The following is a 42,269-nucleotide window of genomic DNA, read 5'->3' on the forward strand; positions in this document are numbered from 1 at the left end:
AATTTTAACATTTCTTTGATAAACACTAATGAACTCATTTATGAATATAAACATCGAAGATTTCAGTCTTACTAATTTTATTTCTTCTGTTGAAACTATGCCTTTTGATTATGCTGGCGTAGGAGGTATAGCTGATTGTTTTGGGTATTATATTATCTGCTTTAAGGAAAGAAACAGTAATATTCTCTCTGCTATCAGTTTTGAAGATATTTTACTATACGAAGAACTTACAGAAATAGCTAATCATATTTTACAAAAACTGTGTATTCCTATCCGTTTTGGAGATAATAGTCATCTTGTTGCATCTACCTTAGGTACCCCTTTCTTTATTGATGAAAACCTTTTTACTGACCGAAAAATATGGTATTATTATATCAATGAAGGAAAAGGACTTTTAAGTATTGGTATTAATTCAGTAGATAAAGTTATGAGTTTAGAGATTATCAATCACTCCACAATTATAAAAGAACGAAAAGAAACCTTATCTATATCATAAAAAATCCGACTTATCACTAAGTCGGATTTTTGTATAACGTAGGTAGTGATTAACCACCAAAGTCGTCGAAACGAATGTTTTCATCAGGCATACCAAAGTCTTGTCCCATTTTCTGAACGGCTTTGTTCATCATTGGGGGACCGCAGAAGTACAATTCTATATCTTCTGGAGCTTCGTGTTTGCTCAAATACTGTTCAATTACAGCGTTGTGAACAAATCCTAAGAAGCCATCGCCTTCAGGATCATTAATATCTTTCTTCACTTTCCAGTTGTCTTCAGGTAGTGGTTCAGAAAGTACAATAAAGAATCTAAAGTTAGGAAACTCGCGCTCCAATTCACGGAAATGTTCTACATAGAACAACTCGCGTTTTGAACGACCTCCGTACCAATAAGTAACTTTCCTATTAGTTTTTAAGGTTTTAAAAAGGTGATACAAGTGCGAACGCATAGGCGCCATACCAGCTCCTCCTCCTACATATAACATCTCAGCGTTAGAATCATTGATGAAGAACTCGCCATAAGGTCCTGAGATGGTTACCTTGTCACCTGGTTTACGTGAGAAGATATAAGAAGAAGCTACCCCAGGATTTACGTCCATCCATCCTCCTTTAGCTCTATCAAAAGGAGGCGTAGCGATACGCACATTCAACATTATACGACGTCCCTCTGCTGGATAGGAAGCCATAGAGTAAGCACGCTCTGCTGGTTCTGGATTCTTCATTACAAGAGGCCATAACTTAAACTTATCCCACTCCATTCTGAACTTATCAGGCTCTCCTGGGTGTTCTTTAGGGTGTGCAGTGATGTCAATATCAGAATATTTCACTTCACAAGCAGGAATTTCAATCTGAATGTATCCTCCTGGTTTGTAGTCCATATCCTCTGGGAGTTCTACCACAAACTCTTTAATAAACGAAGCCACATTATAGTTGCTCACTACAGTAGCTTCCCATTTCTTGATACCAAACACTTGCTCTGGCACGCCTATTTGCATATCTTGTTTTACTTTCACTTGGCAAGCTAAACGCATACCTTCTTTGAGTTCCTTCTTTGTAAAGTGAGGCGTTTCTGTAGGAAGAGCCTCTCCTCCTCCCTCATATACGTGGCATTTACATTGTAAACAAGAACCCTTACCACCACAAGCTGATGGCAAGAAAATCTTCTCGTTACCCAAAGTAGAAAGCAATGAACCGCCGATAGGCACTTCAATTACTTTGTCTTTATTAATTGTAATTTTCACAGGTCCCGATGGGGTTAGTTTCTGTTTTACGTAAAGCAAAATAGCTACTAACAGCAGGATTATTACCAATAATCCTATTACCGTTACCGTAATAGTTGTTAATATTTCACTTGCTAATATCATTGCTTAAATCTTTTGTGTTATGAGCTAATTTATCAGTTTTAACTTCTTGTTGGATAGTAGTCTCTTGTTTAGGAGCTTCTTTAGCTTCCTTTTTGCTGCTACCACCTGTAAGCATACCACCAAAACTCATAAAGCCGATAGCCATAAGCCCTGTAGTGATAAAGGTGATACCCAAGCCACGCAAGGGTGCAGGTACGTGTGAATAACGTATTTTCTCACGGATAGCTGCCAACGCTAAGATAGCGATAGCCCATCCCAATCCTGAACTGAACCCGTAGGCTACTGAAAGACCAAAAGAGTGAATAGTTTCCTCACGTGATTGCATAAAGAGTGACCCCCCTAAGATAGCACAGTTTACGGCTATCAAAGGCAAGAAAATACCCAACGAGTTATATAACGATGGAGAAAACTTCTCTACAATAATCTCTACCAACTGCACCATCGTAGCTACAGTGGCAATGAACAAGATATAGGTAAGGAAGCTCAAATCATAATTAGCATACTCTGGACCTAACCAAGCTAAAGCACCTTCTTTGAGGATATACTGGTTCAACAAGTAGTTCATAGGTACGGTAAGAGTCTGTACAAAAATAACAGCAGCTCCTAAGCCTATGGCAGTAGATACTTTTTTAGATACAGCCAAGTACGAACACATACCTAAGAAGGTAGCGAAAATCATATTCTCAACGAATATTGATTTAAAAATCAGTGTTAAATATTCTAACATTTTCTTTTCTTTTTAAATGATTAATGACTGTCTTCTATCAAGGCTTTGTTGCGTGAACGTTGCACCCACACTACTATACCGTAAGTTACTAATGCCATAGGTGCTAACAACATAAAACCGTTGTTTTCATAGCCCCAAGCATATACACCTGTTTTCTTAATAGGGTCTCCTAATACTTGGAAACCAAGCAAAGTGCCTGAACCTAACAGTTCACGGAAGAAGGCGACGATAAGCAAAGCAATAGAATAACCTCCTGCATTACCAATAGCATCTAAGAACGATTTTCCTGGAGGATTCCCTAAAGCAAATGCCTCAAAGCGTCCCATCAAAATACAGTTGGTGATGATAAGCCCTACATATACCGATAGCTGTTTGCTAAGGTCGTACACATAAGCTTTCAGTACAAAGTCCACCACGATTACCAAAGCAGCTGCTACAATTAGCTGGGCGATGATACGGATTTTAGGTGGTATTACATTTCTAAGTAAAGAAATGGTTACATTACCCATTACAAGTACAAAGGTAAAGGAAAGGCTCATTACGATAGCGGCTCTCAATTGGGCTGTAATCGCTAAAGCTGAACAAATTCCTAATACTTGTACCGTTACGGGGTTATTATCCCATAGAGGGTCGGTTACTAATTTTGTATCTTTTTTTGATAGTCCCATAGTCTCTTATTTGTTTAAACTTTTAATATAGGATATATAAGGCTCTATGCCATCGCGTATCATTGCTTGCACTCCATTACCAGTAAGGGTAGCTCCTGCAATAGCATCTATTTTCCCATCTTCTTTACGTTTATTTTCAGGGTCACCATTGCTTTTTGAAATTTGAATGCTTTGGAAGTTACCAGTAGCATCCAATAAATGTTCCCCAATAAAGTCGTCCATAAAGAAACGTTCTTTGATATTAGCTCCCAAACCAGCAGTTTCTCCCTTGTGGTCGAAGAAAACGCCACGTACGATAAGGTCTTTATCTACGGCTATATATCCCCAAATAGCATCCCACAAACCACGTCCGCTTACGGGAATGATGTAGAGGGTAGTTCCATCTTTTTCACCTACATAAAGAGGCAAACCTTCACGATGACCGTTGAAGTTGATAAGGTCATTAGCACCTTCTACTTTTTCAGCGGTATTCCCTTTGATAAGGTATTGTTCTTTCACATAGTTAGGGAACTCTTTTTCAGCATCAGTTGTAGAAAGAAACTCTACTTTACCTCCTCCGAGCTCACCTTGGTTGTGATTTACACCCATAGCGTAGAGGATGTTTTGTTTCTTTTCTAACTTTTTATTGTTACTGATATCGCTGCTCAATGCTGACGAAATACCAGCGAGCAAAGCTCCTACGATTACCACCATTATAATGGCGAAAATCACTGTATACGAATTACTTTCTGTTTTTACTGCCATAATTTATGCGGTTTTAGTAACTGTTTTTAAACGTTTTTTACGACGAGATACATTAGCTTGTACTACGAAGTGGTCGATAGTAGGAGCCAATACGTTCATTAATAGGATAGCGAGCATTACCCCTTCAGGGTAAGCAGGGTTGAAGCAACGGATAGCAATAGCAATAAAACCAGCTAAGAACCCATAGATATACTTACCAGTATTCGTTTGTGCTGCTGTAACTGGGTCGGTAGCCATAAATACAGCTCCGAAAGCCAAACCTCCAATGAGCAAGTGTTGATAAGCTGGTACGCTCCAAATAGCGTAGAAAGAAGTGCCTACCATACTTGGTGCTAAAACGTTGAAGATAGCACCCATTACCCAAGCGCCTACAAACATACTCACCATTACACGCCAAGAAGCGATTTTGGTATAGATAAGGAATAAACCTGCTAAGAGGATAAGGATAGTAGAAGTTTCACCTACTGAACCTGGAATAAACCCGAAAAGGAGGTCAGAATCGGTGTAGTGAATAGGGTGCCCTTGTGCCAAGTTACCCAAGATAGTTTCTCCTGAAACAGCATCTAAATTAGCGCCAGCAGCTATGTCTTTAGCGCGTTGTACAGCTCCTTCTACCCATACTTTATCACCCGTCATAGATGTTGGGTAAGCAAAGAATAAGAACGCACGAATAGTTAGTGCTGGGTTCAAGATATTCATACCTGTACCACCGAATACTTCTTTACCTATAATTACTCCAAAAGCTACTGCTACAGCAAGCATCCAAAGAGGAATATCTACTGGAACGATAAGTGGTACTAACATACCGGTTACCAAGTATCCTTCTTCTACTTCGTGACCGCGGATAGTAGCAAAGATAAACTCAATGCCCAAACCTACTACATACGACACTACTACCAAAGGAAGTACTTTAATAAAACCAATACAGAAGTTTGTCCAGCTCCAAAAATCACCACTACAGAAAGCTAAGCCTTCAGCAGGATGCGTTAAGTGACCAAAAGCCACTTCGTGCTGGTAACCTGCATTGAAAATACCAAAAATCAAACAAGGAATGAGTGCTAAAACCACCATATTCATTGTTCGTTTTAGGTCGTCGGCAGCCTTAATATGGGTACCTCCGTGAGTTACCTCATTAGGCGTATAGAGGAAAGTGTGGAGCGCATTGAAAGTTGTCTCCATCTTGGTTCCTTTATACTTTTCTTTTAATGTATTTAATTTACTTTTTAAACTCATTTTCTTAATGAATAAGTTAATTATTTCTTTTTATTGATTTGCGAATTAGTTTTAAAGCCCAATCATAATGACTTGATGTTGCCGAAACTAAGTAAGAGCCGAGTGAGGTCGTACCCGTCCAATGATACATCTTTTTGGTAAAAAGCTCTTCATCTGAGTGTCTCTGTATAAGTTGGAACACTTTATTATGAGAAGCTTCAAAAAGTGAGAGTATCTCAGCAAGTGATACTTTTTGACATTGCTCCCATATTTCTCGGTTGAGTTTAGGAGTATCAGAAAAAGTATAACCCTCTTTGGGTATTTTAGGTTTTTCACCTCGCATTCCTACCTCATACCAATTTAGGAATAATAAATGCCAATGATATAAGTGTCCTATAACATCGCGAATATTTCTATTCATTGTACCTTCTGGGAAGGAGTCTTCTCGCTGCCCCTCAGGTAGTGTTTCTATCAAAGAAAGTAACTTTTGGTAATTTTCTTTAGCTAAAAACTCTAAATCTTGTTTCGTTGTGGGTCTTGCCATTTTAATTTAAGCTTTTGCTTTCAGCATATCGTAAACAGTTTTGTCAATACGCAGATGTACTATAAAATTATCAGAGTCAAACTCTACTTTATCCTTGTTGTTTACTTTAGCTTTTTCATTAGTTATTGAAAGGTAATATTCATTACCTGAAGCAAACAAAGTGAAAACGCTATGACTTTGCTCTTTGCTACTTCTTTGAATCATAGGTTCTAATTGCTCCCAATTACCTTGCTCTGCTTGTTGTTTGAAGCTACTTGCATTTTCTATATAAGAAAAAGCAGGTAATTCTACTTCTTCAAACCACTCGTCAAGAGTTTCGTTGAAAGGATGCTTAGAATGAGGTATTGCTATAAATATGGCTACCCCAATGATAATTAAAAGCTCTATTATCCAAATAATAGTAAGAAAAGTTCCACTCACTACCGCACCTTTAAAGCTCCAAGTTCCATTTTCGTTGATAAATCCTATCAGCTGGAAAAGGTCAAAAGGATTGGATAACAAGTATAAAAGTTGTGATTCTTCACCACTTGAAGTAAGTACTAAATTAGTCCATACCACCCATTGGAAGTAATAAGCAGCAAGTGCAGCAATAAGAGCTAACAAAATTGCAAGCCCATAGTTGCGGACTTTACCCAGTTTAATTACTATCTGCCAAACAGCAATACCTATAGCAAAGCCTAAACCAGCAGTAATTAAAAAGTTGATATACACAAATGGAATATACCATATTAAGTATGCATAGATAGTTGCTAATATAGGCATTGCTATCACACATACCAATAATAAGTATACGAATGATATTGGAGAGAATTTGCCTGAAGGTTTGTAATAATTAGACATTTTTCAATTATTTAAAAACTGTTACTTTTTCTATAATTTTAGGTGTTTATACATAAGACTTTTCTCTTTTTAAATCGGTGATGAGCAGAGGATTGTCCTCTCGCATCTTATTGATAAGCTCCTCCACCTTATAGGTTTTGGGTTCTTGCCAAAGCCAGTCCAATTCTTCTTGAGTGATACCTACCATTTGCAAAAAAGCTACTTCGCCATTAGGGGTTTCAATTGTACCTAACTGAGGGTCGGGGGCAAAGGCTATCCCTACTAACTTGGTATCACTCTCCAAACGTATAGGCCCATTAGCTGGAATAAAGTGATAGGCTTCAAACCATTTTTTGCTATCGAATACATAGCGAGCTAAATTCTGCATCATATTCATAACCCAAAAAGGTTCGTTTTTAGTACCCTCCGCATCTTTATCTCCTTCAAAAGGTACCACGCGAAAAGTAAACTCAAACCCCCATCCACTAAATTCATTTTCAGCACTTTCAGGAGAATAATACAACTCACTCATTCCGTAAGAAACTATATGACGGTGGAAAATTTGCTTGTGGTTGTCGTAGATACTAATACCATCAAGTGGGTCTTCTCCTCCCAACATATATTTTAGAATAGTGCCATAGTGGCGAGGTTCTTGCTCAGGATAAACCTTCAATAAAGCCTCATCTATAGCGTCCCACCCTACAGCATCTTCTTCTTCAAATTGTGTTTTGTATTGTTCTTCTGTGTATCTCATCGTTAAAAAGATAAAATTCTTTTTTATAAGCTATTAGCCTAATTCTGCCATCATTAAATCAAGTCCATCTCTGATGATTTGCTGATGTGGTTGTTTAGACACACACACAAATTCAGTAAGGGCAAAATCTTCAGGTGCTACTTCGTAAGCTCCTAAGTTTTCCAACTCGTCTAAATCCTTATACAAGCAGGCTTTAAGCAGTTGCATCGGATAAATATCCAATGGGAAAACCTCTTCGTACATACCTGTTACCACAAAAGCACGTTGTTCACCATTGGTATTGGTATTGAGGTCGTACTTTTTCTTAGGATTTAACCAAGAGAAAGTAAGCGAACGTGTAAGCGAAATCTTGTTGGCTACTGGTTTTGCCCAACCGAACAAATCATAATCATTTCCTTCGGGAATTGCTGTAATTTGATCGTCGTAAAAACCTAAGAAGCCTGTTTCGCTCACCTTAGTACCAGTAAGCACATCGCCGCTAATAATACGGGTTGCAACCACATCTTTTACTTGGCTACCTACGACGCCACTGATTTGAGCACCAGCAAGGGCTGTAACATAGTGAGGTTTCTCAATGCGCGAACCTGTAAGAGCTAATGTACGGGTGAGGTTCACTTTACCTGTTAAGAAGAGTTCTCCTATCACCACCAAATCTTGAGGAGTTACTACCCATACCACCTCACCTTTGTTAATAGGACTAATCTGTGCAATTTGAGTACTGACGTTCCCAGCAGGGTGAGGTCCAGACACATTGTGCACTACGATGTCCTTAAGGTTGCGGAAAGGCGACAACGAGCTGTCTTTGAAAACAGACACGTGTACTTTACCTGTAGTAAGTTTAGACAAGGCAGTAAGAGCTGTTTGCAGTGCTTGCTCTTTACCTTTAAGCACATAGTCGTAATCGGGAGCGAGCGGATTGGTTTTGCAAGCCGAAACGAAAATAGCTTTAGGCTTTCCGTCGGGATTGGCAATCACGTCGTAAGGGCGTTGTTTGATAAAAGGCCAGCAACCTGAAGAAAGGAGGTGAGCCTTGATGTCTTCGCCCTGCATCTCGTTTACATTTTTCTTTCCATAGTCTTTGAAGGTTTGTTCTTGGGCTGGTGCAATGTGTATTTCCAACACTTTACGACGTTCACCCCGTACAATCTCCTTGATAGTACCACTTACTGGAGAAGGGAACAAAACACGCTCATCACTCTTTGAAAAGAACAGTGCTTCACCTGCTTTCACTTCATTACCCTCACGCAATAAAAGCTTAGGAATAACACCGTGAAAATCACTGGGTTTGATGCCATACAAAGCAGCAAGAGGAAGCTGTTGTGTAGTTTTATCAGCTTCTCCTTCTAAATGTATGTCCAACCCTTTTCGAATGCGGATGTCGTTTGACATATCTAAATAATATTAGTTAGTTTTATTAAATTGGCGACAAATATACGAATAATTCTTTACAAAAAAATAAAGTCTATTTTTTTAAAGCTAAAAAAGAATCATTCTACATTATATGTGTCTTTTGAAAATCTTGAGACTTTCGCAAGAAAATGTGTAAAATGATTCTTTTTATTTATCAAAAAAGTTATTATTCTTTAAAGAAGGAATCTACAAACTCGTATTTATTAAAGATTTGCAAATCGTCTATTCCCTCCCCTACTCCTATATATTTCACAGGAATTTGAAACTGATCAGAAATACCTATTACAACACCGCCTTTAGCTGTGCCATCGAGTTTGGTAACAGCCAAAGCTGTAACTTCAGTAGCTTTGGTAAATTCTTTGGCTTGTTCAAAAGCATTTTGTCCTGTAGAACCATCGAGCACTAAGAGTACTTCGTGAGGAGCATCAGGCAATACTTTTTGCATCACGCGTTTGATTTTAGAGAGCTCATTCATCAAGTTGATTTTGTTATGCAAGCGTCCTGCTGTATCTATAATTACCACATCGGCATTTTGTTTTACGGCAGAGCTTAGCGTATCGTAAGCTACTGAAGCTGGGTCGCTCCCCAATTGCTGTTTGACCATTGGTACCCCTGTGCGGTCAGCCCATACTTGCAATTGGTCGATTGCAGCCGCACGGAAAGTATCGGCAGCACCTAATACTACTTTCAAGCCTTTTTTAGCAAACTGACTTGCGAGCTTACCTATAGTAGTGGTTTTACCAGCGCCATTCACACCTACTACCATCATCACATAAGGTTTTTTGTCGGCTGGGAGGACAAAATCAGTTGCCTCACCGGTATGTGTTTCGGAAAGGAGACCTGCTATTTCTTCACGAAGAATGGTATTAAGTTCGGAAGTGCCTAAATACTTATTTTTAGCCACACGCGCCTCAATACGGTCAATAATCTTAAGTGTAGTATTCACGCCTACATCACTGGCAATGAGTACTTCTTCGAGGTCATCAAGCACCTCATCATCTACTTTAGATTTTCCCATAACCGCTTTTCCTAAACGGTCGAAGAAGCTATTTTTAGATTTTTCTAAGCCTTTATCTAAAGTTTCTTTCTTTTCTTTAGAAAAGATATTTTTTAGAAATTGGAATGCCATAACTTATTGTATATATTTAGATATGAGTGCAAAGGTAATAAAAAAGTTTATATATGCAAAAAAGCCGTCTCACGACAGCTTTTTTAGATATGATAAAAATAGAGAAAATTTAATTATTTCTTCTTCAAAAATTCATCAACAAGTTCAGGAGCCATTACGCTTTCTACGAAAGTGTAAGCACCTGTTTTAGGTGATTTCACCATTTTGATAGCTTTAGTAAGCTTTTTAGATTTACCTTGTAGGGTTGCTACTGTTTTCTTTGCCATAACGTTTTAATTATTTAATTTCTTTATGAACAGTTACTTTTTTAAGGATAGGGTTGAACTTTTTAAGCTCTAATCTATCGGGTGTATTTTTTTTGTTTTTGGTAGTGATGTAACGTGAAGTTCCTGGAAGACCAGATTCTTTATGCTCAGTACACTCCAAAATAACCTGAATTCTATTTCCTTTTTTAGCCATTTTAGTATTGTTTTAAAATTTAGTTAATATATCCGTTACGTTCTACTTCTTGTAGCACTGCATAGATACCTTTTTTATCGATAGTTTTAATTGCAGCTGCTGAAACCTTGAGGGTAATCCAACGATTCTCTTCAGGGATGAAGAAACGTTTTGTACGGAGGTTTACATTAAATTTACGTTTAGTTTTGTTCATTGCGTGCGACACATTGTTGCCCACCAATGCTTTTTTGCCTGTTAAGTCACAAACTCTTGCCATTTTTTTTCTCTATTTATTAATGTGTTATTTATATTCAGGGCGCAAAGGTATAACTATTTTTTGAAATAGCAAAACTTTTTTTGCTCAAAACATACTATTTTTGCTCTTTCTATTTATTTTCCGTTAATAATCAATAGGTTAAATAGTTATTTTTTACAATTCACTGATAATTTTAGCTTTTAAATTCTGGTATTCGCTATCTGAAATTAACTGTTGGTCGTACATTTTTTTCAGCTCAGCCAAGCGTTCTGAAACACTTCTTGTACTGTTGGTTTCGGTAGAGCTTACAAAGCCTTGGGGGGACACACTGCTATTAATACCTCCTGATTTTGCTCTAAGCTCTTCTAGACCTCTTATCCGTCGTTTCTCGCGCCATTCCTGCTCCTGTTTTTGTATGTATTTATAGATTTCTTGAGTCTTTTCTATGTCAAAACCTACTAATTTGAAATACAGCATACTCTCATTTTTGTCGATAGTAATATCTGTAGAAGTATACTTTGTTATGGTCAAGTCGGCCGCAAAGATACCTCTGTAAAACGATGCCTCATCAATATCCTGCCAACGCAAATCGCTTAGTGAATAGCCTCCGAGCAAGTTGCGTCTCATCCGGATGAAACGCCCTGTAGTAACAGCTATCAAGTCTCTTCTTTTAATAAAAAACTGTGTGCCGCCACCTGTCAAAATAGGAAAAATTGTGAAAAGGCGATGTTGTTCGGCAACTGCAATCAGGCTTTCTCCCTCTACTAAAATTGAGTTTAGGTGGTCTATAGCTTTCTGTATTCTAAAATCCTCCATATTGGTCTTATTTTGGGTGCAAAGGTAGATAAAAACCTGAGATAAACAAGAAAATATATTCAGTTTTTTGCAAAAAACACACCCATTACTAGTTTTTTTATTATCTACCTGTCCGTGCTACGGACTATTTTACTTTTTCAAAAACAACTAATGTTGAAAATCAATAATTTATAATTTTATGGTACAAATAAGGGTGTAAATGCTCTTAATATTGCCAATCAATAAAAATTGGGAAGTATCGACGTTCTCATTCTACTGAATAATATTCATTGCTTGTTATGTATTCCTCTATTTATGGTTGTACAAACTACTGAGTTTTCTCATTCATGCAAATTACTTTGCTATAGTATATTTTTTATGTAAATACAATCATAGGATCTGCCACGATATCTATAGTAGAGAGGAAAGTAATATCATTTACTTGATCATGTTCAAAGTATTTATATGCATTCTCGTGATACGTCAAGAATATTGTCTTGACAGAGTATTGGGCATCAACTTCTGGTACGTAAAACTTGAACTTGTCAACATTATCCTTGCACCACATATCTCTATCAATCACATGGAAAAGTTCTTTAGTCACAATTTTTCGGTTCTGCAGTATCAATTCGTATGCTGTTCTACTCTCCGAGAAATTCTTTGCCTCAATACAAATAATCTGCTTGGCCTTTTGGTTTATTAGCAGAACATCAATGTCTCCAAGTTTCTTATCAGCATCAAGAGGTTTCCCCGGCATAATCTCGACATCGGCACCAACATATAAATAATCCAGAGATAAACTATCGTATAATCTCTTTAGATTTAGGGTAAACTCATGACCTTTTTTATTATTCACCTTAGATACAAAAGCCTGCATTTCTTGGGTTGTATTAACCACAGTTCCATTATTCAATCGTTCTACTCGAATCATCCAACTCTCATAAAGTGTTTTAGTTGAATAATAGATGTTGCCCTCAAAGAGTATCCAAGGTCTTGCTGTAATCTGTACAGGACGATTAAACCTCTGAACCCACTTGTCGCTAAACTTAAGATCACCATTATTGAGATCTTTCGTAAGGACAAAGTTTGCCATGAATGCTTTCTCCTCTTCTTCATCAAATATGCCGGCACATACTTTCTCAAAAAACTTTTCCTCCGGTAACACCATTACTGGTTTATTATTATCGTTAGCATAATCAATTGAAGCCGTTAGTATCTTACAATACTTCTCAAATGAGATGCCGAATTGCGCTTTATAAGCCTTTATAAATATTTCATCATTTGTATTGATGGAGAATGTTGGCATCAGATTATGTAATTTTGTGTACAATTCTGGATTTCTCATTGACAACTCTCTTAGCCTATAAAAATAGGCATTGAGTTTATTAATTATAGGTCTTGGCATTACCAGTCTTCCATTTTTTAGAATTGTCAACTCTGAACCTTTTATTTTTTCTCCTAATTGATCCATATATACACCCATGTTCAAGCTAAAGTGCATAAGAGCAAACAGGCGATCCAACTTATCTAATCTGGGCTTTCTTCCTGTATTATGAATACCATTCAGAACAATAGTTTCAATCATACCTTGTGTTAACGTATTCATCTCAGAATATTCATTGACATAATCAAGCTGATTATCAAATGTCGCATCCAAAAAAGAATAGGCTTTGCTTAATGACTCGTACCTTTGTTGTGTAAGCTTCGACCAATATATCATGGCATGATGGAGTTCGAGCAGATTTGTAAGAAGTAGTTGGGTATCCATCTCTGCCAACAGTTTTTTCACTTCGGCAAGGATATAATCAGATACTCGAATCATGATCTTCCTCGACTCCGCAAAATCAAAAGTCTGTTCTACTCCCTTCATGCTTAGGAAATCCGCTATCTCTGACAGGACCTTATCACAATATCTTGAATTTACGTAATAGCAGGAATCTACACCATCTTTTTCGTCTATAACGGTAACATTTTCACTTTTACCAATCTGGATAAACCTGCCTGGTGCAGAATCAAACACCATCAAGGCATTATCAGGCAAACTCTCGCATGTAGTAAAACCACAATCCTGTACTGCCTTAAAAAATTGACACATTAAATCTCTCTCCAAAGTTGAAGCATCCGAACTCATTATTTCTTCCGGTACACAAAATTTCATAGTATTGTCATCTATCTTTTCCCACTCGTAGTCACGACCTGGCAAAATCAATAATTCTACATGAAGAGTATTACTAATACTGTCAATTCCCATTTTTTTTTCAAGAGCATATACCCAATTCATCAACGCGATGGTTGCTTCTCTACCAAATATGCGAAAATCGTCTTTGCAATCCAAATGAATCCACAATTCACGATTTCGTAGCTGAAGCATGAGTAAGTCCTTTACTATCATGTAAGTTGAGTATATAGGAATCTGCTTTGGAATGTCTGCATAGTGCTTAACCATAACATGGCATCCTCGTGGTGCATATTGAACTATATGCTCATCATGTCTACACAAATATATCTCACTCATTGATAGAGCATAACCTATTTCCACGGACATGATATCTGGCATTTCATCCCGATAGAATGTATAATTATTAGAACAATAGTATGCAAATCTATCAATTTCTTGGGTAAAAGGTGAAAAGTTTAGATCTAGTTTATCTTGATCATAATAATATAAATTCAGTAGATTCATTCTATCCTGTCCCATCACTATCCACAGCTCCTCAACAGAGAAACGCGTCACATCACGACTAAAGGTCATAAACAGACCTTCCTCTGCCATCTCTTGAGTAACCATGAACGTGAATATGTTTTTGGAAGGAAATTCTTGTTTTATAGCTGTCTCTGAATCTTTAACTGCCTGCTCTCGATCTGCTTTCTTATCTGCTAAAACGATTGCAACATTGGCAACCTTGTCTTCATCAAAACGGAACCAAAGAAAAGGAGTGTCTTGGTAATTATTTTGTCTTATAAATGATCCATAACCATTTTGCAAGAGAAATCCAGTTTCTTGGATCATCTCTTTTTCGATTAACGATAGGAATGTTTTCTCTCCCAGTTCTTTTACAAGAATGCCATAGCACAATCTGTAGGCTAGCCTTAAGAGATTAGCCGGAAACATAACCAAATATTCGCCATTATCAAGTTTTAAGAACGGATGCAATTCGAACGTATCGCTATGCCCTAATTGAGATAATTCTTTTTCGTACTCTTTCCTCTTCAGGCATAACAACAATGGTTGTAGATGCTTTTCCTCAACTTGGTATTTTGCCAAGATGGAGCTTACCTCAGTTTTGCTAAAACTGTTATATGATCCACACTTTCCATATTCCTTGTAGTTTGAGGTATAAACTGATTCTGCATCATATTTACCACATACATTCCGATCATAATTATACCTATTAGCTATTTCATTGGATATTTCCAAAATTGCATAGACAATTGCCAATTTACTTTGATATATCTTTTCCTTATGAGCCAAAAACAATAATTGGCTGAGAAGATACTTATGAGTCAAATAGAACGCAGAGAATACCTTGTAAGAACCAATCGGAGTATTTACAGTTTCAACAAACAATCTCTCTTGCGGATCTTCAAACTGAGGATTGCCATGCTCAAGAATTTTATCAATGAGGGAACAGTTATATTTTCCCTGTCTCCACATCAAATAAGCTTCAATTAAGGCAGTTTCTAATCTATAGCAGAAACTGGAATTTTCCTGCTGCACGGACAAAAAAGAGAGATACTTAAGCATATTATCTCCCTTTAGATTATGATAAAATTTATGTTTCATTACTTATCTTGCTTATTATTGAGTTAGTTTATATCGTGATTTAGTAATAAAGCTATTGGTGTTTATTAATAAAATGTTGATGTTAAAAAAAATAAATTCTAATTGTATATTTTTGATAATTTCTTACCTCTTGCAAGATGAGAAAAACTTCATAATAGAGTTGTCTATAAATGAAGAATTTCTATTATGCGCATAGTTTCGATAATAGTTCCTTTAAGTTTTAAGTCGTTTTTGATAATATTTATTGAGAAATAAGTGATAATAGCTATATAAATCTGGATTCTAACAGCATTTTTCGGATGTTCCTCAAAAGATTTTACCTTGGGATATTGCTTTATTCACTAAAAATAGTTCAACTTGCTACCTATTCTTATACAGTAAGGCTATTTTGTTAGCTTTTAGATAGAAATTGTCTGTATAATAAACATATTTTTTTAAGTTCTGGTGGATAATCACTAGTGTCTCATTAATAAAATATTTTATTAATGAGACACTAGTGATCTAAGTTTATAGTTTGTTTTTTAACTGTTTTCCCAAGATGGTTAGTCGATATTTTTGTAACCTACTATTAGGTTTGTCAGGAATAGTCATTTCAATAAATCCTTGTTCCAATGCAGGTTTTAAATATTTTGCTCGAAAGTGTTCCCTGTGAGAAAGCCCCAACATATCTTGTATTTCTTGTCTATCCATCTCTTTGGATAGTATTTTAATCAAATCTTCGACTTGCTCGGTGAATTGCTCGGTGACTTGCTCGGTGACTTGCTCGGTAGCGGGAAATATCATTCGTAAAAAGTTCTCTGTAAACTTGAAACATTCTTTTCCATAGCTTCTTAGAATACGAGGGACACCAGAACCCAAATGTTCTACTAAATCCAAATCTCTAAATACACGCATCAACTCTTTATTGCGTGGTACCGAATAACCTTCAAAAAACTCTTTCTCTGTCATGCCTTGTGGCAAACTACCAAATGAGGTAATCTCAATTCTGTCATCAAAGAACTCAAATTTGGGTGGTATTTCAGAGGTATAATCGTTATGAACAATGGCGTTAATTACAGCTTCACGCAAGGCAACGGGATTCCATAATTTAGTTTCTTTTCGTTCTTTGGGTGTGATTTTTGCTAATGTCTTATTTTCTACTCCTATCTTATCCAATACCTGCTTGGTTGCTTTTATCAATGAACAATACCCATACTCGTTGTTTTCGATCAAGTCAACACGATCCAAACCATCATATTTTGCAACTTTTACAGATATTCCATTAGTATCAGCTAATAGATATGCTACATAATTGTATTGTCCTTCTTCAGTAAGAAGTTCCAAATTGGGTGCAAACTGCTGATTTAGCTCTTTTCCTGAACCTTCATAATATATTTTGAGTTGTTCAAAAGTAAGATTTTGGTTTGGAGACTTGATTTTACCAATTGAGTTACGAGTGCGTTTGGCAAACAGAGACTCTATCATTTTTATAGGCATTGGCTCGGCAGCCGTTCCGATACGAATAAATGTACCCTTTTCCGACATCCCAAGTTTCTTGATGTAGTAAGGTTTTTCAGTACCACTTGCCAATGTGATTTTAATCACATTTTTTGAATCTATAATTTGTGCAGATACATCAAACAAACCCATACAAGAAGGCATAATATTATTTTTTAGTCGGTCTTTGATTTTAAGCATATCCCCATCAATGTCAAAGATATCCACAGCCTTTCCTTTCTTGTCAATTCCAATATAAATTATCCCTCCTTCTTGATAATTCAGAAAAGCGACTACCTCTTTCTCCAAATCATCTATAAGTTCTTGTTTGTATTCTATACGATTAGTTTCTGGATTCATATATAATATCTTTCTATTCATACTTAAGGTAATTCAACTAACTAGTTGAAAAATTCAAAAAATAAAAAAGCAAAACAAAAGATTTGTTTGTAATTGTAAAAAATAACAACAACTCTAACGCTTTAAAAAAAACAAAATTACGTCATTTTTTATATTATCAATTATATTTTAAAAGAAATTAAATACACAGAAGGTTTTCAAAGGGAAATACCTGATAGTGAAATTATTAGAATACATTTATAGTTACTATTAGTTTCTAAGGGAACCATTATTCGGAACTGTCCGAAAAGTCTCTAAAAGTATGATAGCGCTACATATTTCTCCAAAGTTTAAGTCTTTGGTAAATTTTATTATATTGATAATCAATAACATTTAGTTATATTGTAGGGGCAATTTGTAAATCGCCCCTACAATATAAAACTTTTCAGATATCCTCTTAATTTTATCGAAAGTTCATTTTAAAAGAGATAAAATTGATTATCATCAATTGTTTGTATTTTTTTCGATTATCTTTGGTAAAATAATCACTTCATTTTCCTTTAATTCATCAATATTATTTACTTCAACTTTTTCCTTTTTATCCTCAAATTTAGGTTCAACATTCAATAAGAGTTCTCCTTCTTTTTTGTAGTTACGTGAATAAAGAACCCACATAACCTTTATTGATTGTACATTATCCTTAGGTTTTATTGCAATTTTAAAAGCCCTGTGATCAGATTGAACTAAGACAGGGTCTTTAGGACGATATTCTATGACATCACAATATTCTGTAGAATGAAAGACTTCTCTTTTTGCTTCTCGACTTGCATTGATTCGAGCAACTGCAGCTTGATCCATCATTATATTATTTAAATAATGAAATTTATCACTTATCTCATCTACCTTATCCCACTCAATGATAACCTCTAATTTATAGTTTTCAATAACTGTTTTTCCTGTGTTAGTTATACTAATAGGAATAGTACACCAGCGATAATCATGTTTTGATGGTGGATTGAGAACATTATTTAAACTCATAAATTGTGTATTAGTCTTTAAAAGTCTTAATTCTTCTTGTGAAATAGAAAACATATTCTGTGGTTTAAGATAGTATTCTCTAGTTATACGATAATATTCAGGACAAATCGTATATTCTTTCTCCCCTCCAATGAAAACTTCAACATCTGATACATCTTTATAACTACAATTATTAAGAAACCAATTGTATGTATTACGGTGTGCCTCAATCAAATCAACAATATCCTCCCAAGCAAAAATATCTATTTCAAATCCTCCATTAGATATACTTTCTAAATTCTTATTTCTAATATATTCTTCTATGTGGGCGTCTTTATTTGCTGTTGTGGCAAAATAGAATGATTTTAACTTAGGAGTAAATAGAAGAGCCTTAGCAATCTCATTATCTATTTCAGATTCTGTCAATTGACTATTTGTATAATCATCTTTTCCTTTACACTGTATGCCACGATAAACACATTCCCCTTTTTTAATACCATAAACATCAACTCCTCTCTGGGCTTGCCCTTGTCTTCCATTACGTTTGATAGTGTCAGGACATTCCCAAATCTCTCCCCACAAGACTTTACATAATCTTTCAAAGTCCTGCCAGTTCTCTGGTTTTCTTAATTGTAATTTCCCTTCCATATCCACAACTATAAATTACAAGTATCATTATATGACTTTTGCATAAAAAGAATCATACTGTAAAATCTTACACTTCATAATGTTTTTCTAATCTCTCTATAAGCCCATCAACCAACTGCTTGTAATCTTTAAAGCGCAATTGAGAGAGATTTCTTAGATTGAATCCAACAAACTTGTCAACATCTTGTTTTCCTCCATTGTATTCAGTGTCTTCTTTGTAGAGAAGAATCATGTTAGGAAGTAAGTTGTTGGCCTGAGCAACTCCCATTGCATAACCAATTTCATGATATACATTAATATTTTTACTGCTCAGATCTGCAATAATTAAACTACAAGACTTGATAGCTTCTAATATTCGATCTTGAATAGAGTAGGTACTTGATTCTACTGTGCGATCAATTCTTATTGGATAAACATTTAGGTGTATCCCCGTGTATTTAGTATTAAACTGCTCAATGGCTCGTACGATCTTTTCATATATTAGTTCACTTTGAGAGTCCCCAAATTGCATAGATACAAACACTTCATTCTTTTTTGACTGAAATATCTGCTCAAACATTTTTATCAAGTTTTCAGCAGAATCTTTTGAAAGATCATCAGGTTCATTGACCTTATTAATTCCATTGCGAACAGCCCAGTGTATAAATGCTTGTAATTGAGTTTTGTCGAGAAGCGAATAATACACCATCGCTGATAAAAATGCAATATTACCATATTCATAATCCTTAAAAGACTCATAAACATGTTCTAAAGAACTTATTGCCTTTTTGATTTTTGCTATATCATTGATCTTTTCTAGATAATCAGAAAGTCGTTTAACTCTTCGTTCTATATGCTGCTGTTGAAAATCAAGATTCCTTCCTTCATTTTCTAACCTTTGAATTTTATTCTTTTGTTCCTCTTGTTCCTCTTGTTGCTTTTGTTCCTCTTGTTGCTTTTGTTGCTTTTGTTGCTTTTGTTGCTGTAACGCTTTTTTAGGGCTAGACTGGGCTTGCTTTTGAAGTTTTTCTAATTCTAGTTTATTTTTGGCAACCTCTTCTCCTTTTTTACTTAACCTATCATTCTCTTCTTTTAATTCTTTCTCGATTATAGTTTTTCTATTGAGGAGTAACTGTATAATTCTTAGGCTAGCGGTACGATAATAATCCTCATCAATATTATCATTGTTTTTGAGCCAATGAATACTATCAAATGTGTTATTTTTAGCTACAGCAATAAGTTCCAAGGCTAAAGGATACGCTTTGCCTAATTTTTCTTTATCGTCAAAAGCTTTTAAGTCTGATATGATTCTTAGGCTAGCTTCCTCCCTTAATGGCAACTGTCTGAAGTTAACATCATGGAAGATTTTTGCCTCAAAATTATTTGCATTTTTAGCGTCTGATATTATAACCGTAAAAGGAATTATCTTTTTAGATATTTCTTTTCTATACTGTTCTGCTTGATATTTTATCCATCCCTCCTTCTTTTCTTTGTCAGTTTCGTTTTTTATGTCTTCAGGTATATCAAAAAATTGATACCACCAAGAAAGCTCACTAGTAAAAGGTTCTAGTCTATGGTTGCCATCTACTCTTGTTAATTTCTCCGCATCTTCCAGGTTGTTCAATTCAAGATATGCATGTCTAGCTCGATCTCTCCCGATTGGGAGCCTTTCAGATAAAACCCTTAGACCCTTTACATATTGTTGATTATCTTTGCCCACCTCTTTGTCTGAGCCGATACTTTCAATTAATTCATCATACCGATCACTTCTACATGCTAGTGTAACCTCTGGGAAATATGCGTTCAAATCATTCAAGTATTCAATTATTTCCACTTTATGTTGCTCATCTGCATTTCTTTGATACGCATCTGGTCTTTTTGATATTTCTGAAATATCTCCAATCGGAGCAAATCCCCGTAAGACAACATAATTCCCAAAAGCTTTATATATAATTCCTTCTAACTTTGCCATATCTAAATTCTAACTAAGTATTATTCTCTCTATCTGTTCTTTTGCTTCTAGTATAATCCTTTTTGCTTGCTCTTGATTTTTTCTTGCTTGAGCGTATTTATGGTTTATTTGTTCATTGATATTCTCTTGATTATCAGGGAGTAGAAGGTGTTGATTTAAAAAACTTGACATTGATAAATTTCGTATGCCATTAGTTTGACTTTGCATAGATTCTGTCATCCCAATACGATACATCGTTCTTAAGAAGTAAAAAGCATACTCCGGATTTACCTGTGCTTTATCAAGCCTAATTTTATGAATAAAATTACTATAGCCAAGTGTGCTTTCTTGCAACACATCAGAAGTAAGTAAAGCAACTCGACCAACAGGTTGATCTTCACTTCCTCCCGATTTTTCGACTAAAATATCTCCTTCTTGCAGATCCATCTTCTCTAATTTATCTCGCTTAACCATTCTATACTTTACTCGGGAACTATCTAAATTCAAATTATATTGATTGTCAAACTCTGTAGATCTGATAACTAAACATCGTACAAAATCGTTGCTATCTGCTTCATCTTCATCAATTCCCCAATCTCCCGCTGAACTTAAAACTAGCATTTCATTTACCCGCTTCTTTTTTATAGGACTAGATGTTATCAGCTCTTGTAGCATTGCTGTTTTTGCACTGTATGAGAAAGGATTATATCTAGCACCAATTAATGCTGATACCTTAACCTTGAACGTTAATTCTCTTTGCTCCTCTTTAGGTAGTTCTATTCCAAGTTGTGCAAGTAAGTATGTATCTATTTCATCTAGTAACCGTTGAGATTCTTTCTCTTTCTCTTGTTTTTCCCTTTTTGCCTTGTTGTATATGTCTACTATTTTTTGCTGGGTTAGCAGTGGTGGAAGAGGGATCTCTACAGACTTAAGTAATTCAATATTTACTCCTGACTGATTGTTCCAGTTTGTACAAATTGAAAAGAATATCTTTTCCCTCTGATAAATATTTAAAATTATGCACAGATAGTCTGGGATTATCATGCTTTTATTCACTCGTATTCTTGTGATATGATTTGAGAAAAATAGTGATTTATTTTCCCTAATCATAGCCGATTTCCCTACTAATTCTTGACTATTTGTATTGTTAAATACTATATCTTCCTTCATTAGCATCGGCCTATTAGCATCTGCTGGAACATATACATTTTTGTCAAATATAAGTTCTCCTTCTGTATCAATATTAGTTGGCCGAACTTGAATTACTCCGTCTTTTGCTGTTGCCTGATTCTCTTTTCCTGCTGCAAAACCAGATTGCATGGAGGATACTACTAGTCCCACTCGTGTTAGTTTAAACACTTTACCAAAACGAGATATTCCACATCGATAAAAAATAGGATCTAACCTTCTTGTTGCAATACAGCTTGATATTCTAACCTTATTTGTTTCCATGGATAAATTCTTTAATTCGATTAGATACTTCTGGCAGTTCGTTTCCTCCTATCTTTTTACCCGTAGCATCATAGCCAATATTTTCAACCTCTGCCATGAGTACTTCATAGTCAGAGGAATATTGAAATATTTGTTCTTTGTAAAGATCCAAAATCTTCTCCTCTTTTTGCTCTTTATTCAATCCTTTTTCACCTTTCACTTTTGCCTTGATCTCTACTAATGTCTTTTCAAACTTTTCAGTCAAAGATCTGGGGTGTTTTTGAAGGAAAAGAATAGAAGACTTGACTCCTGCCTTTACATGAGCAAAAGTATGTTGAGGTAAAGAGACAATAGCCCAAATACGAAATTTTTCAACCATCCAGTCTCTAACAAATTGACTTGTTGCATTAGTTAATATTCCATCAGGAATAACAATAGCTAAATACCCATCTTCCTTGAGATATTTATGGCATTTTTCTAGGAATAGTATTTCGGTATTTTGAGATGCTCTCCATTTTTTCTTGCTATTATTATCCGTGATTCGCTCCTTTGTATTTGCAATGCCTAAATTGGTCTCAAATAGCTCATAGTCCTTATAGTAGCTCACTTCATCCGCTTTTATTTTAGAGCCAAAAGGTGGATTAGTCATAATCAGATCAAAAGAGTTATCGATAAAGCTGAGGTTCCGATTTTCAATCTCTATGGAGCGATTACTCTTCAGACCATCATTCGTAATGATATTGGTATGACCATCGTCGTGAATAATCATATTCATTTTTGCTACACGAGAAATCTGCTCATTAATTTCTATTCCAAATAAGTTTTTTTCTGCAAAATCATGCCAGTAATTAAACCATGATGTACCTCTATCATCACCATAAATTTCATTAGCTTCATCACGAATAGCTTTCAAGGCATGAAGAAGAAATCCTCCACTACCACAAGAAGTATCAAGAACTTTATAGTCTTTTCTGATACCTATTGTTTTAACAATGAAATCTACAATTGTATTGGGTGTAAAGAATTGTCCAAAATCCCCTCTAAAGAAGCCCCCCATAAAGCTTTGAAATGCCAATCCCTTGGCATCTAAATCAGTTTTTGAAAGATTGATATCTTGTAAATATTGTACTACCGTAAATATTTTGTGCTTATCCAACTTGATATCATCTTTGAAAACTTCAGAGTCCTTTTTCCTCCCTTGTTCATATAAGCTTCTTACTCGTTTTTCCAGCTCAGTTTTAGCCTTTAGATTAGATTTATCTTCCTTGTCTTCAGGATAGTAAATGACCTGAAAATCAAATGCTTCACCCTTAGTCTTGGGGCTATTATCTCTCCAACGTTCATCCCAAATTTTACAGAATATAAGCTTGTCTAATTCATCAAATGCAGTTGTGGGTGCTAATGCCCCCCCCCCCCTAAAGCATCATGAGCAGATTTAAACTTTTGGATCAAATCTCCTTGTGTCCCCTTTTCTGGTTCAACGTCTCCTTTAGTGTACTTAAAACGTTTTACCTTGCCATCTCGCTGAGGAATATCGCTTATGCTTATTCGTTCAACTGGTGCCACTCGGACAATTTCGAAATACTCGTCTTTTATTCCGGAAGTCACCCATACATAATTTGCAGCAGAGGCATGGGCATAACTGTAGGCCTGATCTACAGCAACCTGAAACTGCCTCTCATTAATATTCTCTTCTTTACACTCAACAACAATCAAGATTTTGCTGTTACTGTCATTGTAAACAAGAATGTCAGCCTCTTTTGTCTCAGATCCCATTTGCACAGACTCATTTATTGAAATGTTCTGAGGCAAATAATTATACTTATAAATAAGTTTCAAAAAGGCTTCTGCTTGAACTGCTTCCTCTGGATTTTGAAATCTGCGTTTTGTATTATTTTTACAGTTATACTGTATCATTGTCATCATTTCATTGACAATGATGTGATTATCTTTAATTCCTTTTTGGAAAAGCTCTGTAGAAAGAAGTTCTCTCATTTCTTCTGTTGTCTTTGCCATATCTATTTTCTTTGTTTATGATTAATTTTCCACATCCACCTCTACTGTCTCTAATATCTAGAAGAGGGTTTTGAGGCTTGGTTAGTAACGATTGTAGACATAAGCATTAATAATATTGAAACTTTTACCATTTTTTTAGCAAGCCAAGTTTGCTTTGCTCTTTTTTGGTCAGCAACTCTTTAATTTGATTCATATATTCAATCTTCTGTTTGATTTTGCAAAGATATAATAATAAATGATTATAAACGATAATATAGTTCAAAAAAATCACTTCGCTTCATACCCTTCCTTAAATTTTAAAAAATTGTTTCCTTGTTTTGGATTTCTATCAATCCATTTATTGATAATTTCTGTATTCATTTTCAATCGATTAAATACTTCTATGTCATAAAACTCTTTACCTTCTGCTCTCATTTCTTTAAAAATTTGACTTCTAATTTCTTCTTTGGTCTTTATACTTGTATCGTACCATTGCTTAGAAAGATAAAAAGATAAACACATTACAATAATTGCTATTCCCAAACAACTAAAACTACCTATCAGTAAGTATTTTAATGACTTAGATTTCTTCTCGAAATGTTCTAATCTTGAAAGTGTATTTTCAGATAAATCTGTTTTAATATTCTTAGGAATAAATTTTGTAGAGCTTTCAATTTGCTTAGAAATATCTTTAAATGAAGTTTCAAAATTATTTATTCTATGATTTAGTGAACTAGCTGAGCTTTCAAACTCACCTACTAAATCTAAAATATCTTCATAAACAAAAACTACATCTGTTAGTTTTTCTATGTTATTCTCATTGCTCTTTATGACTTTGTTTAGTAATTCTAAACCATTATCCATTTCTTGTTTTTCTGCATTCATATTCTTTAAATTTTACATTTAGTTTAAAACCTTCTTCCTGGCCTATTTATTTCTTCTTTTTCTGTTTTTAGAACTGAACTATTTTTTTCCAAAATCTGTTTAATTTCTTTCATTTTGAGTTTATTAGTAATTTCAGAGAGTTTATACCCAGCAGGATATTCTCTTTTTGTTTCTGTATTAATATCAGAGATTTTTACAATTCGCATTCCTGAAACACCTACTTTTACATTTTCTGATAGTATTACTTCGTATCCCAATTGCTCCATTTCAGTAATCAATTCATCAAAATTAGTAGCTTTCTTAAGACAGTGATGCAAACTATCAAGCATTTTCTCTTTCTTTTCCTTACTGATTTCTACATCTGTCTTAAGATTCATATTTTTACAAATTTCTCTTACAGCTTGTCCAAATAATTCTCCTATTTTATGAGCCGTTATGGTATTTTGGCCATGTGTATTTACTCTATTGACTACAAAATGAATATGTTTGTGTTTTGTAGAATTATGAATATCTAGTCGAATTTGATTGTCTTTTGTAACACCAACTTTTTGTAGAGCTTTCAGGGTAATATCTACCAAAACTTCATTAGAGATTTCATTTTCTTCACTTCTCTCGGGAGAAATATACCCCGTTAAAGCCCAATTCTTTACATTCTTATTTCGATCTGCTACCGATTTCATCTCTTGGAATTGATTTTCAGCAGTATCGGATAACAAATTGCTGGAATATACCATTTCAGCTGTGCCTTTATCATTTCCATTGTATTGTAAAGCGATTTTGGAAATTCGTCTCGTTGTTGCAGAATTATTCATCTCGTACTCTATTTTGGTATAAATAATTGTAAATCAATTTAGTAACTCCTTCTATCTCTCTCATAATCTCAGCCTTATTCTCTAAACTTGAAAACTCACGATTTCGCAATAGATTCTTAATTCTATTAAAGTTATTCCCATAAGATAAAAGCACTTCATCGGTTTTAAATTCATTGACTTTCAATTCTTTTTCCGTTAAAACTAATCGAACATATTTAGAGATTTTGAGGTTTAGTTTTTCTGCTTTTATTCTGAGAATTTCAAATTCTTTTTCAGTGAGTTTTGCAGAAATTGTTTTAGAAAAAAGAGCAGATTTTTTCTTGGCTAAACCACCTTTTTTACCAATAGTTCTGAAATGATTTTTCCTTTTTTCTTCTGCATCTTTTTGTTCTTGCTCTTGTTGAATCTTTGTTATGAAATTCGTTAAAAAATCTTGTTCCATTCTTTTATTTATTAGCGTTTTTAGAATGTTTTTGACGATAGGAAAAAACCAAAAAGTCCCATTTTACATTAAGCCACTCTCGCTTTTTGTAAACAATGGGTACTTTTTGCACTAATATTGTAGCAAAGAGATTTTGCCCATTATAAAATCATTTAAATCTTTGTAGTTTTGATATAATATTCTATTATCTTCAACATAAGGATTTAATCGTTTAACTTCATTTGTTGCCCTATTTCCTGCCTCATCATTATCAAAATATAATTCTATTTTCTCATAACTTTTAATGATTTTTTCAAGTTTAAAAATCATTGTAACAGAATTCAAAATCACATAATCTGATAGTGCTTTTTTGAGAGCTTTTTCCATTTGTTTAAAAGAAAGATAATCCATAAATCCTTCGAAAATCCGAAGATTGTTTGATTTATTTTTTATTGTAGTAATGTCTTTTCTCCCAATACAAATTTTTGAATATTTATTCCTTACTTCATAACCATTAGCATCATTTTTGAAACCAATTCCAAAATATTTTTTATTAGATATTTTATAATGGATTTCTTTAAGCAAGTGAATGTTATTTTCAATTCTTCTTTCTTTTAAATATTGAATTAAGGCGTAGTGTTTAACCTCTGAAATAGATAATATTTCATATTTACTTCCATCCCTAGTTATATTGTACATTTGCTCCTTAAAAGAAAAATTAAATTGAGACAAATATTCTAAGGCTTGAGATACAGAACATTGTTTGATGCCCTGAACCAATGAGATTACATCGTATTTCTTTCCCGTTCCGAAGTCAAAAGCAATATTCTTTACAAAATTGACAAAGAGACTGGGTGTTTTTTCTTCTCTATCAAAAGCAAAATAAAATGCTGACTTAGAATTATCTTTGCTTGGGAAAAGAGAAAAACTTTCTAAAACATTTCTAATAGATATCTGAGTATTTGCTTGCTTACAATTCATATGTTATTATCTGAGTTTAATATATTTGTTTTTTCGTTGAATTGTTGAATAAAGAATGTAACCATCTCATCAAGTGTGCTTTATACACTCAACAAAACTCAACAATTCAACAAAATAGGTTTATGATTATTCAACAATAGCTCAACAAAATTCAATGTTTTAAAATTTGTTGAGTACTTCGTTGAATAAAAATTTAATTAGTTTTCAATGGCTTGAGATTTAATTCAACAAATCAACGTATTTTTCAAGAATAAAATTTTTGGAAATTTTGAAGTACCTTCCCACAGAATTGTTCTGATAAAAATTTCCTGAATAGTCAATATCATAACGGATGTAGGTTAATCCATTTTTTTGGGGTTCCAAATTCCATTTTTCTTTCAGTACATTTCTCACATCATTTCGAGAATAATGTAACTGACGGAACATTCTATTGAGCATATTCAAAATATCCTGAGGAACAACTTCTATTTCTGTTTCCTCATTTGATTCAAAAAACTCATAAAGAAGCTCCATCATCTTACATTCCAACTTATTTGAATTTTTGAGAATAAGTTTTTGAAGTGCTTTAGTTTTTATTTCTTCGGGAGCAAACCACATTCTGCTTTTCTTTTCTGAATAGAATTTCCGATGGATTAAAAAACTTAAAAACAAAGGAATTTCTGTAATTAGATTTTGAAGAAACTCAGTATTTTCAAGCCTTATAGGATTGATTTTTAATACCCAAAAACGAATTTCATTCTCATCAATTTGTATGAAATTTTCTTCATTATTAGAACAAAGAATAAATTTTCCAAAAAAGTCAATTTCCTCTCTGTCTTTGCCTTTGTTTTCTAATTTGTCTTTATTGGTAGTCGAGAGATATTTTAACCGTTCGGTAATTTCTTTTCGGTCAAAAAATACTTCATCAAGGGCTATAATCAACATTGAAGCCCAATCAGAATTAAATTGACTATTAAAAGAATCTCCCTTGATGTAAGTCATATTTCTTCCAAAAATTTCTTTCATCCATTTTAGAAAAGTGGTTTTCCCTGTAGCTCTTTCCTTGCTTACCAAACATAAAACAGGAAGAATTTGAGTAGGATTTTCCAGTAAAATTTTCAGATAATCTAGACCTAAGTCTACTTGATTTCCAAAAATATGTTGCATAAAAGAAATGGAAAATGGAATATCATTTATCGAGACCTCTGAAACGCTTGGCTGATAAGGGATTTCATTATAAATATTGTAGAAGTTTCTAATTGTTTTTTGATATTTCAAATGATTGGGAATACAGCAAAACCCATCATATTTCGGTATGTCATAGACATATTTCTTGCCGTGATCTTGGATAATAGTTTCTCTTGACCACTTAACGAGTGAAGTGATTTTGTCGCCAGAGATTTGTGGACGTTCTATAATTTTGTAATAGGTAGTGCCTACACGAATGTAAGGTATAAGTAATTCTTCCATATTGATACATTTTTACGTTAAAATTACTTGAACCTTTTTCCAGTTTTATGGGCTATTTCATCTATTTCTTGAATTGTCTTTCTTTTTCCTTGAGCAATCCAATCCAAAAGTTCATCTTCATAGAAATAGAGCTTTTTCCCATTTTTATAATGTGGAATTTGTCGCTTTCTCACTAAAGTATAGACTGTAGGTTTAGCCTTTTTTATGATTGTACAAGCCTGATCTATACTTATAGGATTTTTCTTGTTATTGATTTCTATTGTACCTTTATTTTTTACAATAGTCTTTAATTCTTCTATCTGATGAGATAAAAAAGCAACTGCTTTAGGCAGATTTTCAAATGAAATTTCGTTTGCGTTCATAATTTTGATATTTTAAAATCACGGTGCAAACTTAATAAGTGTTTTCTTTGTGATAAGAAAAACACGCAAAAACACACAAAAACATAGAAATTACAAGAGAATCACAAAAAAATCACAATAAAAACACTCTTTTTTATTATTTTTTTTGCTCATCGGGATTAGATAAATCTTCTTTGATTTTAACTATTCCTTTGTTTTCATCGTCTTTCAAATGGCTTTTTATTGTTTTCACATCAACATCTGATAATTTTGTTGCAAAAATTACTTTCAAGAGTTTGACAATCACATCTTGTTTCCCAACTCTAAAGTGATTCCAAATACTCCAAGCGAAGTGATATAAATCAAGATTATTTAGTACCTTAATTTCTATGGATGGATATTTTGAAAAATCAGTCTCCCCTTTAGAATAATCTATTATAGCAGCACAAATATTTTCAATTTCTTCATTTGAACAATATGGAGAAAAAGTTTCTGTTATATATTCTTTAGCAATATCAAATTTACGTTTTTTGTTTTGTGCTTTTCTTATGCTAACATCATTTATATTATCATTAATTATATCTGAAGAAGCCGTATTTACAGGGATACTATCAGGAAAAACTGTATTAGCAGGGATAATATTAGCTGGAATAGTATCTTTTGTTTTATAAAGTAATGTATTAATATTTATAACTTTTTTAGAGTTTATTTTATTTTTAATAAAGTATGAAATTTCCATCAGAAGTAACTGAAGATTACAATAAATAAAAACCACCATTAATACAAATACAATAATAATCATAGTGACAATCGTTTTAATGTCATAAACTTCAAATTTCGCCATAAGACGTGTTATTTGTACTAATGTGACTATAATAATCGCTAATTCTCTTGATCCCCAAATTAAATATCTTTCTTGTATCATATTCATAGTTTTACAATTAAAAATTCAACTTAATAACTTCTGCTGCTTTTATTTTATTTTCATCAATTACTTTTGCATAGATTTGTGTTGTATTTACATTTGTATGCCCTAGCATTTTGCTTACAGTGTAAATATCTGTACCATTAGCTAATTGTAAGGTTGCGAATGTGTGTCTAAAACAATGAAAAGTAATATTCTTGTGAATACCTGCTCTTGCAATCCACTTTTTCAAAGGGCGAGAAATCCAAGAAGGATCAGGTAAATTTTCAAAAACTAAATCCTCTAAGTTTCTTCTCTCTCCACATAATTTTAAGGCCTGTTTCGAAATGGGTTTATATTCTACTCCTTTAGTTTTCTTCTGAGTAAAGTGGAGTTCTATTTTATCATTATCTTCTATAACTTCCTTCCATTTCATTTTTTGAATATCTGAATGTCTTAATCCTGTAAGAGCAGAGAAAAGTGACGCTCGTTTCAAAACATCATTATCACAATCTGTTTGTGCCAAAATATTTAGTTCTTCCTCTGAAAGATATTCTCTTCTTGACTCTCTATCGGCAATACCTTTTATTTTTCCTGATAAATCTGATAAAAAATATCCATCAATAAAAGCTTGTTTTAAAATAGCTTTGAAAATAGAAAAATATGTTGCAGAGGTATTGACAGATATAGTTCCCTTTTTATTCCCTCCACAAGGAGCAGATAATAAGAAATTTTTAAAATCCTCTGAAAATTTCATATCAATCTGTGCAAATTTCACTTCTTCTTCTGAAAACAATTTTAGAAATCCTATTACCCTTTTCCAATTTACACGAATGGAGTCTGAACTATTCTTATGTTTTTTCTTCAATAGCTCTTCACAATACGAAATAAAATTTTCTTCTAATAATTCTTTCTGTTTTAATTGTTGATTATCTCCTAATAAAATTTGCTCATCATATTCTTTTTGTAATTTTCTACGAATTGCATCCGCAAATAACATTGTCTCTTTATCTAAATCACTTTTACAAATGATTACTCCATTTTCATCTCGTTTGGGTTTATAGGAAACATTTCCTTTATCATCAGTTTTTGCTGAGCGAGTTTTGTCAAAAACTACAGAACTAACACTTCTATTGAGATATTCTCTGACTCTTTTAGGTGTTTCTTCATTTGCTTCATAAACAGGGTAAGACTCCACGTAAACATACCATTCTTTCTTAAATTCTGTCTTACGAAGTCTTACTGTACATTTTGTGGGTTTTACTTTCATTGTCTAATAAATATTTTATCAATTTCAACCTTTGGAACATATACAAATTTCCCTATTTTTTCCTTAGGAATATTAAATCTTTCTATGATGCTATTTACTGTCGAAGGATTTGCTGCAAACTTTTCACTCACTTGCGAAAGCGTATAGCAATCTTCTTTTTTATATTTTTTAGGAAGTTCTTTTTCTTGTTTATCATTTTCATTTATAATAATTGGAGATAAAAGTTTTTCTAATTCTGTTTTATTTATTCTTGTAAGTCGCTCCCCCAAATTCACACTACGAATGATATTTCGTTTAATCAATCTATGAATAGAACTTTTTGAGATTCCAAATAAAACAACTGCCTCACTTACAGAAATTAATTCTCTATGTTGCAAAGTAGCAATCTTATCTGCATATTTTTCTAAAACTTTTTCTTTTTTCTGTAATTCTAGCTCTCGCTTTTTTTGTTCTTTCCTATTTTTATCCGCACAAAAATGTGAGCAAAAACGAGTTGTTATCGTTTTTGCTTCAAATGGTTTCTGACATTGTTCACAAACCTTTGGTATTTTAAGTTTACTAAATCCCATTTTATACTATTAAGAATCATAAGAGTTTTAAGAACCACATTGTAGTAAATTAAGACCCGGTACAAATATGGTACAAAATTATGATTAAAAAATGAGAAAAACAAATATTTTTGATTAATTAAAAAATAGAAAAACCACTATAAACTAAGTGTTTATAGTGGTTTTTGATATTTATTAGTTGTTAATAACTAATCTCTATTTTACTTCTTCGAAGTCTACGTCTTGGACATCGGGACCGTTGTTGCCGCCTTGTTGTCCGCTGAATGGATTTGCATCACCAAAAGGATTGGTTGCATTAGGATTTGGTCCTTGTGCTGCACCTCCTTGTTGTGCTTTGTAGATATCTTCAGAGGCTTGTTGCCAAGCAGTGTTGATTTTGCTGAGAGCTGCTTCTACTGCTGGGAGTTCTTTGCTTTCGAAAGCTGTTTTGAGTTCACCAAGCGCTGTTTCAATAGCTCCTCTCTTATCAGCTGGGATTTTATCACCAAACTCTTTCAATTGTTTTTCAGTTTGGAAAATCATCGCATCAGCTTCGTTGAGTTTTTCAGCTTTTTCTCTGGCTTGCTTATCGGCTTCAGCATTGGCTTCAGCTTCGCGTTTCATCTTTTCAATTTCTTCTTTAGAAAGACCTGAAGAGGCTTCTATACGGATATTGTGAGATTTACCTGTACCTTTATCGGTTGCTGACACGTTGATAATACCATTGGCATCGATATCAAAAGTTACCTCAATTTGTGGTACTCCACGTGGTGCAGGTGGAATATTATCTAAGTGGAAACGACCGATAGTATTATTATCGTGTGCCATTGGGCGTTCTCCTTGCAATACGTGAATTTCTACGCTTGGCTGATTGTCGGTAGCGGTAGAGAACACTTGTGATTTCTTGGTAGGAATAGTGGTGTTTGCATCGATGAGTTTGGTCATCACACCCCCCATAGTTTCGATACCTAAAGAAAGTGGGGTAACGTCCAAGAGCAATACATCTTTCACATCACCGGTGAGTACACCTCCTTGAATAGCTGCTCCAATGGCTACTACCTCATCAGGGTTCACACTCTTATTAGGTTTTTTACCAAAGAATTTTTCAACGGCTTCTTGTACAGCAGGAATACGAGTAGAACCACCTACTAAGATTACTTCGTTGATATCACTTACACTGAGACCAGCATTTTCTAACGCTTTTTTACAAGGCTCAATAGTACGTTTTACAAGGTCATCGATGAGTTGTTCGAATTTAGCACGAGATAGTTTACGTACCAAGTGTTTAGGTCCTGAGGCTGTAGCGGTGATATAAGGTAAGTTGATTTCAGTTTCAGTAGTTGATGAAAGTTCAATCTTAGCTTTTTCAGCAGCTTCTTTAAGACGTTGCAACGCCATAGGGTCTTTACGAAGGTCGATTTGTTCTTCTTTTTGAAACTCTTCAGCCAACCAATTGATGATTTTTTCATCAACATCATCACCTCCAAGGTGAGTATCACCATCAGTAGCGAGTACTTCAAACACGCCATCGCCAAGTTCCAAGATAGAGACGTCGTGTGTACCACCACCAAAGTCGAATACAACAATTTTGTGGTCGCTATGATCTTTATCCAAACCATAAGCCAAAGCAGCAGCTGTAGGTTCGTTGATGATACGTTCTACTTTCAAACCTGCGATTTCACCTGCTTCTTTAGTAGCTTGACGTTGAGCGTCGTTGAAGTAAGCTGGTACAGTGATTACTGCGCTTGTTACTGGTTGTCCTAAGAAATCTTCGGCAGTTTTCTTCATTTTTTGAAGAATCATAGCTGAAATTTCTTGTGGTGTATATAAACGTCCGTCTATATCCACACGAGGGGTATCGTTGTCGCCACGTACTACCTTATAAGGTACACGAGCGATTTCTTTTTCTAATTCTGAAAATTTGTTACCCATAAAACGTTTGATAGAATATATCGTGTTTTTAGGGTTGGTAACAGCTTGACGTTTAGCAGCGTCACCTACTTTTATTTCACCACCTTCGGTAAAAGCTACCACTGAAGGAGTTGTGCGTTTACCTTCGGCATTGGTAATTACCACTGGGTCATTACCTTCCATCACAGAAACACAAGAGTTTGTGGTTCCTAAGTCAATACCTATAATCTTACTCATATTAATTAATTATCGTTTTTTTAAGTTCAACATTATTTTTTGTAAGCCTTACGCTTACGTAATCAGTAATAGTCAATGATTGTGCCAAAGGACTAAAAACTGACAAATTGTCAGAGTTAAAGGTTGGAGATAGGTTTTAGGAGTTAGCCATTGTTACTAATGACTGACAACTAACTCCTAAATTCCCTAATTCCTTGTTAATTATTCTCTGATTTTTGATTTCTAAATACCAATTGATTATCAAAAGCATCTAATAAGATGACTGCATCACGTTGTACTGTACCGCTCAATATTTCTTTAGAGAGTTTATTGAGCACTTCTTTCTGAATGATACGTTTCACTGGACGAGCACCAAACTGAGGGTCGAATCCTTTTTGTGCTAAGTAATCAATAGCCTCATCGGTAGCATCGAGCAAGATGCCTTCTTTGGCAACCATACGGAACACTGATTGCAATTGCAAACGCACAATACTACGGATATCCTTGGCGTTGAGCGGTGTGAACATTATAATGTCGTCTATACGGTTCAAAAACTCAGGGCGTACAGTTTGTTTGAGGAGTTGTAACACCTCGTCACGTGACTCGTCGATAGCGCGCTCGGTATCCTTAGGATATTTTTCAAAAGTTTCCTGAATGATATGGCTACCCATATTGGAGGTCATAATGATAATCGTATTCTTAAAGTCGGCGGTACGACCTTTGTTGTCAGTAAGCCTACCTTCGTCGAGTACTTGCAACAAGATGTTGAATGTATCGGGGTGAGCTTTTTCGATTTCGTCTAAAAGTATTACGGAATATGGACGACGACGCACAGCTTCAGTAAGCTGACCACCTTCGTCATAACCCACATATCCTGGAGGCGCACCTACTAATCGGCTAACAGCGTGTTTCTCTTGGTATTCGCTCATATCTATACGCGTCATTGCATTTTCATCGTCGAATAAATATTCGGCTAAGGCTTTGGCAAGTTCGGTTTTACCTACCCCCGTAGTTCCTAAGAAAAGGAAAGAACCTATAGGACGACGTGGGTCTTGCAAACCAGCACGACTACGGCGTATGGCATCGGAAACTGCCTCGATGGCTTCTTCTTGACCTACTACACGACGGTGTAATTCTTTCTCTAAGTTTAAGAGTTTTTCGCGTTCGCCTTGTAACATTTTAGCTACAGGTATACCTGTCCATTTTGCGACTACTTCAGCGATGTCTTCGGCGGTTACTTCTTCTTTTACAAGAGCATTTTCGTGTGACTTGCTATCTAAATTCTTTTGCAATTCCACTAACTTGTCTTCCGCTTCTTTGATTTTGCCATAACGCAATTCGGCTACTTTACCGTAGTCGCCTTCACGTTCGGCTCTATCGGCTTCCAAACGGTATTTCTCAATAGCTTCCTTAGTGGTTTGCACTTCATCAATTACGCTTTTTTCACTCTGCCATTTAGCATTGATAGCGTTACGTTCTTCTTTAAGATTTGCCAAATCTACATATAGCATTTTGAGCTTATCTTCGTCTTTTTCACGTTTGATAGCTTCAATTTCTATTTCGAGTTGCATTATCTTGCGGTCGAGTACGTCTAACTCTTCGGGTTTAGAATTGATTTCCATACGGAGCTTGGCAGCTGCCTCGTCCATTAGATCTATTGCCTTATCGGGTAAGAAACGATTAGTAATGTAGCGTTCAGAAAGTTCTACTGCCGCGATAATCGCTTCGTCTTTGATACGTACTTTGTGGTGAGTTTCGTATTTTTCTTTGATACCACGCAATATTGAGATAGCACTTTCGGTATCTGGTTCGTCTACCATTACCTTTTGAAAACGACGTTCAAGAGCTTTGTCTTTCTCAAAGTACTTTTGGTACTCATCGAGAGTAGTGGCACCAATAGCACGGAGTTCACCACGTGCTAAGGCAGGTTTTAAGATATTGGCAGCGTCCATCGCACCTTCGCCTCCTCCTGCTCCCACAAGGGTGTGAATTTCATCTATAAACAGAATGATGTTGCCATCGGATGAGGTAACCTCTTTCACTACTGATTTGAGTCGTTCTTCAAACTCACCTTTGTACTTCGCACCTGCGATAAGAGCCCCCATATCGAGGGAGTAAATTACCTTGTCTTTCAGGTTTTCAGGCACGTCACCTTTCACAATACGGTGCGCTAAGCCTTCGGCTATAGCCGTTTTACCTACCCCAGGTTCACCCACTAACATAGGGTTGTTCTTGGTACGACGTGAAAGAATTTGCAACACACGACGTATTTCCTCATCGCGACCAATCACAGGGTCGAGTTTCCCGCTATCGGCTAACTGATTGAGGTTTTTGGCGTATTTGTTGAGCGAATTGTAAGTATCTTCAGCCGAAGCCGAAGTTACGCGTTCGCCTTTGCGCAATTCTTGAATAGCTTTCTCCAACTCTTTTTCACTCACGCCTTGGTTTTTGAGAGCTTGGGCGATTTTACTGTTTGATTTGAAGATAGCCAATATAAGGTGTTCCAAAGACACATATTCGTCATTCCATTTTTTTGCGATATTTACAGCCTCGTTGAGCATAGTGCTTGCTTCGCGTGAGAACCCCATATCGCCACCGCTTACTTTTGCAAAACCTTGTAAGGCTGCATCCAACTGTTTATTTAATTGCTCGCGGTTGATATTCAATTTTTTGAATAGGAAAGGCAATACGTTCTCATCTACTTGCTCAATAGCTTTGAAGAAATGTTCGTTTTGCAATTCCTGATGCCCATACTGTTGGGCTATTTGCTGAGCGGTTTGTACCGCTTCTTGTGCTTTGATAGTAAAGTTATTAAAGTTCATATATCTTTCAATTAACAATTTGGGTTAAACATTTTCAGCAAGAGAAAGACAAGAGTTATGCCAAATAGATTTAACTGACAAAATGACAGTTTTACAACTTTTTGACAGAGTTATTTCTTAATATTTTAAAGGTATTTTCATATTAAAGAAATCATTATCAGTTTTTTAAATCTAATTTCAATCACTGACAATATGTCAGCGATTGAAATTATAGAAAAGTATTACTTCAGTCCGCTATTGCTTTCCATCGTTGTATTACCCTTGTGTAGCAGCCTATAAACACCAAAGTTAAACAGAAGGATATACAAAAATTTTTGTTAGAGAACTCATCGCGAGACCTATCTAATAACATATTCTCCATAATGCTATCAATTATATAGTACATTACCATAAACGAAAAAAGAAGTACTGTATTTACCACAATGCCTATAAACTTCTTTGGTATGTGAATTTCCTTACTCACAGAAATATATACAAGTGTAGCATAAACCAATAAGAACAACAATTTATTGCCTATAAAAGATAATATAATTAAAAGAATCCCTATAAAAACAATAGTAAGCAGCAGAATTTGCACATTGGTAATACGCACACAGTACACGAGTGTCGCTATAACAAAAGCTATACTCAAAAGGAAATTTAATAGGTATATCACATCAGAAGTATTGCTAAAAGGATACTTCCCTAAGCCTTTGACAATCGCATAAGACAGTACAAAGGACACTGAGGAAAAGACGATAAGAAAATAAAGTATCCATTGCAAGAAGAGTTTTTCTTCAGGGAAAGGATAAAAATGCTTGAAAGCGTTGTTTCTACTGAGATACAGCAACCAAACTACTAACAACAATATAGAGACAACAAGATGTAACAATAATGGAAACCCTATAAAATCTGCCATTATAGCATTAAAAGCATAGTAATTGAAGTCTTCATTTTTTGCTACCCAACCTAATAAGATAAAAAAGATATGTCCACAGCTCGCAAGAGCTAACATTGGGAGCAAGCGAGTATTCCACACTAGCGGGTAACGTTCTAAAAGATATTTATCCATAGTAGATTTGTCAATTTGGCAATTTGTCAATTTGCTGATTTTACGCGACAAAGATATAAAATAATTTGTCAATCCAGAATTATTTTGTAGTTTTGTACTCACAATATCATTTCTATGAGTACCATATACAAACTATTTGTTACTATCTCGCTATCTTTTAGCTTTTTACCTGCTTTTTCTCAAGAGGAAAGCATTCGTCACGACGATCTTATAGGCTCGTGGACGATTGAATCTCAAAGCTTAGACAACTTAGAGATTACCCTCAACGATTGTGAAAAGCAGAGTACTTTTATATTTACTAAAAACGAAATTATTGAGAATTATTACAAAAAATACAATGGTAATTGTGTAATTCTCAACAGTAATAAAGATTTCTATACTGTAGAGGGCAATCACATTATTCGCAAGGAAGAAAGTGATTTAAACAACACTTTCGTAATAAAAGGTGAAATTCTCACTCTTTCGTTTGCAGGAAAAGATGAAGACAACGAGGAACACATTGCTGTGATTGTGTGTAAAAGGGCTAAACCTATCGAATATATTAAATGATGAAAAAAAAACTCTTCTTACTTTGCTTGCTACCTTTTTCAGTAGTAGCTCAGAAACTTTGGACGCTCAACGATTGCATAGCGTATGCCAAAGAGCACAACCTTTCTATTAAACAATCGGAAATAGACTTGAAATCCACTGATATAGAAGTATGGCAAACAAAAGCTAACTTTCTGCCTTCTATCAACAGTGAAGCTGCTTATAATTGGAATACAGGAAAGAATATCAATCCTGTGAGCAATCAGTTTGAAAACACTACTTTTGAATCGGCTTCAGGAGGTATCAGTATGTCGATGCCTTTGTTCTCCGGCTTGCAGAATTGGCGTAAATTGCAACAAGCAAAATGTAAACAATTGGCGACTCAATACCAATTGGATATGAAGAAAGATGAGATTATCTTAATGATTATCAATGCTTACACTGAAGTATTGAGCAACAAAGAAAAGATCAAGATTCAAAAAGCACAATTAGAAATATCAAAAGAAAGCGTTGCACGTACGCGTGAGCTCATCAATGCGGGGTCGTTGCCCAAAGGTGATATTTATGAAAGTGAAGCTCAACTATTTTCGCTTGAGCAGAAAATTATAGAAACAGAAAGCGCTCTTTTCATCGGAAAAATGGGATTAGCTCAATTGCTTTTACTGAAGAATTACAAAGATTTTGAGGTAGCCGATAACACATTTGAAGTTCCCGTAGCCGATATACTAAACAAAACTCCTGAAGAGATTTACCAAAGTGCTAAAGAGATAATGGGTGAAGTGAAATTAGCAACTGCCAATGTGCAATTAGCTGAAAGTAGTTTGCGCTTAAGTCAGTCGGCGTTTTGGCCTCGTCTTTCTGCGCAATGGGGGTATAGTTCGCGATGGAGTAAGAACCAAGTAATGGATTTCTGGGAACAGCTGGATACTAACAAAGGTATGTACGCTGGTTTATCGCTCAATATTCCTATTTTTAATCATTTTTCTGTACTCAGTAATGTTAAAACTCAAAAGTTAGCCTTACAGAAAATGCAATTAGCAAAGGAACAAACTGAATTGAGTACTGAAAAAAATATCTATCAAGCCTACAACGATGCTGCTAATGCCAAAAAACTATATGAAGCAAGTGAAAAAACAGCTCAAGCTAAAGAACAATCTTTTAGTTATGCACAAGAACGACACAATGTAGGCTTAATGAATACTTTTGACTTCAATCAATCTAAATACGAATATGAAAATGCTCAAAATGATGTGATAAAAGCTAAATATCAGTACATTTTTAAACTAAAAGTACTCGAATATTACTTTAGTCACTAATTAGGCATCAGTCTAACGTAACGTATATAACCTTTGCCCTCAACTTTAGTGTTAAGGTTCTCTTTTTTGAGTTCTATTTCAGCGTCTTTAGCATAGTAATAGTCATCTTCTACTGCTGTTTCAAAGCGTATTTTATACCCTTTGTCAAACTTATTCTCATCAAGGGTGAGCACCTTTACAGCGCGCTCTCCCCCACTGATGGTCGCTCCTGTAATCCCATCAATTGTTTGGCGTTTGCCATAGAACTTCCACCATTCAGTAAGATCGTCATACCATTCGGGGTCGTCGCCCAATACTTGCAATGTTTGTTCATATTTCCCTTGCGGATTGATGAGTGAAGCTACTATATAAGCCCCCTCCCCTTTGTAGTTAGTAAGCTGGATAAGGCATTTGTATTTCTTAGCAGTAGCTTGTTGAGCGACAAATGAAACTGTAAGCAAGGCAACTACCACAGCTACAGTAAGTAAGAGTTTCTTTTTCATCTTCTTTCTTTTATTTTAAAAATTCTATATTCATTCCTTTTAAGGCTTCATTTTCTTGAGCCAATTCGTAAACTGTTTCACCCAAATCAGTAGTGAGATTTTTATCAGCCCCTTTGTTGAGCAAGAAGCGTACCACATCTAAGTTTTTAGCGGTCATCACAGCCATTTGTAGAGGGGTAAGACCGTTGCTATTTTTTTGATTGATATTGATAGGATAGAGTGAAAGTTTTTCTAAAATTTTTATATCACCGCGCTTTATAGCGTAGTGATAAAGTGTATTTCCTGTCCTATCCACTACTTGAACATCAGCATTTTTTAAGAGTAAAAAATCTATTACTTCAAGGGTATTGTTCTCTACTGCCAAGGTCAAAGCCGATAATCCTTGTTTATTTTGTGTGTTGATATCTTTGGTCTTGGCGAGTAAAGCTGTTATTACAGATATATTATTGCTAATTGCTGATTTCATCAATGGGTTATTTCCTTCTTTATCAAGCTGATTTGCATCATTTCCTTTTTCTAAGAAATAGCTAATCACTTTTTCATCTTTGTTTTTTTCAGCCAACACAAAAAGAGGTGAAACTCCATCTTTATTCTTTTGATTAATTGAAAGCCCTAATTGTTCTAAATACTGAAAAGTATCAAGCTTGTTATAATTTTTTCTAAAACCACGAGCGGCACCAAAAATAGCACTCTCACCCTTGTTATTCAGTTTTTTAACATTAATTTTCTTCTTCATCAAAGCCTCAATTATAGCACGATTACCTGTTGTTGCTGCATAGTAAATAGCATTGTTACCTTTGTTATCAATAGCTGTAAGTTTAAGTCCTTTTTTTAGAAAATAATCAGCTTCTTTAAGGTCTTTGAGGTGAGGGAGTAACAGCAAAAGGGCATTTGCACCATCGGCATTAGTATCTTTTAAGTTAGCGCCGTGTTTCAGTAACAATTCATAAATTGCGTTATTGCTTCTTCCCCCTACAGCAGCGAATAACAAGGGGGTAAGTTGATGTGATTCAGTAATATTCACCTTAGCTCCTTTCTTGAGAAGGTATTCCATCACGGGCACATTGTCCTGATAGGCAGCCCAAAAGAGGTAAGTGCGTTTGTCGTGAGTCAGTTTATCTACTCCATTTCCTTCTAAATCAATAAGATAAGTAATAGTTTCATAGGGAGCTCCGTTTAAGATAGCTAAAGTTGTTGCATCGAAAGCACGGCTATTCAAAGCTGTAGCACTATTACCTTGATTGATAGCCTGTTCTACTTGAGCCACAGAGGGCTTTTGTTTCCAATACTCATTAGTGAGGAAAACATTTTCTTGTGCGTGAACTTTCCCTATTAGAAGTGTTGTAATAACAAACAAAAGTTTTTTCATAAAAGGTGCTTATTTAGAATGATTCGGGGCAAAGATACTAAATAATTATAAACCACAAATTATTTGTGGTAAAGTTGTTATAAAATATTTTTTTATAACAATTGATTATCAATCATTTATAAAGAAAGTGTTATGTTTCAAACAAAAAAGTTTGATAAGTATTTGTTTTTATAATAGTTTTTTCTTAATTTTGTGGCGTTGAATATAATTTATAATGTTATGTCAGAAGAAATCATAAACAGACCTACTCCTATCAACAGAGAAGTTGTGTGGGATAAAACAAAAACCATTATCAGTACTACTGATAAGTATGGTACTATTACTGACGTAAACCAAACGTTTATAGACGTTTGTGGCTATTCAGCAAGTGAGTTGCTCGGCAAACCTCACAATATTATCCGCCACCCCGATATGCCTAAAATCATATTCAAAATTACGTGGGATAATATTTTAGTGGGTAGAAACTTTCACGCTATTATCAAAAACTTAGCTAAATCGGGGGAATATTATTGGGTTATCACCGATTTTGAAGTAGGAAGAAATATTATGGGTGAAGTGGTAACCATTATGGCACGCCGTCGTGCTTTACCTCAATATGTAATTACCGACCATATTGAACCTTTGTACCAAACACTCCTAAAACTCGAAAAGATTGGTGGAATGGAGCTCAGCAACCGCTATTTTAAAAGTTTCTTAGAAAAACAAGGTAAATCGTATGTTGAGTATATAATGGACATCTTAGATGAAAATAAACGCACAGCTGCGGCTACTCATCAGGATATCGTATTTGAGCCTGTATCCAATACTCATCACACTGAAGGTACTAACTTTGGCGACTATGAAATTTCAGATGAAATCTTCAGTGAAGAGCACCCTGAAGAAGAAAGTATGATGCAACGCAAAAGTTTCTTTGCGAGATTATTCTCTACAAATTAATTGTAATACTTATAGTATAAAAAAAGAGGCTGTCCAAAAAGTTTAGTTTAAA

General features: G+C 34.8%; 39 protein-coding genes. 4 read left to right on the forward strand and 35 right to left on the reverse strand.

The window, feature by feature from the left end; genetic code table 11:
- Nucleotides 1-40 precede the first annotated feature (40 nt).
- Complete coding sequence (locus HMPREF9073_RS11015) at nucleotides 41-496, forward strand: hypothetical protein (RefSeq protein WP_009413844.1); 456 nt, start codon at nucleotides 41-43, stop codon at nucleotides 494-496.
- 49 nt (nucleotides 497-545) lie between these two features.
- Here the strand turns inward: HMPREF9073_RS11015 and nqrF are convergent, their stop codons facing one another.
- The 33 genes from nqrF to HMPREF9073_RS11170 all read right to left on the reverse strand — a co-directional run bounded on the left by nqrF (nucleotide 546) and on the right by HMPREF9073_RS11170 (nucleotide 37,586).
- Nucleotides 546-1,859 carry an NADH:ubiquinone reductase (Na(+)-transporting) subunit F gene (gene nqrF / locus HMPREF9073_RS11020; RefSeq protein ID WP_009410222.1) on the reverse strand — a complete coding sequence of 438 codons (1,314 nt, stop codon included), beginning with the start codon at nucleotides 1,857-1,859 and terminating at the stop codon, nucleotides 546-548.
- Nucleotides 1,843-2,586 (reverse strand): NADH:ubiquinone reductase (Na(+)-transporting) subunit E, encoded by a 744-nt coding sequence (nqrE, locus tag HMPREF9073_RS11025; RefSeq protein ID WP_009413845.1) that lies wholly within the window; start codon nucleotides 2,584-2,586, stop codon nucleotides 1,843-1,845. Before nqrE ends, nqrF begins: the two co-directional genes overlap by 17 nt.
- 20 nt (nucleotides 2,587-2,606) lie before the next feature.
- Entirely contained in the window at nucleotides 2,607-3,254 is a 648-nt protein-coding gene (locus HMPREF9073_RS11030; RefSeq protein ID WP_009410220.1) for an NADH:ubiquinone reductase (Na(+)-transporting) subunit D, read from the reverse strand.
- Nucleotides 3,255-3,260: 6 nt separating this feature from the next.
- Nucleotides 3,261-3,998, reverse strand: coding sequence for a Na(+)-translocating NADH-quinone reductase subunit C (locus tag HMPREF9073_RS11035; protein WP_009413846.1), 738 nt, complete (start codon nucleotides 3,996-3,998; stop codon nucleotides 3,261-3,263).
- Between the two features lie 3 nt (nucleotides 3,999-4,001).
- The gene (locus tag HMPREF9073_RS11040) at nucleotides 4,002-5,231 is read right to left on the reverse strand and encodes an NADH:ubiquinone reductase (Na(+)-transporting) subunit B (protein WP_009413847.1); all 1,230 of its coding nucleotides are present in this window, start codon (nucleotides 5,229-5,231) and stop codon (nucleotides 4,002-4,004) included.
- A 16-nt stretch (nucleotides 5,232-5,247) separates the two neighbouring features.
- Entirely contained in the window at nucleotides 5,248-5,754 is a 507-nt protein-coding gene (locus HMPREF9073_RS11045; protein WP_009413848.1) for a ClbS/DfsB family four-helix bundle protein, read from the reverse strand.
- A 6-nt stretch (nucleotides 5,755-5,760) separates the two neighbouring features.
- Nucleotides 5,761-6,594, reverse strand: a complete 834-nt coding sequence (locus HMPREF9073_RS11050) for a hypothetical protein (protein ID WP_034555834.1) — start codon at nucleotides 6,592-6,594, stop codon at nucleotides 5,761-5,763.
- Nucleotides 6,595-6,640: 46 nt separating this feature from the next.
- On the reverse strand, nucleotides 6,641-7,327 hold the full coding sequence (locus HMPREF9073_RS11055; RefSeq protein ID WP_009413850.1) for a suppressor of fused domain protein: 687 nt from the start codon (nucleotides 7,325-7,327) through the stop codon (nucleotides 6,641-6,643).
- Nucleotides 7,328-7,360: 33 nt separating this feature from the next.
- Nucleotides 7,361-8,716, reverse strand: coding sequence for a Na(+)-translocating NADH-quinone reductase subunit A (locus tag HMPREF9073_RS11060; RefSeq protein WP_009413851.1), 1,356 nt, complete (start codon nucleotides 8,714-8,716; stop codon nucleotides 7,361-7,363).
- A 187-nt stretch (nucleotides 8,717-8,903) separates the two neighbouring features.
- On the reverse strand, nucleotides 8,904-9,866 hold the full coding sequence (gene ftsY / locus HMPREF9073_RS11065; RefSeq protein WP_009413852.1) for a signal recognition particle-docking protein FtsY: 963 nt from the start codon (nucleotides 9,864-9,866) through the stop codon (nucleotides 8,904-8,906).
- A 113-nt stretch (nucleotides 9,867-9,979) separates the two neighbouring features.
- Nucleotides 9,980-10,132 carry a DUF4295 domain-containing protein gene (locus HMPREF9073_RS15545; protein WP_002680984.1) on the reverse strand — a complete coding sequence of 51 codons (153 nt, stop codon included), beginning with the start codon at nucleotides 10,130-10,132 and terminating at the stop codon, nucleotides 9,980-9,982.
- A 10-nt stretch (nucleotides 10,133-10,142) separates the two neighbouring features.
- Nucleotides 10,143-10,325 carry a 50S ribosomal protein L33 gene (rpmG, locus tag HMPREF9073_RS11070; protein WP_002672545.1) on the reverse strand — a complete coding sequence of 61 codons (183 nt, stop codon included), beginning with the start codon at nucleotides 10,323-10,325 and terminating at the stop codon, nucleotides 10,143-10,145.
- 19 nt (nucleotides 10,326-10,344) lie between these two features.
- Nucleotides 10,345-10,581 carry a 50S ribosomal protein L28 gene (rpmB, locus tag HMPREF9073_RS11075; protein ID WP_002680811.1) on the reverse strand — a complete coding sequence of 79 codons (237 nt, stop codon included), beginning with the start codon at nucleotides 10,579-10,581 and terminating at the stop codon, nucleotides 10,345-10,347.
- Between the two features lie 153 nt (nucleotides 10,582-10,734).
- On the reverse strand, nucleotides 10,735-11,376 hold the full coding sequence (locus HMPREF9073_RS11080; protein ID WP_009413853.1) for an SHOCT domain-containing protein: 642 nt from the start codon (nucleotides 11,374-11,376) through the stop codon (nucleotides 10,735-10,737).
- A gap of 355 nt (nucleotides 11,377-11,731) precedes the next feature.
- Nucleotides 11,732-15,139 (reverse strand): hypothetical protein, encoded by a 3,408-nt coding sequence (locus HMPREF9073_RS11085; protein WP_009413854.1) that lies wholly within the window; start codon nucleotides 15,137-15,139, stop codon nucleotides 11,732-11,734.
- A gap of 507 nt (nucleotides 15,140-15,646) precedes the next feature.
- The gene (locus HMPREF9073_RS11090; RefSeq protein WP_034555838.1) at nucleotides 15,647-16,975 is read right to left on the reverse strand and encodes a Fic family protein; all 1,329 of its coding nucleotides are present in this window, start codon (nucleotides 16,973-16,975) and stop codon (nucleotides 15,647-15,649) included.
- A gap of 483 nt (nucleotides 16,976-17,458) precedes the next feature.
- On the reverse strand, nucleotides 17,459-18,619 hold the full coding sequence (locus tag HMPREF9073_RS11095) for a hypothetical protein (protein ID WP_009413856.1): 1,161 nt from the start codon (nucleotides 18,617-18,619) through the stop codon (nucleotides 17,459-17,461).
- Nucleotides 18,620-18,686: 67 nt separating this feature from the next.
- Nucleotides 18,687-20,570, reverse strand: a complete 1,884-nt coding sequence (locus tag HMPREF9073_RS11100) for a hypothetical protein (RefSeq protein ID WP_009413857.1) — start codon at nucleotides 20,568-20,570, stop codon at nucleotides 18,687-18,689.
- A gap of 9 nt (nucleotides 20,571-20,579) precedes the next feature.
- Complete coding sequence (locus tag HMPREF9073_RS11105) at nucleotides 20,580-22,001, reverse strand: restriction endonuclease subunit S (protein WP_009413858.1); 1,422 nt, start codon at nucleotides 21,999-22,001, stop codon at nucleotides 20,580-20,582.
- A complete protein-coding gene (locus HMPREF9073_RS16025; protein WP_009413859.1) occupies nucleotides 21,988-23,136 on the reverse strand; it encodes a class I SAM-dependent DNA methyltransferase in 1,149 nt (382 codons plus the stop codon). The genes HMPREF9073_RS11105 and HMPREF9073_RS16025 overlap by 14 nt, the downstream gene beginning before the upstream one ends.
- Before the next feature lie 242 nt (nucleotides 23,137-23,378).
- Nucleotides 23,379-23,996 carry a type I restriction enzyme HsdR N-terminal domain-containing protein gene (locus HMPREF9073_RS16030; RefSeq protein ID WP_009413860.1) on the reverse strand — a complete coding sequence of 206 codons (618 nt, stop codon included), beginning with the start codon at nucleotides 23,994-23,996 and terminating at the stop codon, nucleotides 23,379-23,381.
- 267 nt (nucleotides 23,997-24,263) lie between these two features.
- Nucleotides 24,264-24,860: a hypothetical protein gene (locus HMPREF9073_RS11115; protein WP_009413862.1), complete on the reverse strand. Its 597-nt coding sequence runs from the start codon at nucleotides 24,858-24,860 to the stop codon at nucleotides 24,264-24,266.
- A gap of 23 nt (nucleotides 24,861-24,883) precedes the next feature.
- The gene (locus HMPREF9073_RS11120) at nucleotides 24,884-25,672 is read right to left on the reverse strand and encodes a relaxase/mobilization nuclease domain-containing protein (protein ID WP_009413863.1); all 789 of its coding nucleotides are present in this window, start codon (nucleotides 25,670-25,672) and stop codon (nucleotides 24,884-24,886) included.
- Complete coding sequence (locus tag HMPREF9073_RS11125) at nucleotides 25,665-26,114, reverse strand: hypothetical protein (RefSeq protein WP_009413864.1); 450 nt, start codon at nucleotides 26,112-26,114, stop codon at nucleotides 25,665-25,667. The genes HMPREF9073_RS11120 and HMPREF9073_RS11125 overlap by 8 nt, the downstream gene beginning before the upstream one ends.
- A 111-nt stretch (nucleotides 26,115-26,225) precedes the next feature.
- The gene (locus tag HMPREF9073_RS11130) at nucleotides 26,226-27,074 is read right to left on the reverse strand and encodes a toprim domain-containing protein (protein ID WP_009413865.1); all 849 of its coding nucleotides are present in this window, start codon (nucleotides 27,072-27,074) and stop codon (nucleotides 26,226-26,228) included.
- A 219-nt stretch (nucleotides 27,075-27,293) separates the two neighbouring features.
- Nucleotides 27,294-28,523 carry a primase-helicase family protein gene (locus tag HMPREF9073_RS11135; RefSeq protein ID WP_009413866.1) on the reverse strand — a complete coding sequence of 410 codons (1,230 nt, stop codon included), beginning with the start codon at nucleotides 28,521-28,523 and terminating at the stop codon, nucleotides 27,294-27,296.
- 23 nt (nucleotides 28,524-28,546) lie between these two features.
- Complete coding sequence (locus HMPREF9073_RS11140; RefSeq protein WP_009413867.1) at nucleotides 28,547-28,885, reverse strand: helix-turn-helix domain-containing protein; 339 nt, start codon at nucleotides 28,883-28,885, stop codon at nucleotides 28,547-28,549.
- Between the two features lie 136 nt (nucleotides 28,886-29,021).
- Nucleotides 29,022-29,795: a hypothetical protein gene (locus HMPREF9073_RS11145; RefSeq protein ID WP_009413868.1), complete on the reverse strand. Its 774-nt coding sequence runs from the start codon at nucleotides 29,793-29,795 to the stop codon at nucleotides 29,022-29,024.
- A gap of 10 nt (nucleotides 29,796-29,805) precedes the next feature.
- Nucleotides 29,806-31,038, reverse strand: coding sequence for a site-specific integrase (locus tag HMPREF9073_RS11150; protein WP_009413869.1), 1,233 nt, complete (start codon nucleotides 31,036-31,038; stop codon nucleotides 29,806-29,808).
- Nucleotides 31,035-31,607 (reverse strand): AlpA family transcriptional regulator, encoded by a 573-nt coding sequence (locus tag HMPREF9073_RS11155; protein WP_009413870.1) that lies wholly within the window; start codon nucleotides 31,605-31,607, stop codon nucleotides 31,035-31,037. Before HMPREF9073_RS11155 ends, HMPREF9073_RS11150 begins: the two co-directional genes overlap by 4 nt.
- Before the next feature lie 195 nt (nucleotides 31,608-31,802).
- Nucleotides 31,803-33,734 carry a molecular chaperone DnaK gene (dnaK, locus tag HMPREF9073_RS11160; RefSeq protein WP_009413871.1) on the reverse strand — a complete coding sequence of 644 codons (1,932 nt, stop codon included), beginning with the start codon at nucleotides 33,732-33,734 and terminating at the stop codon, nucleotides 31,803-31,805.
- Nucleotides 33,735-33,931: 197 nt separating this feature from the next.
- Nucleotides 33,932-36,535, reverse strand: a complete 2,604-nt coding sequence (gene clpB / locus HMPREF9073_RS11165) for an ATP-dependent chaperone ClpB (RefSeq protein ID WP_009413872.1) — start codon at nucleotides 36,533-36,535, stop codon at nucleotides 33,932-33,934.
- A gap of 226 nt (nucleotides 36,536-36,761) precedes the next feature.
- Complete coding sequence (locus tag HMPREF9073_RS11170) at nucleotides 36,762-37,586, reverse strand: hypothetical protein (RefSeq protein WP_009413873.1); 825 nt, start codon at nucleotides 37,584-37,586, stop codon at nucleotides 36,762-36,764.
- Nucleotides 37,587-37,700: 114 nt separating this feature from the next.
- Here HMPREF9073_RS11170 and HMPREF9073_RS11175 point away from each other — a divergent pair, with 114 nt between their 5' ends.
- Nucleotides 37,701-38,135, forward strand: a complete 435-nt coding sequence (locus HMPREF9073_RS11175) for a lipocalin family protein (protein WP_009413874.1) — start codon at nucleotides 37,701-37,703, stop codon at nucleotides 38,133-38,135.
- Entirely contained in the window at nucleotides 38,132-39,430 is a 1,299-nt protein-coding gene (locus HMPREF9073_RS11180) for a TolC family protein (RefSeq protein ID WP_009413875.1), read from the forward strand. Before HMPREF9073_RS11175 ends, HMPREF9073_RS11180 begins: the two co-directional genes overlap by 4 nt.
- Here HMPREF9073_RS11180 and HMPREF9073_RS11185 read toward each other — a convergent pair.
- Entirely contained in the window at nucleotides 39,427-39,912 is a 486-nt protein-coding gene (locus tag HMPREF9073_RS11185; protein ID WP_009413876.1) for a DUF2271 domain-containing protein, read from the reverse strand. The genes HMPREF9073_RS11180 and HMPREF9073_RS11185 overlap by 4 nt on opposite strands.
- A gap of 10 nt (nucleotides 39,913-39,922) precedes the next feature.
- Entirely contained in the window at nucleotides 39,923-41,281 is a 1,359-nt protein-coding gene (locus HMPREF9073_RS11190; protein ID WP_009413877.1) for an ankyrin repeat domain-containing protein, read from the reverse strand.
- Between the two features lie 219 nt (nucleotides 41,282-41,500).
- Here HMPREF9073_RS11190 and HMPREF9073_RS11195 point away from each other — a divergent pair, with 219 nt between their 5' ends.
- Nucleotides 41,501-42,217 carry a PAS domain-containing protein gene (locus HMPREF9073_RS11195; RefSeq protein WP_034555837.1) on the forward strand — a complete coding sequence of 239 codons (717 nt, stop codon included), beginning with the start codon at nucleotides 41,501-41,503 and terminating at the stop codon, nucleotides 42,215-42,217.
- The last annotated feature ends 52 nt before the right edge of the window (nucleotides 42,218-42,269 follow it).

This window comes from Capnocytophaga sp. oral taxon 326 str. F0382, assembly GCF_000318295.1.
In the GTDB taxonomy this organism is placed as follows: Bacteria; Bacteroidota; Bacteroidia; order Flavobacteriales; family Flavobacteriaceae; genus Capnocytophaga; species Capnocytophaga periodontitidis.

Bases quoted from the DNA above. Each gene is read 5' to 3' on its own strand.
- HMPREF9073_RS11150 (WP_009413869.1), bottom strand. From the start codon at position 31,038: ATGAAAGTAAAACCCACAAAATGTACAGTAAGACTTCGTAAGACAGAA.
- HMPREF9073_RS11030 (WP_009410220.1), bottom strand. From the start codon at position 3,254: ATGGGACTATCAAAAAAAGATACAAAATTAGTAACCGACCCTCTATGG.
- HMPREF9073_RS11155 (WP_009413870.1), bottom strand. From the start codon at position 31,607: ATGGGATTTAGTAAACTTAAAATACCAAAGGTTTGTGAACAATGTCAG.
- HMPREF9073_RS11180 (WP_009413875.1), top strand. From the start codon at position 38,132: ATGATGAAAAAAAAACTCTTCTTACTTTGCTTGCTACCTTTTTCAGTA.
- clpB (WP_009413872.1), bottom strand. From the start codon at position 36,535: ATGAACTTTAATAACTTTACTATCAAAGCACAAGAAGCGGTACAAACC.
- HMPREF9073_RS11055 (WP_009413850.1), bottom strand. From the start codon at position 7,327: ATGAGATACACAGAAGAACAATACAAAACACAATTTGAAGAAGAAGAT.
- HMPREF9073_RS11185 (WP_009413876.1), bottom strand. From the start codon at position 39,912: ATGAAAAAGAAACTCTTACTTACTGTAGCTGTGGTAGTTGCCTTGCTT.
- HMPREF9073_RS11090 (WP_034555838.1), bottom strand. From the start codon at position 16,975: ATGAATCCAGAAACTAATCGTATAGAATACAAACAAGAACTTATAGAT.
- nqrF (WP_009410222.1), bottom strand. From the start codon at position 1,859: ATGATATTAGCAAGTGAAATATTAACAACTATTACGGTAACGGTAATA.
- HMPREF9073_RS11175 (WP_009413874.1), top strand. From the start codon at position 37,701: ATGAGTACCATATACAAACTATTTGTTACTATCTCGCTATCTTTTAGC.
- HMPREF9073_RS11105 (WP_009413858.1), bottom strand. From the start codon at position 22,001: ATGGAAACAAATAAGGTTAGAATATCAAGCTGTATTGCAACAAGAAGG.
- dnaK (WP_009413871.1), bottom strand. From the start codon at position 33,734: ATGAGTAAGATTATAGGTATTGACTTAGGAACCACAAACTCTTGTGTT.
- HMPREF9073_RS11060 (WP_009413851.1), bottom strand. From the start codon at position 8,716: ATGTCAAACGACATCCGCATTCGAAAAGGGTTGGACATACATTTAGAA.
- HMPREF9073_RS11190 (WP_009413877.1), bottom strand. From the start codon at position 41,281: ATGAAAAAACTTTTGTTTGTTATTACAACACTTCTAATAGGGAAAGTT.
- rpmB (WP_002680811.1), bottom strand. From the start codon at position 10,581: ATGGCAAGAGTTTGTGACTTAACAGGCAAAAAAGCATTGGTGGGCAAC.
- HMPREF9073_RS11040 (WP_009413847.1), bottom strand. From the start codon at position 5,231: ATGAGTTTAAAAAGTAAATTAAATACATTAAAAGAAAAGTATAAAGGA.
- HMPREF9073_RS11135 (WP_009413866.1), bottom strand. From the start codon at position 28,523: ATGGAAGAATTACTTATACCTTACATTCGTGTAGGCACTACCTATTAC.
- HMPREF9073_RS15545 (WP_002680984.1), bottom strand. From the start codon at position 10,132: ATGGCAAAGAAAACAGTAGCAACCCTACAAGGTAAATCTAAAAAGCTT.
- HMPREF9073_RS11130 (WP_009413865.1), bottom strand. From the start codon at position 27,074: ATGAATTGTAAGCAAGCAAATACTCAGATATCTATTAGAAATGTTTTA.
- ftsY (WP_009413852.1), bottom strand. From the start codon at position 9,866: ATGGCATTCCAATTTCTAAAAAATATCTTTTCTAAAGAAAAGAAAGAA.
- HMPREF9073_RS16030 (WP_009413860.1), bottom strand. From the start codon at position 23,996: ATGGCAAAGACAACAGAAGAAATGAGAGAACTTCTTTCTACAGAGCTT.
- HMPREF9073_RS11125 (WP_009413864.1), bottom strand. From the start codon at position 26,114: ATGGAACAAGATTTTTTAACGAATTTCATAACAAAGATTCAACAAGAG.
- HMPREF9073_RS11095 (WP_009413856.1), bottom strand. From the start codon at position 18,619: ATGGAAGGGAAATTACAATTAAGAAAACCAGAGAACTGGCAGGACTTT.
- HMPREF9073_RS11035 (WP_009413846.1), bottom strand. From the start codon at position 3,998: ATGGCAGTAAAAACAGAAAGTAATTCGTATACAGTGATTTTCGCCATT.
- HMPREF9073_RS11050 (WP_034555834.1), bottom strand. From the start codon at position 6,594: ATGTCTAATTATTACAAACCTTCAGGCAAATTCTCTCCAATATCATTC.
- HMPREF9073_RS11080 (WP_009413853.1), bottom strand. From the start codon at position 11,376: ATGGAGGATTTTAGAATACAGAAAGCTATAGACCACCTAAACTCAATT.
- HMPREF9073_RS11115 (WP_009413862.1), bottom strand. From the start codon at position 24,860: ATGAATGCAGAAAAACAAGAAATGGATAATGGTTTAGAATTACTAAAC.
- HMPREF9073_RS11045 (WP_009413848.1), bottom strand. From the start codon at position 5,754: ATGGCAAGACCCACAACGAAACAAGATTTAGAGTTTTTAGCTAAAGAA.
- rpmG (WP_002672545.1), bottom strand. From the start codon at position 10,325: ATGGCTAAAAAAGGAAATAGAATTCAGGTTATTTTGGAGTGTACTGAG.
- HMPREF9073_RS11100 (WP_009413857.1), bottom strand. From the start codon at position 20,570: ATGGCAAAGTTAGAAGGAATTATATATAAAGCTTTTGGGAATTATGTT.
- HMPREF9073_RS11120 (WP_009413863.1), bottom strand. From the start codon at position 25,672: ATGAATAATTCTGCAACAACGAGACGAATTTCCAAAATCGCTTTACAA.
- HMPREF9073_RS11170 (WP_009413873.1), bottom strand. From the start codon at position 37,586: ATGGATAAATATCTTTTAGAACGTTACCCGCTAGTGTGGAATACTCGC.
- HMPREF9073_RS11145 (WP_009413868.1), bottom strand. From the start codon at position 29,795: ATGAATATGATACAAGAAAGATATTTAATTTGGGGATCAAGAGAATTA.
- HMPREF9073_RS11085 (WP_009413854.1), bottom strand. From the start codon at position 15,139: ATGAAACATAAATTTTATCATAATCTAAAGGGAGATAATATGCTTAAG.
- nqrE (WP_009413845.1), bottom strand. From the start codon at position 2,586: ATGTTAGAATATTTAACACTGATTTTTAAATCAATATTCGTTGAGAAT.
- HMPREF9073_RS11195 (WP_034555837.1), top strand. From the start codon at position 41,501: ATGTCAGAAGAAATCATAAACAGACCTACTCCTATCAACAGAGAAGTT.
- HMPREF9073_RS11015 (WP_009413844.1), top strand. From the start codon at position 41: ATGAATATAAACATCGAAGATTTCAGTCTTACTAATTTTATTTCTTCT.
- HMPREF9073_RS11140 (WP_009413867.1), bottom strand. From the start codon at position 28,885: ATGAACGCAAACGAAATTTCATTTGAAAATCTGCCTAAAGCAGTTGCT.